Genomic DNA, 57,671 nt, shown 5'->3' with positions numbered 1-57,671 from the left:
CGGCCCATCCGCCGATAAATAGTAGCGGGATGTAGAAGAACACGACATAGGCGACGACCAGGCCGTCCTGGCCATCGGGCGGCGTGGTGAGAAATAGGAATGCCAAATCGCCAAGCGCAGCAATTCCTGCGCCGGTAGCTGCTGCGACAATGCTCCGCGCGCTGGTCATCCCCCGGACCGACGAACGATCACCGGCAAAAACAGCTATTGCTCCGACCAGCATTACTGAGACCAGCATGGACACGATCCACGACGCAATTCCTTCGTCGTAGGCGAGATTGGGCTCCGGCAAGATTAGCCCACCTAAAACGCTCCACGCGACCGCGGCGAAAAAGGACGCCAGCAAGGGGCGGGTTATATTGTCGAGCCTCATGCGTCCCAGGTTACGTGAGATGACCTCCAAAAATGCTGAATCTCCCCTCCTCAGTGGAGAATCGAGTCACGCCCACAAGAACAAAGATCTCCGAGCATAAAGTGGGGTAAGGAGAGAAACTGACAACCCCGAAAAATTATGGGCTGCAAATGTGAAACTGTGTGAGTTTATGACACTTTCAAGCCATTTTTCGGACCATTTTTGACATAAACGCAGTCAGTAACTCGCATCCACCCAACGCCATCAGCCATAAACGCAGTCAGTAACTCGCACTGGGGTAAGTGGCGAAAGGTGCCCACCGGCGACGCACCGCCCAGACACGCTTTTCCGACTTTCCTAGGGCTTGGATTATTTTCTGTCTGTTTTTGTCTTCTTCGTCTTCTTAAACGAAAACCAGGCCAGAGAAAAACTCTCTGACCTGGCTTAATTGCTCCTCCAGCTGGACTCGAACCAGCAACCCTTCGATTAACAGTCGAATGCTCTGCCATTGAGCTATGGAGGAATATCCACCGCACAGAACCGGCTAAACCGAACTTCGGCCATGCCGTTCCTTGCGACGGATAGATACTTTACCCAGACCCCTTGAAACTCACAAATCGCCAGGTCAAAGGTCAATTTATACCTTCTTTTCCCACACGTCATGACACCGTTGTGAGTTCTCAGAGCCACGCAATCCACACAATCCACGCAACCTCACACAGCGCCCACAAAGCTCCTACCAGTACTGAAAATGCTTTCCATCATGCACTTTTCATACCGCGCTCATACGATGGGGCTTATGTCTGAACAAACCAACGGAACCGAAAACACCGAGCAAACCGCACGCGTTGTGCGCGGCGTTATCGCCCGCGAAAAAGGCGCACCTGTAGAACTTACTGATATCCACATCCCGTCCCCGGGCCCGAACGATGTCATTGTTGACATCCAGGCCTGCGGCGTCTGCCATACAGACCTGGCTTACCGCGACGGCGATATCACCGACGAGTACCCGTTCTTCCTCGGCCACGAGGCCGCAGGCGTGGTCTCCGAGATTGGCGAAGAGGTCACGCATGTTGCCGTCGGCGATTTCGTTGTCCTCAATTGGCGCGCCGTCTGTGGCGAGTGCCGCGCCTGCAAGCGTGGTGAGCCACAGTACTGCTTTAGCACTTTCAACGCCTCCAAGCCCATGACGCTTGCCGACGGCACCGTCCTCACCCCAGCACTTGGAATCGGCGCTTTTGCGGATGCCACCCTCGTCCACGAGGGCCAGTGCACCAAGGTCGATTCGGCAGCCGATCCGGCCGTTGCGGGCCTGCTGGGCTGCGGTGTCATGGCCGGCATCGGTGCGGCTATTAACACCGGCGAGGTCAAGCGCGGTGAATCGGTAGCCGTCATCGGCTGCGGTGGCGTTGGTACGGCCGCTATCGCCGGTGCCAAGCTGGCCGGCGCTAGCAAGATTATTGCCATCGATATCTCGAACGAGAAGCTGGACACCGCCCGCGAATTCGGCGCGACCGAGACTATTAACTCTGCGGAGCTGGCTAAGAGCGATAAGGGCACCGGGGAAGAGGATCCCGTCGTTAAGCGAGTGCGTGAGCTGACCGATGGTTTCGGTGCTGATGTCGTGATCGATGCGGTCGGCCGTCCGGAAACCTACAAGCAGGCGTTCTACGCCCGTGACCTGGCTGGACGCGTTGTTCTGGTCGGCGTTCCGGCGCCGACAATGGAGCTGGATATCCCGCTGGCGGATGTGTTTAGCCGCGGTGGTGCGTTGAAGTCGTCCTGGTACGGCGACTGCCTGCCAGAGCGCGACTTCCCGATGCTGGTGGATCTGTCGTTGCAGAACCGCCTGCCACTAGAGGGCTTCGTGACGGAGCGCATTGGCATTGAGGATGTTGATGAGGCCTTCGAAACTATGAAGGCCGGTAAGGTACTGCGATCGGTGGTGACGCTGTGAACAAGGATTTGAGGGTTGACCACGTTCTCACGTCGGGCACGTTCTCGCTCGATGGTGGCACGTGGGACGTAGACAACAACGTATGGGTGCTCGGCGATGACCGTGAGGTCATTGTCATCGACGCGGCGCATGAGGCGCAGCCGATTATCGATGCGGTGGATGGTCGCAAGGTAAAGGCCATCGTGTGCACCCACGCACACAACGACCACATCACTGTGGCCCCTGAACTGCAGGAGAAGCTCGACGCTCCCCTGCTCGTCCACCCGGGCGACCAGATGCTGTGGGAGCAGTCCTGGCCGGATCTGGCGCACGAGGATCTCGCGCATGGTCAGCGCCTGGAGATTGCGGGCACGGAGGTTGTCATTATTAACACTCCGGGCCACTCCCCTGGCTCGTGCTGTCTGTACGTACCGGAGGCCGCGGAGCTGTTCTCTGGTGACACGCTGTTTTCCGGCGGTCCGGGGGCGACCGGTCGGTCCTACTCGGATTTCGACACGATTATTAACTCCATCCGCGACAACCTGCTGACTCTGCCTGCGGAAACGACTGTCCGCACGGGTCATGGCGATCACACGACGATTGGCCGCGAGGCTCCGCACTTGGAAGAGTGGATTCGCCGCGGCTACTAGCCGCCCTACTAGTCGCTAGCTACTCAAACACGACCTTGACCGCCTCTGCTTGCAGTTCGCGGCGGTACTGCTCCATCGCGAGCAGGTCCGCGAACAGCGAGTTGTAGGCGGTTTCGTCATCTGAGGGCCGCATTCGCGAGAGCATCGCCTTCAGCTGTGCAATTTGGTCACCGACCCACACCTCCTGCAACCGCGCCAGAATCGCCTGCGCATACGGGCGCAGCGTCTCTGCATCGACGGCGATTTGCTCCACGCCCAGCTCAGTCACGAGATGCTTGACGACGTCCTCCCGCGCCTGATCCATAATTGCGGTCGCCCAGCTATGTGGCTGTGTGGCCGCCTCCCCACAGGCGCCCCCGGCAGCCATGATGGCGTCGAATACCGCTCGGTATGTCGGATGCCCAAAGGTCTCAGGTGCGAGCGCATCGAATACCGGGCCGGTGGTAGCGGGCTCTTGAATTGCCAGCTTGAGGGCCTCACGCTGCGCATAAAGCACAGGGTCCCGCGGGTTTGGATACGGCAGTGCCGGGTTGCGCCGGCGCCGCGCTTCCTCCGCCTCTTCACGGGCCCGGGCCTCTTCTTGGCGACGCTGGTAGGGAGTGCGCTTTTCATTCTGTGGCCGACTGGCCTCCTCGCGGACGCGCTGCACAAGCTCGGCTTCATCATTCCAGCCAATCCAGCCGGCAACTTCGCGGGCATACTCATCGCGCAGCGCCGCGTCCTTGAGCTGGGCCAGGACAGGCACCACTCGGCGCAGCCCGGAGACCCTGCCATTAGCGGTGGTCAGGTCATAGTCGGCCAGAAGTGTGCGGAGGACAAATTCGATCAATGGCCGTCGTGAAGCAACGAGATCGCGCACTGCGGCCTCGCCCTTCTTCTGGCGCAGATCGCACGGATCCATGCCGTCCGGCGCGACCGCGACGTAGGACTGGCCGGTGAAGTTCTGCTCCCCCTCGAAGGCGCGCATGGCGGCCTTCTGTCCTGCCTCGTCGCCGTCGAAGGTGTAGATGAGTTCGCCGCGGAAGAAGTTGTCGTCGAGCATGAGACGGCGCAGCAGCTGGAGGTGTTCCTCGCCGAAAGCGGTACCGCAGGACGCGACGGCCGTGGTCACGCCTGAGGCGTGCATGGCCATGACGTCAGTGTAGCCCTCCACGATTACAGCCTGATGACCAGTGGCAATGTCCTTCTTTGCCAGATCCAAGCCGAAAAGGACCTTGGACTTCTTGTACAGCATGGTCTCGGGCGTGTTCATGTACTTGCCCAGATTGTCATCGTCGAAAAGCTTGCGGGCACCAAAACCGATGACATCGCCGGACATATTGCGGATCGGCCACATGAGACGACGGTGAAAACGATCGATCGGCCCCATGCGCCCCATCTTGGAAAGACCCGCCTTATCCAGCTCCTCGAAGCTAAAGCCCAGGCGCTGCAGGTGCTTGGTTAGAGTGTCCCAGCCGGCTGGCGAGTAACCACAGCCGAACTGGGCCGCGTGCTCGGCGGTGAAGCCGCGGTTTTCCAGAAACTCGCGCGCGGGCGCTGCCGCTGGCGTGGAGAACTGTTCGCGGTAGAACTTCTGTGCCTCGCGGTTTGCGGCGATGAGACGCTGTCGGGTTCCCGGTTCCTCGCGACGGCCCGTGCCGCCGCCCTCATAGTTAATGTGGAAGCCAATTTTCTCCGCACAGGCTTCGACAGCCTCCGGGAAAGACAGGTGTTCCATCTCCATGAGGAAGCTGAATACATCACCGCCCTTGCCGGTGGAAAAGCAGTGGTAGTAGCCATGATTGGGGCGTACGTGGAACGACGGCGTGCGCTCGTCTTTAAAAGGCGATAGCCCTTTCAGAGAATCCGCGCCAGCCGGTTTGAGGTTCACGTATTCTGCAACGATCTCCTCAATCGGAGTCCGTTCGCGGATTGCCGCGATATCGGAGTCCGGAATTCTTCCCCTAGCCATGAAAATAACCTTACCCAACCCGTCCAATCGACTCCGCCGTAGAGGTTTCGCTTGCCGACGAGCCGCCCGCGCCCAGCCCATAACGTGCCGGCGGCGACCGATATGGAAAGATACTAGCCATGGCTGAGTGGAAGAAGATTGCGAGCGGCGTCGGCGCTGCCGCCCTGGTGCTGGCTGGTAGTTACCTGGGACTCGATGGCGGAGATCAGAACGCATCGGGGTCGGAGGACTCACAGGGGTCGCAGAGTTCCGCCGCCTCTAGCGCGAAGTCGAATCCCAAGCCGGGTCCTAACTCGAGCAGCAACAAGTCGGGTGCAAAGGGTGCCACCTGCGCAGTAGATACCCTGCCGCAGGAGGCCGACGATGTTATCGACCGCATCCTGACCGACCAGGACCACATCTACTCGCAGCACGACGGCAAGCACTTCGGCAACTACGAGGGACGCCTGCCGAAGGAGCGCGGTGACTACTACCGCGAATACACCGTGACCACCCCGGGTAATTCCAGCCGCGGTGCACGCCGCATCGTTGTCGGCGGCGGTTCCGAAAACGATCCGGATGTCTGGTACTACACCGACGACCACTACGAGAGCTTCTGCGAGATTCCTGACGCGGAGGACTGAGCCAAAGTATCACTGCGGAACTAGCGCTACCCGATAAAACCGAGTTGATTTGCGCTCCGGGCAACAAGAACGATGCCAATTATTGCTGCCACCCACAAAACAGTGACCTTTGTTTCATATTCCAACCGGGGAATAACGCTCACTACCCGGTTGTAGACCTTATCTCCAAAGGCTGCGAAGAGCACTCCAACAATGACTGCGGGCGAAATCATCACTACACAGTAGAGCGCGAGGATAAGCAGTTGCACTGCGAAAGGCACTGCCATCGATTCAATAATTCCGATTGCCGCCAAGTACGGCAACATCGTACCGACCTCGACAACTGCTGCCGCTAAGGCTAAACCCACCATCGCGGGGAGGCCGGCAGAACCTTTCTTCGTGTCCTCCGACCGAGATTCAAGTACCTCTTCGACGGTCCGTTTCTTGGGATTCGGTGCCAGGATTCCGTAAGCAGCTAACAAAATACCCAACACCATCATCACCCAACTGAACCAAGTGTTGGATGCAATGCCCGAGACTGCGTCTAAAGCCTGACGCAGGCCGAAAAAGAGCGCGATGCCAACCGCAAAGTAAGACAAGACAATTGTCCCTAAATAAGTAACGTATTCGGCACCCCTCATCCTCTGCCAGACGATGAGCAGCACTACTGGAATCAGCAGGGTTCCAGCACTGAGACTGTCAAGAAGCGCAAGCCCCACAAGAACAAGATAGTCCATCTCCATCACTCCCTCGTACATTCGTATAGTAAACTATCATACAGTCGTACGGGAAGTGGCGCGAATGAAACCCCAAAGGAGTTTTAGGATATGAGCATGATGTCACCTCAAGAAAAAGCCATTTCCGATGCAGCAATCAAAGTAATTGTTAACCAGGGGTTCGACGTTGTCAGCGTTCGAAAAGTGGCTCAACAGGCGGGCGTAGCCCCTGGAACAGTGCAGTATTTTATGGGCACGAAAGACGAACTACTCAGCAGGGCACTTCTGCGCTCGGCAGCACGACAGCATGAAAGAGTCTCGTCGCTACGCTTTCAATCGAATACCTCGCCGCTAGAACAGCTCCACCGCTCCCTGCTCGAACTACTCCCCATCGGCCCAATACAGCGCGAAGACGCAGCACTGTGGGTTATCCTCGGTGCCGCTGCATCAACACGCAAAGTCCTGGCCCAGGAGTACCAGAACGAACTCAGTAGATTCCAGGACCATCTCATTTCAGCACTGTCCGCCGCAGACGTCCCTGGAGATATAGCTCAGACGGCCCGGCTCATCACAGCTATCGTAAATGGACTAGCCCTCGATTACATGCATGCGAAGCCCGACGCAGAGACTACGAAGGCGCTTTCCGATGACCTCAGTAGTAGCCTTCAGCGGATACTTCAAAAATAGTAATCGCTGACAGCACTACCCCCACGCCGCAGCCACACCAGCAATCCGGCGATCAAGCCGCTCTACACGCGATTCCGTCATCGACGCTAGCTGATCAACGATAACCCGCAGCCGCGCTTGGTCACTCTCCGCCCGGGAATAGAGCAACTGGAACATCGGATCAAGCGTCCCTGGAGCACCTTCCTGCAGATACTCGGCCACCCGGAAAAGACGATCGCGTTCACGCTCCTGACGGCGAATATGACGCGGAAGATCCATCACATACAGCACGGCGATGGTCTTCAGCATGGTGACCTCCGCCAGAATCGAGCTGGGCACGGCGAGGTCCGCGTCGTAACGCCCGAGCGGAAGCGTCGACCCGGAGGCAGCACGCGTACCCGCGACGGAAGCCGTGACGAAACGGCCGACCAGCTCCGAGGTCATCCGTTTCAGCGCGACCAGCGAGCGCAGCGAACCATCATAGGACGCCGCAGCTGATACCACCGGCAAGCTGGCAAGACGCCCGGCAGCCTCGACGAGCTCCGCTGGATCGCCACCAAATGCGGCAGCGCCCTTGTCAGCGAGCGCGGCCAGTTCCACCGTGTCCCACAGAACACCCAGGTCAACGCGGCCAGAGACGATGCCATCCTCGACATCGTGGACGGAATAGGCGACATCGTCAGACCAGTCCATGATCTGCGCCTCAAGACACTGCTTGCCGTGCGGAACGCCCTGGCGAATCCACTGCAGGATCGCAGCATCTTCCTGGTAGGCCCCGTACTTGTGGCGGAGCTGACCATCGGGACCGATTGGTGTCCACGGGTACTTACAAGCCGCATCGAGCGCCGCCCGAGTGAGATTGAGTCCACAGGGCTCACCTGTACCATCGAGCACCTTCGGCTCGAGGCGAGTGAGAATACGCAGCGTCTGCGCGTTGCCCTCGAACCCGCCGCAACCAGCGGCAATCTCGTTGAGGGCGCGCTCGCCGTTGTGGCCATACGGCGGATGCCCGATGTCATGGGTCAGGCCGGCCAGCTCTGCGAGATCCTCATCTGCACCCAACTCGCTGGCGATTCCACGGGAAATCTGCGCGACCTCCAGCGAGTGAGTCAGGCGCGTGCGCGGAGTATCACCCTCTCCTGGCCCCACGACCTGGGTTTTGTCAGCCAGTCTGCGCAGCGCTGCGGAGTGCAAAACGCGGGCGCGATCTCGCGCAAACGCCGCCCGGTGAGATTCCAAGGACTGCACCCCGGGCAGCAATGACTGCTTCGGAGACTCCTCGACAATACGAGCGAGTTCAAAAGATGAATACGAAAATTTACCGGCCACGTAATTATTGTTACGTATCCTTGTAGATATGTCTGACAGGAATCGCGTGTTTCGCCCCCTTTACCTTGCCGCATCGGGTGCTTTTCTCGGCCTGAGCATGCCGCTAATTACTGCCGCACTACCGGCACAGCCACCGGTTCACGCACCTGCTTCGCTGCTGGCACTCGCACCGTCAGCATCCCTGGCGCACGCCGAGGCACCGGCGGATGTGTCGGGCGAGGTGGCTGATCTCGCAGGTGTGCTGAGCGGCGGCGATGAAGCTCGTCTGAAGGAGCAGATTCAGCAGCTCAAGACAGAGAAGCGACTCCTGTTCTCGGTGTTTTACATCAAGAGCTTCGACGGCATTCAGGGCGAACAGTGGGCGCAGCAGGCCTGGGAGCACCTCGGAGCTGCCGACAACCGCGGTGTCCTGGTCGTCGCCGTGGAAGACCGAAACCTCGGCGCTTTCGTCGGAGACTCCTTCCCCCGCAACGCGGAGGCCATCAACAGAGCAGCTCAAGGGCAGTTGTTAGAGGATGACAACTGGGCAGCTGCGGGTGAAGCTGCCATCGCCGAGGCAGGCGGTGGCAGCGGCTCCGCCGGTGGGTGGGCACTCGGCGCCGGCCTCGGTGGTGCCGCCGTTGTCGGTGGCGCCACCTGGGCCGTGGGCCGTCGCAATAAGAAGAAGCGCGATGAGGAGGAGATCGCTCGTGGCCGCAACATCGACCCCAAGGATGTCTCTTCGCTGGACTCGCTGAGCACCAGCTCGCTCGATGTTCTTGCGCACGATGAGATTGTCAGTACCGATGAGTCCATTCGCAAAGCCCGCACCGAGCTCGACCTCGCCCGCGCTGAGTTCGGCACCGAACGCATCCGCAGCTTCGACAACGCACTGAAGCACTCTCAGTCCACGCTCGAGCGTGCGTTTGCACTTCGCCAACAGCTTGACGACGGCTCCGTGTCCGACGAAATCGAGCGCCGCAGTGTCCTGCTGGAGATTATCTCCACCTGTGGTGTTGCGGATGACCAGCTCGACGGCGAGGCCGCAAACTTCCAGAAACTCCGCCAGGAGTTGATGAATGCTGAAGCGACGATTTCGAAGCTCACTCAGCGAAGTGTCGAGCTGCGTTCACGTATGCCGCGTGCCGGCGAAATTCTCGATGGTCTGCGCGCACGTTACGAAGAGCAGATGCTCAGCTCTGTGACCGACAATATCGACATGGCCACGGAGCACCTGAATCAGGCTGACCAGTCAATGTCTGAGGCCCGCCGCATCGCGGACCTACCTGCCGGTGAGCAAGGTGGTCTGATTGATGCGCTGTCGGCCACCGACTTTGCGCTCACACAGGCAGAGAGTCTTCTGGAGGCCATTGAACACGCCGATAGCGATATTCACGCTGCAGTCGCTGGACTGGCTTCCCTTATCGCCGAGGTCCGCGGTGAAATCGATGAGGCCTCGCACCTGATGTCGGCACCGCAAGGCGCCAACATCAACCGCGAGCGTCTCAATGCGGCCATCGAAGCAGGCCGTGAAGCACTCGGTGTGGCAGCCAATAAGTCCGAAGTGGATCCACTGAGTTCCTGGACCGCACTGACCGATGCCGATGAGCTACTCGACGAAGCCCTCGACTCCGCTCGAGACAAGGCCGCGTCGTTCGCCCGCGCTACCGCTACTTTGCAGCACAGCATGCAGGATGCCGACAATCACATTCGCGCCGCGGCTGACTTAATTGCTACCCGCCGCCGTGTGGTTGGCGCTGAGGCTCGCACTCGCCTCGCGGAGGCGCAGCGTGCTTACGGCTCTGCTCAGGGCTTGGCCAACGACGATCCGCGAAAGGCGTTGGCCTACGCACGTCGTGCGCGCAAGCTCGCGGCTGAGGCCGCTGACTTGGCCCGCCGTGACATCCGCCGCTACCAGGATCAGCGCCGCGGTGGCGGCAGCAACGGATCGATGGTCGCCGGCATGGTGCTGGGAAGCATGCTCAGCAACAACAGCGGCTTTGGTGGCAGCATCGGTGGCTTCGGCGGTTTCGGCGGAGGTTCGAGCCGACCAGGCGGCTCCGGCAGCACAATGGGCTTCTAGATTCCCGCCTAAATTCGCATCTGGCGTGGTCCATCCACAGACCACGTCGCCAGAGCGGCGGCAATCAGCCAGTCTTCGAAACTCCCCCGGAAGTCTCCTTTCTGGGCATAGACACCAAATACCCCTCGGCCTAGACTGTCCTCTCTGACGATTCGGGCGAGCTCATAGCCTGGCCGCTCGATGTCGAAGACCGTGCGAATTCCCCGTCCTTCTCTGTTTAGGACGAAAGAATCCCCCTCATCCGGATTCGTCATCACTAGCGCGTTCGTGCTAAAAAAGCGGGCTTTCACCTGCCAGCCACGCCCTTGTGACGAGGTGATCCAGAAAGCACTAAAGACCCCGTCCTGACAGCTCCAGCCGTCGGACAGGGCCTTTTGGTTCTCGTCGTAAACGACGCCGTCTGCAATAGTTGCTACACGATCCACACCCAAATCATATAGGCAATCAGCAAGAGCAAGCAGACAGTGAGAATCCAGGTAGAGGAAACCATGCGGGACTCCAGCACTCGACGAGCACTGTAGACCAGGAAGATCTTCTCCTCTTCCGGCAGCGCACGGCCCTCATCGGTGTCGAACTGCACCTCTGCGTGGCGCACGCCACGGGACGCACCGGTAAACTGACCCCACTTCTCGCCGGTCTTCGCATTCTCGATGACGTAGTTCGTCGATCCCTCGCACACCAGCTTGCCTTCAGGACGATCCGGCCCAAAGGTCACTGAAAGCTGCTTGGCTCGCGAAATCTTGTCACGGTCAGCAGCAACGGTCGAGAACACGCGGCCGTTGGGAAGCGTGGCGGAAACACGGTGATTAGCAGAGGCATCAATGACCCACTCCCCTTCCGGGGTGTTGAGGCGATCGCCCTGCTCATCACGGATGTACGTGCCGACTTCGGTGCTTTCCTTCAGAATCGGCCAGGTTTGCTCGGATTTTTCCCGAGAGCCGTCGCCGAGACTATAGGATTCCCAAAAAACTTCTTCGGCCATTAGCAGCCCACCAGGCGAGCTGCGAGGTAGCCTTCCAGCTCGTCAATCTTGACGCGCTCCTGCTCCATGGTGTCGCGGTCACGGACGGTCACAGCGTTGTCCTCGAGAGTATCGAAGTCAACGGTGACACAGAACGGAGTACCGATCTCATCCTGGCGACGGTAACGACGGCCGATAGCACCGGAGGTGTCGTAATCGACGGCCCAGTACTGGCGCAGCTTGTCCGCGACAGCCTCAGCGGTCGGAGTCAGGGTGTCCTTCTTCGACAGCGGCAGAACAGCAACCTTAACCGGCGACAGACGCGGGTCTAGCTTCAGCACGGTACGGGTGTCGGTGCCGCCCTTTGCGTTCGGCACCTCTTCCTCGGTGTAGGCATCACACAGGAAGGCCATCAAGGCGCGGGTCAGACCGAAGGACGGCTCAATGACGTACGGAACGTACTTTTCGCCGGTGACCTGGTCGTGGTAACGCAGGTCTTCCTTGGAGTGCTCGATGTGGCAGCCGAGGTCGTAGTCCGTACGGTTGGCGACACCCATCAGCTCGCCCCACTCGTTGCCCTGGAAGTGGAAGCGGTACTCGAAGTCAATCGTGCGTGCAGAGTAGTGAGCGCGCTCGTCCTTCGGAACGTCGAACTGACGCATGTTCTCCGGGTTAACGCCCAGGTCAATGAACCAGTTCCAGCAGGCGTCGACCCACTCATCGAACTTCTCTTCCGCCTGGTCCGGTGCGACGAAGTACTCGATCTCCATCTGTTCGAACTCGCGGGTACGGAAGATGAAGTTACCCGGGGTGATCTCGTTGCGGAATGCCTTACCGGTCTGGCCGATACCGAACGGTGGCTTCAGGCGAGCCGTGGTCATAACGTTCTTGAAGTTGACGAAGATACCCTGAGCGGTCTCCGGGCGCATGTAGTGCAGGCCCTGCTCATTGTCGACCGGGCCGAGGAAGGTCTTCATCAGACCGGAGAACATCTGCGGCTCGGTCCAGTTGCCCGGCTGACCGGTCTCCGGGTCCGGAACGTCTGCCAAACCATTGGCCGGCGGGTGACCGTGCTTGGCCTCGTAGGCCTCCAGCAGGTGGTCAGCGCGGTAGCGCTTGTGGGTGTGCAGGGACTCCACCAGCGGGTCGGTGAAGGTAGCGACGTGGCCGGAAGCTTCCCAGACCTGGCGCGGCAGGATAATGGAGGAATCCAGGCCGACGACATCCTTACGGCCGGTGACGAAGGTCTTCCACCACTGGCGCTTGATGTTTTCCTTCAGCTCCACACCCAGGGGACCGTAATCCCATGCCGAGCGGGTACCGCCGTAAATTTCACCACACGGGTAAACGAACCCCCTGCGCTTACACAGGTTGGCGACGGTATCGACAACTGACTTAGGTGCCACGGTCTAGACCACTCCTTATAAATGGCTTCGCATCGCACACCACACGCCTTTTCCGGGCACACAATTCAGCCCGTTCCGTGCGGCGAACGACATAATGAAAAGCAAAATGTACTGACCCCAACAGGCCAGTTAAAAGTTCCCCTATACTCTAGCGCATCTTGTCCAACCGATACCGGGTAGTGTCGGTTACATGGCTGGCGAAGATATGCACGAAGTTAGTTCTGGCGAAAACCCACGTGGTACGGGCTCCCCCGCTAGCACCGGGGCACACGCCTCCGCGCGGCCGGCCGCAACCCGCATCGGCCAGCGCAGTACTCGCCAACGCCGCGCCGTCGTGTCGATTATGAGTGAGGCCCCTAATTTTCGCTCCGCTGCTGACATTCATAAGTCGCTGACGGAACGTGGGGACAAGGTCGGCTTGACGACGGTCTATCGGACGCTCCAGTCCCTTGCAGAAATGGACATTGTCGATGTTCTGCACAATGCCTCCGGAGAGGCTCTCTACCGGCTGTGCGGTGACCACCACCATCATCACCTGGTCTGCACCGATTGCGGCAGCACCGTTGAAGTCGCCGGCGGCCCTGTCGAGCAGTGGGCTCACAGCCTTGCGGAGGAGCACGGTTTTAATCTGACCGGGCACACTGCTGAGGTCTTCGGCCTGTGCAGGGACTGCCAGAAGAAGTAGCCCGGGCTCCCTCCCCCCCTAAAAAATATCGGCTCTAGGCCTTGCCGAACCTACGGTCGCGCTTGGCGTACTCCACCACTGCGGCGCGCATGTCATCCCGACCGAAATCCGGGAAAAGCTTGTCCTGATAGACCATCTCCGCATAGGCGGACTGCCAGATTAAGAAGTTGGACGTGCGCTGCTCGCCCGATGGACGCAGGAACAGATCAACATCCGGCATAGTCGGCTCATCCAGGAACTGTGCGAAAGACTTCTCGGTCAAGTCATATTCGCTGAGCTCCCCCGCTGCTGCCTGACGAGCAATCTCTCTAGCAGCATCAACAATTTCAGCGCGACCACCGTAGTTGACGCACATATACAGAGTTAGCGCGTCATTGTCCTTCGTCTGCTCCTCGGCAATCTCAAGTTCCTTAATAACCGAGCGCCACAGTCGCGGGCGACGCCCTGCCCAACGCACGCGAACGTTCTTCGAATCCAACTCATCACGACGTCGGCGCAGCACATCGCGATTAAAGCCCATAAGGAATCGGACCTCATCGACCGAACGGCGCCAATTCTCAGTGGAAAATGCGTAAGCCGACAGGTGCTTGACGCCCATCTCCAAACAAGCATCGACGCACTCCATCAGCACGGCCTCACCACGCTTGTGCCCCTCGGTGCGTTTGAGCCCACGCTGTTCGGCCCATCTACCATTGCCGTCCATCACGAGCGCGATGTGATTGGGCACGAATTGCTGCGGTACAGGAGGATTCAACACGCTTCCTATTGTGCCCCACCGCTACTGTTTACTGCCAAAAAGCATCCACATGTTCCAGCGCCGGCACCCGGCGGCCCAGGTAGTACTGCAGGTACTTCGCCGTTAGGGTACGCGCCGTCGCCATCCGTCCCTCGAATTCGCTTGACGACGTATCGATGCCCGCCCATTGCTCATGAGCAAGCTGCCACATTAGATGCAGAACCTCGGTCGGCGGAGTATCTGCACCCGGTGGCCGGCAGTTAGTGCACACTGCTCCGCCCAGTGCGGGAGAAAACGCGTGGTGCGGGCCGGCTTTGCCGCAGCCTGCGCATTCAAAGAGGCTTGGCTGCCAACCTGCCTGCGCCATTGCTCGCAGGATGTAGGAGGTCAGCAACAAATCGGGGCGATGGCGACCGGCCGCAACGTCGTCGAGCGATTGGGTGGTGAGATCCCACAATTCGGGAGCCGGCACTTGCTCCTCGCCGACAATGCGTTCGGCGACGTCCAGGACTGCACACGCACAGGTGTAGCGCGCATAGTCGTCGACAAGCGGTGCTGCCCACGTGCGCACGGTATCTGCGCCTGCGATAGTGGACAGTCCTCGGCGTGGGTAGATGTTGACATCCACGTCGACGAATGGTGAGAGGCGGGAGCCGAAGCGGCTCTTCGCGCGCCGCACGCCTTTGGCGACACCGCGGACTAGGCCGTGGTCGCGGGTGAAAAGGACGATGATGCGATCGGCTTCGCCGAGGTCGTAGCGGCGTACGACCAGCGCACGGTCGCGATACGGCTCGACCAACTTTTTAGAATCCCAACTTGCCCAGCTGCTTCGGGTCCGACTGCCAGTCCTTCAGCACCTTCACGCGCAGGTCGAGGTAAACATTCTGACCGAGCAGCGCAATGAGTTCCTTACGAGCCTTGTGAATGGTGGTGCCCATGCGTCGACCGTCGCGCCCCATGAGGATGGACTTCTGCCCCGAACGCTCGACATAGATAACGGCGTGGACATCCAGGACGCCTTCGCGGTCCTGGTTCGGCAGCACCTCATCAATCTGGACTGCCACGGAGTGCGGCAACTCATCGCGCAGACCGCCGAGGGCCGCCTCGCGAATGAGCTCCGCCATCCGGGTGTGCAGATCCTCATCGGTGATGTGCCCCTTTGGGTACAGGCGTGGGCCCTCCGGCAACTGGGAAGCCATGACATCAATCAGCGTATTGATATTCTCCCCGGACTTCGACGACAGTGGAACCAACTCAGCATCCGGACCGAGCAACTCCTGCAGCTCGATCAGGCGCTCAATAATGGTGTCGCGCGAGACCTTATCCACCTTGGACACAATGCCCATGATGTTCTTGCAACCTTTGGAGACGTTCTCGTAAATCCAACGGTCACCGGGACCAATTTTCTCGTCGGCAGGCACGACCATCGCTACCAAGTCCACATCGGAATAGGTCTCCTGAACCATGTCATTCAGGCGCTCACCGAGCAGCGTGCGTGGCTTGTGCAGACCTGGCGTATCCACGACAACAATCTGACAGTTCTCGCGGTGGACTACACCTCGGACTGGATGACGCGTGGTTTCCGGCTGGTTAGCGGTAATAGCGATCTTCTCGCCCACCAGGGAATTGGTCAGCGTGGACTTACCGGTATTCGGACGCCCCACAATGGAAACGAACCCAGAGCGAAAGCCCTCCGGCGCACTGTAATCATCAGCATCTCCGCCAAGTCCAGCATTGGCCAGCATGTCATCAAGATTGCCCATCAGTATCTTCTTCCTCGGAGTAAAACTCCGCAGTCGGCTCCACCACCACAGTGCGTACCCGCATACGACCACGACGGTCACGCGAGCCCTCGGCGGTAAACTTCAGTCCTGCATATTCTACGTACGAACCGGGCAGTGGCACACGTCCAAGCTCATATGCCAACAGACCGGAGACCGTATCCACCTCATCGGTGACCTCGTCATCGAAGACGAGTTGGCGCCCGTGGGCTTCGTCGTAAAGCTCTATGAGCTCGCCCAAGCTGAGGCGCGCCTGGACGCGGTAGGAGGCATCCCCCAGTGGTTCGATGGGGGCCTGCTCGGCCTCGTCGTATTCGTCGGCGATCTCACCGACAATCTCCTCGAGGATGTCCTCAATAGAGATAAGACCGGCGACCGATCCATATTCGTCGATGAGAATGGCGATGTGATTGCGGGTGCGCTGCATTTCATCGAGCAGATCATCCAGTGGCTTGGAGTCGGGAACAAAAACGCAGTCGCGCATGACCTCGGAGACGCGAACACCGCGGCCACCATCAGTACGCGAGTACGTCTGCTGGACAATGTCCTTCAAGTAAATGACGCCGACGATGTCCTCAACGCTCTCGCCAATCACCGGCAGTCGCGAGTGACCCGACTTCACGCATAGGGCCACTGCCTGACCGCAGTGCTTATCCGCCTCAATCCACACCATCTCTGGGCGCGGAACCATAACAACGCGTGCCGACGTTTCCGCGAGATCAAACACAGACTGAATCATGCGGCGCTCATCGTGCTCCACAATGCCGCGCTCCTGGGCGATATCGACCATCTCGCGCAACTCGACTTCGGTGGCGAACGGGCCATCGCGGAAGCCACCACCAGGGGTGATGATGTTGCCGAACCAAATCAGCAACTTTTCCAGTGGCCCCAACACCTTGGCCATAAAACTCAGGACGACCGCGGTGGCGAGGGAAATCGAGTACGGATTCTTCCGACCCATCGTGCGGGAAAACACCCCGAGGACCAGGAAGGTGAACAGAGCGAGCAACACCACTGCAGCCACAATGGCCCAGCGTTCCGGCTCGAAAAGCTTAAGACAGACCGCCGCAAGCGTCACTGCACCGATTGACTCGCACAGCGTACGCAAGATCACCAGCACATTGACGTGCCGGGCGCGATTTTCTACGACCTTGAGAAGAGCATTAGCACCTGCGACCTCGTCGCGCTGCAGTTCTGCCACGCGTGCACGGGAAATGCCTGCGACCGCAGTTTCGACTGTGTTAAGTCCGCCAGCGCAGATCATCGCCACAACGGCGACAATTATCAAAGTAATCATCGCTCGTTAGAACGCTCCGGGAACGCATTGGGGTTAATTGGTTTTTCGGAAAAGCTCACGCCACGACGATCGATGTCGTCGTACCAATCCGCCAACAGGCCATTCTGCAGGGAGAACATCTGGCGCTCTTCCTCCGCCGTGACATGGTCATAACCCAACAGGTGCAGTACGCCGTGCACGGTGAGCAGAACCAACTCGTGGCTCAGCGGATGACCTGCACGCTCCGCCTGCCCCGCGGCAAACTCCGGGCACAACACAATGTCGCCCAGCATTGCAGGCCCTGGGCTAGCTGCATCTGGTCGGCCAGAGCCAGGAGTGAGCTCATCCATCGGGAAGCTCATCACATCTGTCGGACCCGGCAGATCCAGCCAGCGCACATGGAGGTCTTCGATCGTCTTCAAGTCGACAATGTGAATGCTCAGCTCGGCTGCCGGATGCACGTCCAGGCGGCCCAGCGCATAACGGGCAACGTCGATAAGCGACTCTTCATTGACGCCCTGACCGGACTCGTTGAAAACTTCAATGCTCATGTAATTTCAGCGTCCTTTATCGCTTTGTGGCGGACTGTCGCTTTTGTGGGGACTCGGTGCCCTGCTCAATACCTTCGTTATAGGCATCGTAGTCATCGTAGGCCTCGACAATTGCGGTTACCAGCGGGTTGCGTACCACATCCACAGCCGCCAGCGCCGGAAAAGCGATTCCCGGCACACCGCGCAGCACCTCACGGGCGACAGCTAGACCGGACTTCTGCCCCCGAGGCAGGTCGACCTGGCTGGCGTCACCGGTGATGACCATCTTCGAACCGAAGCCCAGGCGGGTGAGGAACATTTTCATCTGCGCCGGAGTAGTGTTCTGTGCTTCGTCGAGAATGATGAACGCATTGTTCAAGGTACGACCGCGCATGTACGCCAGCGGTGCGACCTCCACTACCCCAGTTTCCATCAGCTTTGGAATCAGCTCTGGCTCAAGCATTTCGCGCATCGCATCGTGCAATGGGCGCAGGTAGGGGTCAATCTTCTCATGCAGAGTACCCGGCAGGAAGCCCAGGTTTTCACCGGCCTCCACTGCGGGGCGAGTCAGAATAATGCGTTCGACCTGCTTATTCTTCAGCGCAGCAACAGCCTTGGCCATGGCCAGGAAGGTCTTGCCCGTACCGGCGGGGCCGATACCGAAAACAACGTTATAGCGGTCGATGGCATCGACGTAGTTCTTTTGTCCCTCAGTCTTGGGACGCACGGTCTTGCCACGATGCGTCACGATGCCGCCACCGAGCACCTCGCTGGCGGACTTCTCCCCGCGATCCACAATGCCCACCGCGTGCCGCACCGACTCCGGGGAGAGCTCGTGCCCACGACGGGCCATTGCCTCTAACTCCTTGAAAGCGCGGACAGCCAACGAAACATCCGCCGGAGCACCCTTGATTGTCACAACTCCGCCGCGGACATGAATATCCGCTGCCAGCAGAGATTCCAGCAGACGTAGGTTCTGATCCGCATGACCGACCACAATCGGCGCGAGATTGTCATCGAGCTCGACGACGGCAGTGGTACGAGCAGTTACTGAATACTTTGTCATTATGCGTCTATCCTACTGACCAGGCGTGGGTGCGCCGCCCCAGCGCTTTGTCAACGGGCCCAGTGCGCAAAGAGCAGCAGCTCCCGCGAGGGCGCTGCGGAGAACTGTCGGGCCGAGTACTACCGAGCTAGCACCTGCGGCGCGGAAGGCCTCGAGTTCCCCAGGACTGACTCCCCCTTCTGGGCCGACGATGAAAAGAACCTTGTCAGCGTTTGCTGCCTGCGCGGCGAAGTCCACGAACGGAGCTGTTTCCTCCTCGTGCAAAACTGCTGCCACACCACCTGCTGACGTGGTTTCCTGGATGAGTTGCTCAATATCAGCGGAGCTATGCAGGTCAGCGACCGGCGGAATCCATGCACGACGAGCCTGCTTGGCTGCCTCGCGCGCAGCCGACTGCCACTTGGCGCGGGCCTTAGTGACCTTCGCGGTACCCTGCCATCGGGCCACACAATTCACGGCCGCCCAGGGGATAATCTCATCGACCCCGGCCTCGGTCATCAAATCGACCGCAAGCTCAGCACGATCCGACTTCGGCAGTGCCTGCACCACAGTGACGTGCGGGCGCGGACGTGGACGTTCCTCGGCGGCAACTACGCGAACGTGGACCTCACGCGGATCTACGTGCATGAGCTGTGCCCGCACCACCTTGTCCGCACCATTGGCAAGAAGAATCTCCGCGGCCTCCTTCAGCCTGCGAACGCTGATGTGCTTTGCCTCCGACCCGAGGATTCGAATGATTTCTTCCGGGCGCGGCAGCTCGGTGAACTCACCGAGGAATACGGGCAAACTCATGTGTGCTTCACACTCACTGGAGGGGGCTTTGGGGATGGCGTGTTCTAACGGCGGCGGAATCGGGAGAAGAAACCGTTGCGCTCACTCGAGTCTGCCACCTTGGCATCATCATCGCGGTGCTCGCGTAGCTTCTCCAGCAGCTCGCGGGACTTGCGGTCCAGCTTCGTCGGCACCGTGACATCGACGTGTGCGACCACGTCGCCGTTGCCCTCGCCGCGCAGATGCGGCATGCCCTTACCCGACAGACGAATCTGCTCTGCCGGCTGGGTGCCCGAATCAACCTTGATGGTCATTGGTTCGCCGAGCAGGTCGTCGACCTCAAACTCGGTACCAAGTGCGGCATCAGCCATGGGCACCTGCACGTTAAAGTGCAGATCATCGCCCTCACGCTCGAATACAGGGTGCGGGTCCATGGCAACTTCCACGTAGAGGTCACCCGCCGGGCCACCGCCCGGACCGACCTCGCCCTGCCCTGCCATGCGAATACGCATGCCATCAGAGATACCTGCCGGAACGTTGACCGTCAGATCACGGCGAGCACGGACGCGGCCATCGCCACCGCAGTTGTTACACGGATCGGGGATGATCTCGCCGGTGCCCTCACAAGTCGGGCACGGCCGCGAGGTCATCACATTGCCCAGGAAGGAACGCTGGACCTGCTGAATCTCGCCAGTGCCATCACAGCTGGTACACATCTTCGGCTTGGATTTGGACTTCGAGCCAGTTCCCTCGCACTGCTCACACAGCACCGCGGTGTCCACCGTGATGGGCTTGCGGACACCGGTGAATGCCTCATCGAGGCCCAGCGAAATACGCAGCAGCGCATCTGCACCTGGCTGTACACGCGAGCGGCGCTGGCGGGTACCGCCGGCACCGCCGAAGAATGCTTCGAAGATATCGCCGACTCCGCCGCCACCGAAACCGCCGAAGCCGCCGCCTGGCATACCGCCCTGCGGATTGAGAGGATCTCCTCCCATATCCACAATCCGGCGCTTTTCAGGATCCAGCAGGACCTCGTTCGCCTCAGAGGCCTCACGGAACTTCTCCGCAGCTTCTTCATCACCCGGATTACGGTCTGGGTGGTACTTGAGCGCCAGCTTTCGGTACGCCTTCTTAATCTCAGCGTCCGTAGCGTCCTTCTCCACTCCGAGGATGCCGTAATAGTCGCGTGCCAACTTTAGCTACTTCCTTTCAATACCCGGCCAACGTACTGTGCAACAGCAGCAACCGAGGAAATTGTTCCCGGATAATCCATAAATGTGGGGCCAACTACGCCCATGCCACCCAAAATTTCGGTGCCGGTGCCATAGCCAGTTGAAACAACTGAGGTAGCGCGCAGCTCCTCGTCCTCGTTTTCCTCACCGATGGAAACGCGAACGTGGTGCAAATCCTGCGCGGCCGACAGCAGTTTCAGCACGACCACCTGTTCTTCGAGAGCTTCAAGAACCATGGGCAACGTAGAAGGTAAGCGACCGGCCATATTACCACGGGTCAAATTCGATGCCCCGGCCAGGATGAGTCTGTCATTCGGCTTTTCAATCAGCGACTCCACCAGCACCGTCGAGCAGCGAATAAGCACATCCCGCAAATCACGCGGGGCGTTAGCCGCAAGATCGGAGATCGCAATCGACGCGTCGGCAAGCGTGTGCCCCGACATTGCGCGGTTGAAATGCTCACGCAAGAGCGGCACGAGATCGGGATCCATCGGTGCTGGCAGCTCAACATTGCGCTGCTCCACGCGCCCGGTGTCAGTGATGACTACCAGCAACAATCGCGCGTCGGCGAGCTGTACGACCTCGCAGTGCCGGACGCGGGAGACCTCCAGCGTCGGCACCTGCACCACTGCGACCTGACGAGTTAGCTGGGCCAGCAGCTGCACACTGCGGCGCAGCACGTCCTCCAGATCGACGCCGCCTTCGAGGAACTCGAGGATAGCTCGGCGCTCGGCCCGGGACAGCGGCTTAATCTGCGAAAGATTGTCCACAAAAAGGCGGTAGCCCTTCTCAGTCGGGATACGCCCGGACGATGCATGTTCCTGCTGGATATAACCTTCAGCCTCCAGCACCGCCATGTCATTTCTAATGGTCGCCGAGGACACACCCAGATTGTGGCGCTCCACCAGAGCCTTCGAGCCGACTGGCTCCTGGGAAGCTACGTAATCCGAGACAATTGCCCGAAGAACTTCCTGCCTGCGCTTATCCGTCTGAGATGACATGCGGATAGTTTAACTAAGGATGTCAACAATTATTGCGTCGGCCAGCAAACGACCGCGATTGGTCAGCTGAATCCGCTGGCCACAATCGACGGAAACAAACTCCACCATGCCCGCTTCCGCTTGCCGACGTGCCTTGCCCAGCTCATCCTCACCGAGCAGATTGGCATCGATACCCTCGGCCAAGCGGAGGCCCAGCATAATCTTCTCAGTGTGCCGATCCTCGGCCGTTAGCCCTTCTGAATCCTTAATCGGCAACTCTCCGCCGGAAATGGTCGCCGCGTAGCGAGCCGGATGCTTGACGTTGTAAAACCTCGTGCCATCCAGATGCGAATGGGCACCGGGGCCCGCACCCCACCAATTTCCATCGCGCCAGTAGAGCATATTGTGACGACATTGGCCGCCCGGTTTCGCCCAGTTGGACACCTCGTACCAGGAGAAACCGGCTTGACTCAGTGCGGCATCGATGCGCTCGTAGCGGTCGGCGAGATCGTCGTCGTCAGGCATCGGCAGCTCACCACGACGGACCTTACGCGCCATCGCAGTACCCGGCTCGACAATCAGCGAGTACGCCGAAACATGATCGACCTCCGTGGCCAGGACCGCCTCCAACGTCGTATCGAGATCCGCCATCGACTCCCCTGGCGTGCCATAGATAACGTCGAGGTTGATGTGCTCAAAACCGGCAGCGCGTGCCTCCGCCACTGCCGCCGCAGGACGCCCCGGCGTGTGCGTACGATCCAGAGTGGCCAGCACATGCGGCACAGCCGACTGCATGCCCAGACTCACCCGGGTAAACCCTGCCTCGGCCAGGCCTTCGAAAAACTCCGGGGAGGTCGACTCGGGATTCGACTCGGTGGTGACCTCAGCGTCGTCAGCAAGCCCAAAGCTGTTGCGCACACCGTCGAGCAGACGACGAAGACCACTCGCCCCCAACATCGACGGCGTACCCCCGCCGACGAATACGGTATCGGCGCCACGCGCTAGTTCGGGGTGCTTTACGACGGCCATCTCGAGCTCAGCCACGATGGCATCGAGGTAGTCTCCCTGCGTTGCGCCACTGCCCAGCTGACCTGGCGTGTACGTGTTGAAATCACAGTAGCCACAACGGGTGGCACAGAATGGGACGTGTAAGTAGACACCGAAGGAATCGGTGTGTGCGGAGGCTTCGCTCACGCATGCTCCTTGGCTCGACGTTGCTTGACGCGGCGGACAATTTCATCGATGCGGGCACGTTCCATCAGGAACTCCGGAGGCCTACGGCCGCGCAGCGCATTGGCAACTGCCGGATGAGTCTCGGGAACAGCAACACACCAAGCGGCGGCAGCGGACAGTGCTCGGCGGCCAGACTGCGCGTAAAGCTGCGGAAGCACCACACTACCGAGCTTCTCCACGCCTCGGATGTTTTCGGCGGAAACCCAGTCGGCGAGTTCCTCCAGGTAAGAAGCCACGGCATCGGAGCGAGCAATCATTGCCTGCGTGACCGTAGGGACTGCAACCGGATGCTTCAAAGGAGCCGGAATGAGCGACAGTGACTGCACATCCGGAGACTTCGGTGCCGGATGCGGGTGTCGACGCGGTGTCGAAGCGGAGGAAAGAGTACCGATGCGCCCCGAGCGAATGCCGGAGGTAAACGCTTGGCGTAGACCATCAAGTTCACCAATCAGAGGGCGGCAGTCCTCAACGGCCTCGTCGACGATGTCAGCGAGCTCGAGAACACATTCGTCCACCAGCTCACGATCTACATCAGCAACCGCCTGAGCGAGGTGCTCGATGTGTTCGGCAACTTCGTCACCAATGTCGTAGAGCTCTTGGGTCACTTCGCGCAGGCGTAGCCGAGCATCGAAGTGGTTAATCATTGCCCGCCCTCCCACGACATCTTCGGTGTCGGTGACATCATTGCAGTTTTCCGCTTCCGAGTACCGACGAACATTGACGAATGCCAACTTTCGAAAACTGAAAACTCCTTAAAAATTTCTAGCGCCCCTCACCTTAATGGGGTGAGGGGCGCTAGCGCGGTAACAACACGCTGCCGTTTTCTATCGACAGCGGGCAGAACGTGAATTAACGCTGGTAGAGAGCCTCAATGTCACGCGAGTAGTTGTCCATGACAATGTTGCGCTTGACCTTCATGGTCGGGGTCAGCTCGCCGCTTTCCTCGGTGAAGTCACTGTCCAGAATATGAAACTTCTTAATAGCCTCTGCGTGAGAAACCAGCTCGTTAGCGGAGTTGACGGCGTCCTGAATCTCGGCGCGCAAAACTGCGCTGGAGGCAGCGAGTTCACGGATCGAGGTGTGCTCGGGGACGGAGTGCTCAATCTTCCACTTCTCCAGTGCCTCCTCATCGAGAGTGACCAACACGGAGACGAACGGACGACCATCGCCGATGACGACTGCCTGGGACACCAGCGGGTGCGCACGCATGCGGTCTTCCATCGGACCCGGCGCGACATTCTTACCACCTGCGGTGACAATGAGGTCCTTCTTGCGGCCGGTGATCTTCAGGTGGCCTTCTTCGGTCAGCTCACCGAGGTCACCAGTCTTAAACCATTCGCCGTCGATGAAGGCTTCCTTGGTTGCCTCTTCGTTCTTCCAGTAGCGGTCGAACACAACCGGACCACGGAGCAGAACTTCGCCGTCATCAGCGATAGCGGCGGAGCAACCACCGACCGGACGACCAACGGTACCAATAATCTGCTCGCTCGGGTTGTTCACGGTGACGGCAGCCGTGGACTCAGTCAGACCGTAGCCTTCGTAGACAGGCACACCGAGACCACGGAAGAAGTGCCCGAGGTCAGAGGACAGAGCCGAACCACCGGAAATGGTGTACTGCACGGCCTCACCCATAGCTGCGCGAATTTTCGAGAACAGCAGGCGATCGTAGAGCTGGCGACGCAGCTTCAAGACACGCGACGGACCTGCCGGAGTATCCAGTGCCTTGGAGTACTCGATGGCGGTGGCCTCAGCACGCTCGAACATGGCCAGGCCGAATGCGCCCTTCTCCTTAGCGGAGGCGTAGGCGGAGTCACGAACCTTCTCGAACACGCGCGGCACACCGAGAATCATGTGCGGACGGGAACGCTGGAACTCCAGGGTGACGGTCTTGGTATCAGCCCAGTGAGACTGGGTAGCACCGGAAATCATCGAAGCCAGGGACACTGCGTGAGCCAACACGTGCGCCAACGGCAGGAAGGTCAGAATGCGGTTCCCCGGACGGGCAATCAGGCCAATCTCGTTGGTGAGGATGGCGCGGGCCTCCGCCAGCCAGTTGCTGTGCAGGAGCACGCAGCCCTTCGGACGACCAGTGGTACCGGAGGTGTAAATCACGGTTGCCAGGTCGTCGGCCTTGGTGTCCTTGATGCGGCGCTCGACCTCGTCGCCGTCAATGTCACGGCCTTCGTAGCTAATGGTGTCAGTAGCGGAAGCGTTAATCTCCAGTACACGACGCAGCTGAGACTCGCCCTCCGGGTTCTCGGTGCCCTTTTCGACCAGCAGAGGCTTCATGCGGTCGGTGTGCTCACGCGACTCGGTAAATGCGAAAACAGCACCGGAGTTTTCAATAATCCAACGAATCTGGCCAGACGAAGAAGAGCCGTAAATCGGGACAACAGCAGCGCCTGCCATCCAGATAGCGGTATTGATCAGGTTCCACTCGTAGCGAGTCTCACTGAGCAGCGCTACGCGGTCGCCCGGCTGAACACCGTTGGCAATTAGCCCCTTAGCGACGCCCTTTGCCTCGTCATAGAACTCCTGAGCAGTGACATTTACCCACTCAAAGTTCTTGGGGCGAGTGAAAAGCACCAGCTTCGGGCGCTTCTGCACCAGCTCCTGCAGCGAGGTAATAATCGTTTCGTCCTCGCCGATGACGTATTTCGCCTCGGTAGTATATTCACGCATCGAGTTACAAACCCCTACTTTCGGTAGTTCTGTCCGTCGTTGGTTTCGTTAGGAATCAACTTAGAACATCAAACCCTGCGCCGTTGTGATTTCAGTAAATATTTCGATAACGAAGTGATTTACCTTACTACTGGCAAAGTTTTTCTAAACTGGCATGATGGAAAGGGTGACACAGGCAGCTTCCAATCCTCCCCTTTCCTCTCCACTCGCCGACCTCGCTAAAGATGTCGGAGTTGGGGTTTCCTACTACTCCACCGAGGGCCAACTCGTGCACGTCTCTCGTGAGACAGTGCTAAAAACTCTCGCTGCTCTCGACATCGATCTGGGCCCAGATCCCAGCGATGCCGACATCAACGACGCCCGTCGTGAGTGGGCAGACACGCAGTGGTCTCGCCTTCTCCCGCCCGTGGTAGTTACCCGCCAGGGCATCTTCCACCGAGTTCTGGTTCACGTACCGCACGGCAGCAATGTCAGCGTGACTGTGAAACTGGAGGACGGCGCAGAATGGCCCTGCGCTCAGGTGCACCACTTGGTACCGCCACGCCAGGTCGGCGATGTGTTGATGGGTGAAGCCGCCTTCGCAATTCCAGAGGATCTGCCACTTGGTTGGCATCGCTTGCGCGCAGTCAACGATGACAACGTCGCTGAGTGCGATGTGGCCGTAACCCCCAACCGTCTCGCCACTGCCGACAAGTACGTGCAGAATCCTGCGCATGGTGTCATGGCACAGCTGTACTCGGTACGCTCCAGCCGCAGCTGGGGTATTGGCGATTTCGCTACCCTCGGCGACTTGGCACAGGTCAGTGCAGAGCACGCGGGCTCTGATTTCGTCCTCATCAATCCGTTGCACGCCGCAGAGCCACTGCCTCCGGTAGAAGACTCGCCGTACCTGCCCACCACGCGCCGCTATGTCAATCCGCTGTACGCGCGCCCAGAGCTTATCGACGAGTTCGGGTACCTGGACAAGGACGAGGCCGATGAAGCCCGTGCGCTAGCGAACTCTTTCCACCAGCTCAATCACAGCCCTGATGAGATTGACCGCAACCCCATCTACGCTGCAAAGCTCAAGGTATTGCGGGCAATTCACAAGATCCCCCTGTCCAGCGCACGCCAGGCGGAATTTGACCGTTGGCTGGAGGCCGAGGGCCGTGGCATATACGACTACGCGTCGTGGTGCACCGAGCGCGAGCTCGCGGATCGCGCTGCTGCCCGCGATGCTGCACGCGCTGCCACTTCCGATTCTGGTGCCGTAACCGAGAACGATATCGAGTTGGTTCCACCGTTGGGTAACCACGCCAGTGTCGAATCTCTGCGGGAGGAAATCTTCCAGTTCCACCTCTGGGTGCAGTGGATTCTCGATCAGCAGCTCGGCCAGGCACAAGAGGCAGCCCTGGATGCGGGTATGCGCATCGGCATCATGGCCGACCTTGCCGTCGGCGTGCACCCTGGCGGCGCGGATGCCGAGAACCTTGCGGATTGGCTCGCTCCTGCTATCTCTGTTGGCGCACCGCCAGACGGTTTTAACCAGCGCGGCCAAGACTGGTCGCAGCCGCCGTGGAACCCGCACAAGCTAGCCGAGGCCGGCTACCGCCCCTGGCGCGACATGCTGCGCACAATCCTTCGCCACGCAGGTGGCATTCGTGTTGACCACGTGCTGGGTATGTTCCGCCTCTGGGTCATGCCGCGGATGGAGTCCCCCGTCAATGGCACCTACCTGTACTTCGACCACGAGGCAATGGTCGGCATTCTCGCACTTGAGGCCGAGCTCGCTGGGGCCGTCGTCGTAGGCGAAGACCTGGGCACTTTCGAGCCGTGGGTGCAGGACTACCTGGCCTCGCGGGGCATCATGGGCACCTCGATCGTGTGGTTTGAATCCGAGGGCGACCAGCCGAAACCACCAAGCGCTTACCGCAGCCTGTGCCTGTCCTCCGTCACCACGCACGATCTGCCGCCGACGGCAGGCTACCTCGCAGGCGAGCACATCAAGCTACGGGAACGCCTGAGACTATTGCTTTCCGACGTCGCGGAGGAAGACCGCCGGGACTTCGAGTGGATTCGAAAGGTTTTGGGTGCGGCCAAGGAAGCCGGCTGCTTTGGTGACACGGCTGCGGCGGACATGGATGTTCATTCCCTTACCCGCGATAATCTGCCACCAATTGACGCACTGGTCACGGGGCTGCACCGCTTCCTCGACCAGACGCCATCCGCGCTGAAGTGTGAGGCCTTGGTGGACATGGTCGGCGATCGTCGTACTCAGAACCAGCCGGGCACGAGCCACGACCAGTACCCGAACTGGTGCATTCCGCTAACCGATGCCGAGGGCAAGGCCGTGCTTGTCGAGGACCTGCCTCGCTTCCCCGGATTCAAGCGTTAATTGGTTCGTGAGCGACTAATCCCTCATTTTTGCTGTTCACCGATCTTTCAGGTTATATGCCCGGCACTAAAACCGAGGCTAAAACTGGAAATCGGTGACTGCACCAGCGATGAGGATGAGAAGAAGCAAAACGATTAGGGCAAGTAGGACCTTCGAGTGCCTCGACCGATGCATGCTAACTCAGCTCCCTACTGCGAAATATTTGCGAACTACCCAACTCTAGCCTGTTGGGCAAATTTCCTAATACTTTAAGACATACCTTAGGGCAGCGATAGCGACCCAACACTTAAAGGGGGCTTCTCCCAGCTCAATTCATCGGGTCTCTCGGTGAGCTATCCGCAAGGCCACTACCTCTTCGGCTAGCTCTCGCTGCCCGCTCCTCGACGCTCCTGCGAACGCTCCCGCCGATGCACCGACCTCTGCCACAGACGTCCGCTGACAACATCGATTGCGCCAACGAGAACGAAAGCAAGAAACCCTCCGACTACCAGGAGAACCACGCATAGCACGCTGACCTGCGCAAGCAGTGGCAATTGGATAAGCCACTGCCCTACTCTGTCGAATGCTTCTGCCATGAGTGTCAACCTACCCTGCCGGTGACCGGAATAACCAGTGGGCGGCGGTCGCGGGGCTCGTCGTAAAGCGTGAAGCTAGGCATCAGTGCCCGACAGCCCGCGGCGTTCGAGGAGCGGCTGGATGTCCTTATCGCGACCTCGGAAGGCACGGTAGGCGGCCATGAAGTCGATGGCGCCACCACGGGAGAGAATCTCCTCGCGGAAGTGGCTGCCGCCGCTGATTGTGGCACCGCCGTTGTCGGTGAACCAACCGAAACCGTCCGCGTCGAGCACCTCTGCCCACAGGTAGGAGTAATAGCCCGCCGAGTAACCGCCGGCGAAGATGTGGTTGAAGTAGCGGGAGCGGTAACGCGGAGCCAGGTGGGGAACGTCGAGGCCGAGTTCAGCGAGTGCTTCCGCTTCGAAGGCATCAACATCAGTGACCTGAGCTGCTTCCTCCTCGGTGAGGCTGTGCCAGGCCAGATCGATGGCGCACGCGGCGAGGTACTCAACCGTGGCGAATCCCTCACCAGCGGTGCGGGCCTTCTTCACAGACTCGACTAGCTCGGCCGGGATCGGCTCACCGGTACGAACGTGGACGGCGTAATTGGCCAGAATGGATGGCTCAAGTGCCCAGTTCTCGTTAATCTGGGAGGGGAATTCCACGAAGTCGCGCGGGACGTTAGTGCCCGAGAAGGTCGGGTACGTGACGTCGGAAAGCAGACCGTGGAGGGCGTGCCCGAACTCGTGGAAAGCAGTGGTGACCTCGTCGAGCGTCAGTAGCACCGGGGTTCCCGGCTCGGTTTCGGCGATGTTCATCACGTTGACCACGACTGGCAGGCGCCCCAGCAGACGGGACTGGTCCCTAAACGAGCTCATCCATGCACCACCGCGCTTAGTCGGGCGCGAGAAGTAGTCCGTAATAATCAGGCCGATGGTCTCGCCTCCGCCCTGGCGTACCTCCCACACGGTCGTGCCCGGCGCGTATCCCTGCAGGTCCTCGCGCTTGACTACCTCGATGCCGTAGAGCTTGCGGGCAGCGTAGAACACGCCGTCTTCGATGACACGGTGCAGCTCGAAGTAGTTCTTGAGTTCCTCCGTGTCGACTGCGAATTCTTCCGCTTTACGACGGCGCTCCCAATACGGCCAGTCAGCGCCCGTGACCGTCTCACCGCCAGCCAGATCAGCGACCCGCTTGTACTCGCCTTCAGCATTGGCAATGGCAGCTGGCGCCAGGTCTGCAATGAGCTTCCGAGCAGCCTCTGCGGTGGTTGCCGTCTCCTTGGCAATGACGTAATCCGCATGCGTGTCGTAGCCGAGCAGCTTGGCACGGCGGGCACGCAGGCGCGCCATTTCCAGCACAATGCCGGAGTTGTCGAACGTGCCGGAGGCAGCACCCGCACGCCCCAGTGAGGCTTCATAGAGCTTGGCGCGAGTAGCCGGATTATCCAGGTCAGCCAGCTGTGCCGGAGTTGACGGTAGGTCCAGCGGAATCAGCCACGGCGCATCGGTGTCGGCCTTTTTCGCGTAGGCGGCGAAGGACGCAATGGCGTCGTCGGAAAGCCCGGCGAGTTCCTCGCGGTCGTAGATCTCCACGGCGCGCGCGACGGTGTCCTTCAGTAGGTTTTCACCGAAAGCCGTGGAGAGCTCAGAGAGACGGGAATTGATGCGGCTGAGCTCGGCTTTGTCCTCGTCGCTGAGGTCCGCACCGGCGCGCTGGAAGTCTTCGCGGACTTTCTTCAGCAGCAGCTTCGCCTCTTCCGGATTGGCGGCATCCTCAACGCTGTCGATGGCATTGATGCGCTGCCACAGGTCACTGCGCATGCGAATCTGATCCAGGTGTGCAGTGAGCTGCGGGGCAATCTCGGCTTCAATTTCCATGCGGACATCGGTGGCGTCCGTGCCGGCAACGTTGAAGAAATAAGCAGCGACGCGGTCCAGATCCTGGCCCGCCTTTTCCATTGCCTCGATGGTATTAACAAAGGTCGGCGCCTCCGACGACGTGGCGATGGCGTCGATCTCGCGTGCATGGCTGCGCATTGCTTCGCTAAAGGCCTCGCGGACGTGGCTGTCATCGATTGCCGCAAAATCTGGCAATTCGCAGAACAATTCTGACGGTGTCAACAGTGGATTTCGTGCATCATTGGTCATAGTGAATTCAACTGTAGCGTGCTCGAAAAACCAGAGTGCGCCTACCGTCTGAAACAGGCTCCCCGCCGTTCTGGCAGGACCAACCGTGACGAGGAGGCGTTTTCCGCCATGACAGAGACGACTATTTCCGCTCCCTGTGGGAGGCTAACCGGCCGTATTCACGATGACGCAATACAAGTTTTCAATATCGATTACGCAGATGCTGCTCCGTTCGCCGCGTCGGCACCGGTGGCTGACGGGCCACAGTCAGGCACTCGGCGCTGTGAACCCGAGCGCGAATTAGTTCTCACCGTCACCGCACCGGCTGAGCCCGCGGACGCTTCCTATCCCGTATTGCTGTGGATCCACGGTGGTAGCTACGAGTTTGGGCATCCCTCCGAGCCCTGGACGGACGCGACGGCCTTCGCACAGGCAGGCATCGTCACCGTTTCGCTCGGATACCGCAAGGGCCTCGAGGGATTCTGGCGCGACAGTGAAACAGAGACCTACCGGGCCATTGATGACCTGTATCTGGGGCTGCAGTGGGCTCGTCGTAACGCGCCTGCCTTCGGCGGCGATATCGACAACATCACTATCTCGGGGCAATCGGCGGGTGCGGCGCTGGCGCTCACTCTCGCTGCCGACGAACGCACTCGCGGCCAGATCCAGCGCACCATCGCCATGTCGCCGGCCTTCTCGCTGCTGTCGGGCTCGCGTCTCCGCCGCACGTTGGCGGGCATCGGTGTGGGACGTGCGCCGTCCACCGACATCTTTTCGCGTGCCGACGAACGCAGGGTCGCTCGAGCCCAGAAATTGGTGTCGGCATCCTCACCTTCGGATCCGGCAATTGGGCCTCGCTTTGACAGCTTTGCTCCCACACTGCCAACGATGGTGACTGCCACCAGCGAAGAGTTCTTCTCAGAACCGCCGGTTGTGGCGATGGACAAGTTGCCCATGCGGGAGTGGATGGCTCGGCGCTACGCCAAGGGGCATCGCGGCCACGGCGAATTTCCGGCCACCGCCTATGCCGAACGTCCGATGGGGAATGTCATTTCTGACTCAGCGATTCGCTCATACGCTGTTAAAGTCGCCGAACGGTCCGTGGCGGCTGAGCTGGATGTGTGGGCGGCACAGTTCGAACCGGGAGAAGGGTTGGGCTATGCACCTGCTGGCCGCACCAGTGGTGCTCCGCACTGCATCGACATTGCACGCTTCTTCGGTATGAAGGAACCCAACCATCCATTCCACCAAGTGGCGGTCGAGTTCATCCGCGAAGGCACCTCACACATGCCCCGCTACAACAATGACCGCAAGGTGACCACCTTTGCTGGCGCTGACGCCCAGGCAGTCGAGGACATTGCCATCGATGCGTGGGCGGCTCCGCGCCAGCTCTTTGGCGCATAAGGCATAAGGCGGGTGAGGCTTGCGCTGGTTAGCGCTGTGCTGTTGTGCTCAACAACTGAGCCCAGCGACTTAAGCTGGCAAAGTCTGCATGTACCGATAAATCTCGACGCAGACCAAAATGGTGATCAGCGTGATAAGTACTGCTATGAGTTTCCTGCGATCCATAGCCACCGTTCTTACCGAAGCACCAGGCCAGACGCAAGCTTTACCCTCTGTGGTTAACTGTCAACTATGGAGCCGCTTGATTTATTAGTCCCCGAGAATTCCGCGCTGCAGCCGGTCGACCCCGCGCTGGCTAAGGTGAAGCGAGTCGCGCACGCCGCTCCCCTGCTAGTTATCACGATTGCATCCGTCGTCGCCGCTGTGATGTGGACTCCGTGGATGTGGTTGGGCGTCCTCGCCTGCGTGCTCTACTTCGCATATATCTACTGGCTCATCGGTCGACGAGTTCGTGCCCACCGATACCTCGAAGAGGACAACGACTTCATTGTTGCGTCCGGACGCTGGTGGCGCTCGGTCACTGTCGTCCCTTACGGACGAATCCAGTTCATCGACATCGATGAAGGACCTCTCCTTCGACTATTCGGACTGGCAACGCTGAAGCTCAACACAGCATCGGCGAGCTCGGATGCAGCCGTCCACGGTTTGCCACGTGAAGAAGCGCTCGCCCTGCGCGCTCGTCTATCTCAGCGCGCCCACGACCGGATGGCGGGTCTCTAAATGAGGCATAGAGTTCATCCCCTATCTCCGCTGCTCAAAAGCTTTGCCACAATCGCTGCGGTGACTGCATTCGCAGTCGCGAATCAGTGGCAGTTGGCCGTTGCGGTCGTGACTCAGCTCTACGACTGGGCATGGCTCGGTCTCCTTGTCGGTACCGGTGCGGTCGCCATAATTATTGGTCTGATTGCATTTTTCTCGTGGCTGTCCTGGCGGTATACGTTCTACGAGCTCACCGACGATGAGGTTCGCTACGGCTCCGGATGGCTACTGCGTTCTCGACGCGCGGCACGGCTCGACCGCGTGCAGGCGGTGGATATCAACCAACCATTGTTGGCGCGCATTTTCGGGCTCGCCGAAATTGTCATTGAAACAGCCGGCGGCTCCGATTCACACTTCACAATCAAATACCTCACTCCCCCGCAGTGCGAACAGTTCCGCGCTGACGTGTTGGGTGAGGTAGAAAAGCTGGACACCGAGCTGGCACGTTCGCTTTACGACGGCGACAGCTCCACCGCGCCCCTCGACTCCGGCGCTCACATGTCCTCTCGCATGCCCGAAGCGAAGACCATCTTTGGCCCGGTCGATGTCGGACGGCTGATTGCATCCGTGGCCATTGGACCCGGTCTTTTCGTCGGCATAGCTCTCATCCTCCTCGCCGTTGTCTCTGCGCTGTTTACCGACCTCATCGTAGAAATCCTCAGCGGAGTAACCATCACTACTCTGATTGTGATTGGCAGTTTCGCTGTCGGCCTTTTCGGGGTACTAAATCAGTCGTGGGATTTCACGCTGAAGGTATCGTCGGAAAGCAGGCGTCTGGCGATTACCGCCGGACTGTTGTCGACGCGCGCTCAGACCATTCCCATTGATCGCATTCATGGCTTTAAAGTGGTGCAACCGCTCTGGTGGCGTCCGTGGAGATGGTCCCGTGCGGATGTCTCGGTGGCGGGCTATGGCCTGGACAGCACACAGTCGAACAACACACTGGTGCCAGTGGCGCCGACACCGGAGACGGACACGATTGTCGATTACCTGATGACTGAGATTGCGGGACCGGCCTCTACCGATGACCTGCTGGGCTCCTGGCAGACTCCACGCACGGCATGGTGGCTCAGCCCAATTGACTGGAAATTTCAAAAGGTGCAGGCCACGAAGCGGGGGCTGTTAGTGACCAAGGGTCGGTTCTGGCATACGCGGTTCATGGCCCCCTGGCAGCGCATCCAGGGGCATACACTAACCATTTCTCCGCTGAAGAAAGCGGCGGGAGTGGCGAACGTGCGGATCGACATGGTGCCGGGAGCGGTCACTCCGGTGGCAACGGAGTTGAAGTTGGATGATGCGTACCAGCTCGCTGCGTTAATTCAGGAACACAAGGCTGTTTAGAATGCTGTTTAATGAGGTCTCCCAGGACGGCCATCTCGCACGGTCTTGTGGGATCTCGCAGGAAAACTCTCTCTGCAGGCTAGTGGCATAGTCATTACGCTGGGATGCATGACTATCGCCAAGGAAGATTACGAGTGGTACCGCAGCGCGGTGTTCTATGAGGTGCTCGTCCGGGCCTTCTTCGACTCCGACAACAACGGCTCCGGCGACCTCAAAGGGCTGACGGAGAAGCTCGATTATCTGCAATGGCTGGGCGTTGACTGCCTCTGGCTGCCGCCTTTCTACGACTCCCCGCTGCGCGACGGCGGTTACGATATCCGCGACTTCCGCGCCGTGCTCGACGAGTTTGGCACGGTCGAGGATTTTAAGGTGCTTCTCGACGAGGCCCATGCGCGCGGTATCCGCGTTATTACTGACCTGGTGATGAACCACACCTCCGATAGCCATGAGTGGTTCCAGCAGTCGCGCACTGACCCCGATGGCCCCTACGGCGATTTTTATGTCTGGACTGACGACCCGGACACCTACTCGGGCGCACGCATTATCTTCGTCGATACCGAGGACTCCAACTGGACCTATGACCCGGTGCGTGGCCAGTACTACTGGCACCGCTTCTTCTCCCACCAGCCGGATTTGAACTATGACAATCCGGCGGTGCAGGAAGCGATGCTCGATGTGCTGCGCTTCTGGTCCGATCTCGGCATCGATGGCTTCCGCCTCGACGCTGTGCCCTACCTCTTCGAGCGCGAAGGCACTAACTGCGAGAACCTGCCCGAGACCCACGCTTTTCTGAAGCGCTGCCGCAAGGTCATGGATGAGGAATACCCGGGTCGCGTCCTGCTGGCGGAGGCCAACCAGTGGCCCTCCGATGTGGTGGAATACTTCGGCGACCCGGAGGTCGGCGGCGACGAATGCCACATGGCTTTCCACTTCCCGCTCATGCCACGCATTTTCATGGCGGTGCGAAAGCAGTCCCGCTTCCCCATCTCGGAGATCCTGGAGTCTACGCCAGAGATTCCGTCTTCGGCTCAGTGGGGAATCTTCCTGCGCAACCACGATGAGCTGACGCTGGAAATGGTCACCGATGCCGAGCGCGACTACATGTACGCCGAGTATGCGCACGATCCGCGGATGAAGGCCAACATCGGCATTCGCCGTCGTCTAGCGCCACTGCTGCAAAATGACCGCACTCAGCTCGAGCTTTTCAATGCCCTGCTACTCTCCCTGCCAGGTTCGCCGGTGCTCTACTACGGGGACGAAATTGGTATGGGCGACAACATTTGGCTCGGTGACCGCGATGGTGTGCGCACACCGATGCAGTGGTCACCCGACCGCAACGCCGGGTTCTCCAAGGCCGACCCCGGTCGGCTCTATCTGCCGACCATTCAGGATGCGACCTACGGTTACCAGGCGGTCAATGTCGAGAACCAAGCGAGCTACTCCAATTCGCTGTTGAATTGGGTGCGTCGACTGATTCAGGTCCGCAAGCGCTATGAGGCTTTTGGCCTCGGTGATTTCCGCGAGCTGAATAGCGATACCGCCTCTGTTCTGACCTATCTGCGCACATACGGCGACGAAGTGCTGCTGTGCGTCAACAACCTGTCCTCTTACCCCGCGGCCGTCTCACTGGATCTGTCCGAGTTCGCCGGTGCCACCCCGGTAGAGCTCACGGGTTCGGTTCCCTTCCCCACAATTGGCACCGATTCCTACCAGATCACGCTTCCTGGCCACGGTTTCTACTGGTTCGAAATCCAGCTTCCACCTGAGACAAACCTCGAATCGAGCGCCTCGATGTCGGCACCGACAATCCCGGTTGCGCAGGCGATATCGGACGCGCCGGTGACGTCATCACGCGAGCACTCAGGCACCGCCGCCGATGCCGCAGCCGATGCCGTCACAAACGCCGATAATAAAGAGTGATCTTTTAAGTCCCGAAAGGCGAACGAACTGAAATGACTATTCCCACCGCCGATTTCATTGCCGAAGAGCTGGCAGACACACTGGTCAAGATGCGCTTTTTCGCTGACAAGGTCTCTGACATCGACCACGTCGAGATCCTCGCGCTTGACCCCGTACTGCGCGACAATCCCGACAGTCCCGATGTCGATATCGCATTGGTGAGGGTGCACACCGCGCATTCCGCACCGACCTATCAGCTGCCCATCGCTTGGGCGGAGGACGTCCCCGATGGCCACGAGCAGTCCCTGCTGGTTCGCGCGGAGGGCATCGTCGGCTACGACGCTCTGATTGATTCGGATGCCATCACAGCACTCGGCCAGAAGCTTTCCGACGAAGGCAAGCTCGGCCGCATGGAACTGCGACGTGTGCCGGGCTCTGAGCAGCTCCGACCGAAATCCGGCCGCCCCATGGGAGTCGAGCAGTCGAACACCTCGGTCATTTTCGACGACCGCGTGATGTGCAAGTTCTTCCGTCGCCTCTACCCCGGTACTAATGCCGATGTGGAGCTGCTGGCCGCACTGGCCCAGGCGGATTGCAAGTTCGTCCCTGAGCTCTACTCCTGGGTGGAGACCACCATTGGCGAAGACACCTACACCACCGCCATGCTGCAGGAATTCGCACCGAACTCGGTCGATGGCTGGGAGCTGGCTCTTGGCGCAGTGCGCGATGCCATCCGCGACAGTCAGACCCCGCTGGAAGATTTGGGCACCGACTTTACATCCGAAGCGCGTGCGCTCGGCGAAGCAGTGGCCTCGGTACACAGCAGCCTCGCTGCCGCTGTCGCGGTAAAGAAGCGTCTGACCGGTGCGGAGCTGGTAGCCCCACTGCGAGCTCGCCTGGACTTCGTCGCTGGTGTGGTGCCACAAATTGCTGAGGTCAAGGATAAGGCTCAGGCTATCTTCGATCGCGCAGAGGCTGCGGTTCCGGAAGGTGGCGCCGTCGTCCAGCGAATCCACGGTGATCTGCACTTGGGGCAGGTATTGCGCACGCCGAGCTCTTGGCGCTTGATTGACTTCGAGGGCGAGCCGTCGCGCCCGTGGGAGGAGCGTCGTCTGCCGGATCACCGCCTACGCGATATCGCCGGCATGATTCGCTCCTTCGATTACGCCGCTCACTACCCGCTGCTGACCGGACGTGAAGACACCGAGGCGGCTACCGAGCGTGTTGAGCAGTGGGCTCGCCGCAATATCGATGCCTTCTTGGAGGGTTATGGCGATGCCAGTGACCCGACGCTACTGGAGGCCTTTGTACTGGATAAGGCCATCTACGAGTGCCTTTACGAAGCGCAGAACCGCCCCAACTGGCTGCCGCTGCCGCTTGGTGCTGTGCACTCGCTGTTAGGATAGGGCTTTTGTCGCAGTAATTTCATAGCGGGAGTGATCCTCCCGCAAGATAGAGGTCTTTCGTGCGTCTGCTCAGCAGAATCCTGTCCACTACACGAGTGCTCTGGCCTTTCTATATCGGGGTCATCATCTGTTCGCTGGCCACCGCCGCCGCGTCGTTGATTAGCCCCTTCCTCATCCGCGATGCCACCGACGCCATCGTCGGCGCGGTGTCCAGCGGTGAAGCCTTGAGCCAGGCGGCGATGTCCGATACCACTCGCACGGTAATCTGGCTGGTCATCGGGCTGCTAATCGCAGATCTGACGCAAACCATCGTGCATAACATCGGTGGTTACCTGGGCGATGTGATGACTGCACGCATGCGCGAGATTCTGTCGACCCGCTACTATGCAAAGCTGCTGTCGCTGCCGCAACGCTATTTCGACAGTCAGGTCACCGGCACAATTATCGCCCGCCTGGAACGCTCGATTAGCAATATCACGCAGTTCCTCCAGGCGTTTTCCAACAACTTCTTCCCGATGCTGTTGACCGTCGGCGCGGTACTGGGCATCACTGCCTGGCACTACTGGCCCCTGGCGGTGCTATTGATTATCGTTTTCCCGGTCTACACCCTGCTGACCGCGCTGACCTCGAAGCGCTGGCAGAAGATTGAAGCGAAAAAGAACGAACAAATCGATATCGCCGGTGGCCGTTTTGCCGAGGTCATCGGCCAAGTCAAGGTTGTCCGCTCCTTCACTGCGGAACTGCGCGAAATCGCTTTCTTTGGTTCCCGCTTCCGCCGCACCATCTCCCTGACCCGCGATCAGTCAACGTGGTGGCACCGCATGGATGCTCTTCGCGGGGGCATTTTGAATATCATCTTCGCAGGCATCTACCTGCTGCTTTTCCTGCGTACGCTGTCGGGAGAATTCTCCATCGGCACCATGGTCATGCTCATTCAGCTGATTAACATGGCGCGCCAACCAGTGACCATGATGAGCTTCCTGGTCGACGCTGCCCAGCGCGCAGTCGCCGGTTCGCGCGATTACTTCAAGGTCATGGAGCTTACTCCAGAGACCCGCACGCAGCCGGAGCTGCTCAGTGCAGCGACCGCGAATAACGGCGACTTCGACTCCGCGTCCGTTGGTTCCACCGCAGACGCAGAGTCCGTCGACAGCGCCCACCGTTCCTCCCTGGAACGCGCAGCCGAACAGGAGGCAATTGGCGCTCCCATTGTCGACTTCGACGCAGTGGATTTTGCCTACGAAGAGGACAAGACGGTGCTCTCCAATGTCAGCTTCCAGGCATATTCAGGCCAGAAAATCGCCCTGGTCGGCGAGTCCGGTGGCGGCAAGTCCACCATCGTCAACTTGCTGCTCGGCTTCTACGCCCCGACCGCAGGCCGCTTGAGCGTTCTGGGGTCGGATGTCTCCGAAGTTTCCGGTTCCACTCTGCGCGCCGGCTCTGCCGTCGTGTTCCAGGACTCGTCACTGTTCTCCGGCACGATTCGGGAAAACATCGCCTACGGCAAACCCAATGCCACCGACGAAGAAATCATTGCCGCCGCGAAGAAGGCCAACGCCGACGACTTCATCCGCAGCTTCGCCGAAGGCTACGACACCACTATCGGCGAGCGAGGTCTGAAGCTCTCGGGTGGCCAGAAGCAGCGCATCGCCATCGCGCGCGCTATTTTGAAGGATGCTCCCCTGCTCATCCTGGACGAAGCCACTTCGGCGCTGGACACCAAGGCCGAACGCGAAGTTCAGCGAGGCTTGGACAAGCTGATGGAGGGACGCACAACGGTTATCATCGCCCACCGCCTGTCCACAATTTCCGATGTGGACACCATCGTGACGCTGCGTGACGGTCACGTCGACGAGGTGGGCGCACCCGCAGAATTGGCGCAGACTGACGGTATCTACGCCGAGTTGCTACGCCTGACGGCTTCGGCCTCGGCGGCGGATCGTCTGCGCCTGAAGAAGTACGGCATCAAGGGGTAACGCGCCGTCGTCAAGCATGCAGGAAACGCTTGACGACGGGCACCCCTGCGCCCTTTTACGGACGGGGAACGATGTAGCGGCCAGCGCCCGGAACAATTTCGACGGTGACCGGCATCGGGAACATGAGGTCGCCGTCAGCGTAGGCGTTCATCTGGCGTGGCGGGCCGATGTATTCCACGTAAGCCTTCTTGGCGCGGTAGGTGCTGACCTCCCCGATTTTTTCAACGGTGCCGTCGAACACGGACTTGAAGGCCAGGGCGGCCTTAATGCGCCCGGCCTTGCCGATGACAGTGATGTCCATCAGTCCGTCGGAGTGGTCTGCGGACGGGCAAATCTTCATACCACCGCCATAAGAACGGGTGTTACCGAAGGCGGCCAGCGTGATTGGATCTTCGAGAACCCGATCGTCATCCAGCGTGATGCGGAATGGCAGCGAGTGGAAAGCCAAGAACTCGCGGACGATAGCCAGGTTGTAGCGGTTGCGGCCATGCGGCCAGGTCATCTGATTGACGCGGTCGGAGACAATCGAGTCGAAGCCGGCACACATGATAGTGCCGAACCAGCGCTGCTCCCCTGCCTCATTGGTGATGCGGCCGAGGTCAGTGGTCGTCCAGAAGCCATCGGCGATAACGTGAGCGGCATCGCGAGCATTGCCACGCGGCAGATTGTATTCGCGACCGTGGTCGTTTCCGGTACCGGCCGGGATAATACCGAGGGGGATGCCGGTCTGTGCCTGCTCCTGCAGTGCGAGGTTAATCATGCCGTCGCCACCACAGACTGCCAGGGCATCAATTCGGCCGTCGGCGATGACCTCACGAATGAGCTTGCGGGCGTCGTCGGGGTTAGCACCTTGGAGAGCGATGACATCGATGCCGCGATCCGCGAACACCCGGCTCGCCCGGGCGGACGCAATCTGCGAGGCGCCATGACCCGCGTGGGGGTTAGTGACCAGAGCAAGGGTACGAATCTCAGTTGTTCCCAGCGGGTAGTTGAGATTCTTGTCGTTAGCGTTCATCGAAGAAATACCTACTTTTACGTGGGCTTTTGACCGGTCAATACTGGCCTTTATGGGAGTGCGTTAATGCATCTAACTAAAGCTTACCAAGATTGATTGACATTTTTTGAGAAAACGTAACGTAATACCGCTATAATAAAAGATGTAAAGATGTGCTTCCGCGCAAGTTACATATAATTCCGCAGTTCAGACTCGCAGCACCGATGCCCAAGGAGAAGCTCAGGATGTCTAACAAGCTCACGATTCCGTACCGCATGCGCTGGTGGGGCTGGGGTGTTGACGGCAACGACAAGCCAATCACCACGGCCAGCGAGAAGCTACTGCAACGCGAAATCGGTATGTCGTTGGACGCAAACAACCCGCCGCGCAACATCGCCGACGTCACCATCCCCAATAGTCGCCTCAGCGCCGAGGATATCGAAGCCCTGGGCGCTGTTGTCGGCGCGGATGCCGTCGCCACCGACCACGACACCCGCGTCAAGCACGCGGTCGGACGCTCCTACCCCGACCTGGTTCGCCTTCGCGCAGCCAAGCTCGATGTCGCCCCAGATGCTGTAGTGCTACCGAAAACTGAAAAGCATATCGAGGACCTGTTCAAGGTATGCGCTGAGCGCAAGATTGCAGTCGTCCCCTTCGGTGGTGGCACCTCGGTCGTCGGCGGTGTGGAGGCTGTTGACGGAGGCATGGGTAAGGCCATCGCAGTGTCCATGACCGCCTTTAACAAGATCATCGACATCGACAAAGTCGCTGGCACTGTCACCGCCCAGACCGGCGTTTTCGGCCCCGACCTGGAAAAGGAGCTGTCCAAGGCCGGCTTCACCGCTGGTCACTTCCCGCAGTCCTTCGAGTATTCCACTGTCGGCGGTTGGGTTTCCTGCCGCTCGGCAGGCCAGGAATCCTCTGGTTACGGTCGTATCGACCGCAACGTGATTGGCATGCGCGTCGTCACGCCAGCCGGCACCATGGAATTCCGCGACATGCCGTCGTCAGCATCCGGCCCGAACCCGCGTGAGCTTTTCCTGGGCTCGGAGGGCACCCTCGGCATCATCACGCATGTGACGATTGCCCTGAATCAGCGTCCACAAAAGGAGATGCTCTTCGACACCTACTTCTTCAACTCCTTTGAGGAAGCCGCCGAGGAGCTGCGTAAGCTGGAGCAGAGCGGCAATATCCCGCACCTAGCGCGCATCTCCGACGAGAAGGAGACGCTGTTCGGCCTCACTCAGCTTGGCTCTGCCAGCATGTCCGAGAAGGTCACAAAGTACCTGAAGCTACGTGGCATCGACACTCCGTGCATGGTGATTTTTGGCTTCGCACAGACTGATCCGGTCGGCGCCCGCGTCACCCGTGAGCGCCTGGCCGCCCGCCTGCTGACCAAGAAGTGCGTCCGCATGGGCTCCATCCCGGGCATGGCTTGGGTTAACCACCGCTTCTCCTCGCCGTACCTGCGCGATGTCATGATGACTCGCCGCGTCGGCGTCGACACCCTGGAGACCGCCACCACCTGGGATAACGCCGCTACACTGCGCCGCGAAATCGCCTCCGCAATGGAAGCCGCTGGCGAGAAGCACGGCACCCCGGTGTACGTCTTCTGCCACATCTCGCACATGTACGAATCCGGCTGCTCGCTGTACTTCACGTACTTCTTCCGCGAGACCGAGGGCGAGATTCTCCAGCAGTGGATGGACATCAAGACCGCGGCGTCGGAGGCCATGATGAACTTTGGCGGCACCATCACGCACCACCATGGCATTGGCCAGGATCACAGCCCGCAGTACTACGAGGAGAACACCGAGTTGTTCGCCAAGGTTATGCGTGCAATTAAGGACGAACTCGACCCTGCTGGCATCCTCAACCCGGGCAAGTTGGCTACCGGTCCGCGCTCCTTGGAAGAGCGTTACGACGGCAACATGATTTAACCCTGTTGCCGCCGGCTTCGGCTAGCGAGCTAGACTGACCAGTTCGCTGGCGTAGATTTCCGGCGACGTTGGGCCGTCATAAATAAACAGTGAAACGTAATCGTCAAGGGTAAAAGATTCAAGTGCTGCGGTCATTGTCGCTGTCGCTTCTTCCTGGGATCCCAAGCGAAGATGCCCGGATAGTGGGATGGTCGGCTCAATCGCTGCGATTTCGTCCGTGCGACCGCAAACAGCGTGGCGTTTTAAATGCCTAAGCGCGCTTTTCTAGTTACGACCTGTCTGGGGTGGCACGGACTGGAGACAGCAGCAACACATCTGCAGCGATGGTGCAATAGCAGCGAAAGCTCGGTTCATGGACTCAGAGCGGTTGGACGCTGGGTGCATAGCCATCGAGGTGTCTCCTTCCTTGTAATCCCGGGAAATGATTCGCAACTAAGAAAGATCTCTTGAATCAATATCCGTGCCGGTCGTTGATAATGAACAACTTAGTCTATTTCTAAGCGCCTTGCAATGGGGTACGCCCGAAATAGTTCACACTCACTACGCACTCCACAACTTCATCACTTACGCCAGATAGTTTCATCACTATCACCGTCTTCGGGAAAGTCGAGGAAGAAAGACTATGACTGCCACGCACGCTCCTCAGCGCGATCGCTCAGCTGCGGTTTTGAACAAGGCTCGTCGGCAAGCGGACTTGAATCGTCTACGCGAAGAAACCGCTAAGGGCGACATCCCAGATCTGCTGGTCATCGGCGCCGGTATCACTGGTGTCGGCATCGCTTTAGATGCAGCGTCGAGGGGTTTGAAAACCGTTCTCGTCGAATCGAAGGACCTCGCTTTCGGCACCTCTCGTTGGTCATCGAAGCTCGCCCACGGCGGACTGCGCTACCTTGCCAGTGGCAATGTCGGTATCGCTCGCCGCTCAGCTATTGAACGTGGTGCGCTGCTCGACGTCACCGCTCCGCACCTGGTGCATAACCTGCCACAGGTTGTACCGGTAATGGACAAATTTGCACCGTTGACCCGGGTTTTGCCGCGTTTAGGCTTCTTGGCCGGTGACTTTCTACGCATTATCGCTGGTACCTCCGCCACTACCCTGCCGTTGTCCCGCACTGTCAGTTCCCGCCGAGTCAGCCAGCTTTCGCCGACCGTCCGTAAGCGCGACGTGAAATTCGGCTACGTCAACTACGACGGTCAGCTGCGTGACGACGCACGCTTGGTCACCGCTATCGCTCGAACTGCCGCCAGCTACGGTGCAACTATTCTGACCCGGGTGCGCTGCGAGAATGCCTCTGGCACTAGCGCCACGCTAATCGACGAGCTCACTGGCGATTCCTTCGAGCTGCCGGCTCACGCTGTGGTCAATGCCACTGGTGTGTGGGCCGCAGACCTAGCGACGAACATCAAGATTCGCCCATCTCGCGGCACGCACCTGGTTCTTGACGCCGCGAAGCTAGGCAACCCTACCGGCTCTCTGACGGTACCGGTTCCTGGTCACACCAACCGTTTCTGTTTTGTCCTGCCCGCAGAGCACAACCGCGTCTACATTGGCCTGACCGACGAGGATGCACCGGGCCCGATTCCGGACGAGCCGGAAGTACCGGAGGATGACATCGTTTTTCTGCTCGATGTCATCAACCAGGCCCTCGAGGTTCCGCTCACTCGCGACGATGTCATCGGCGCTTTCGCCGGTCTGCGTCCTCTCATCGACACCGGCGAGGCGCATACCGCGGATCTCTCCCGCGAGCACGCCTTATTGGAGGCCCCGAACGGCCTGATTTCCATTACTGGGGGCAAGCTCACCGAGTACCGTCTAATGGCGGAGCAAACCGTGGACAAGGTTGCGGAAAAGCTCGGTGTTTCGCTTGCTCCGTGCTCCACCCGCACCATCCCTGTGCTGGGCTCCGAGCCAGAGGAGCTCGACCGCGCTCGCACCGCTGCCGCTGCCGGCCGTATCCCGATGCCGCTGTTTAACCGCTACGGTGCCGAATCCTTCGAGGTCATCGAATCCTGTCCGCTCGACCGACCGCTCGACCCGGTAGCGGAGGGTCTCGATGTCACCCGCGCCGAGTTCGCCTGGCATGTGACGCACGAGGGAGCTCTCAGCGTCGACGATATTCTCGATCGCCGCACACGTCTGGGGCTGGTCAAGGCTGATCGCGAAGCTGCCCTGCCAGCTGCTCAGGAGGCACTGGGGCTGGCCTAGCGCTGGCCATTGCCGCGGCTGCTTCTGATGCGGCCGTAGCTACTGGTTAAAGCAGAGGTCTTCGGACTTCCCGCTTTTTCTGTATACACGGAAACTATGAGTGTAAATAACGCTGTCACTTTCCCCTCCCTCGATGAACTCCGCTCCCGCAGGACAGTCAAATGGACCGCATATTCACCGGACGTGCTGCCACTGTGGGTCGCCGAATCCGATGCCACAACCTGCCCTGCCGTCAGTGCCGCAATCGACGAGGCGTGTCAGCGCGAACAATTCGGATACCTCTCGCAGGACATCACCGCGCTTACGACCGCAACCGCGGACTTTTCTGCACAACGCTACGGATGGCGCCCGAACCCCGACAATATCTTTGCCGTCGCTGACGTCGTCCGCGGTGTCACACTCGCGGTTGAACGCTTCACCCGCCCCGATTCCGCAATTGTCGTCCCCACTCCCGCCTACATGCCGTTTTTCCAGGTAGGTCCCGCGCTGGGACGCGAGACAGTGTGCATTCCCACGCTTGCCGACGGCCCGGATCTCGGCGCCCTCGAACGCGCCTTCGCCGACGGTGCCGGTTGCCTGATCTTGTGTAACCCGAATAATCCTCTCGGCTTTACCTACTCCCCCGAAAAACTTCGTGAGATTACTGATTTAGCCGCTCGCTTTGGTGCGCGCGTTATCTCAGACGAGATTCACGGCCCAGTTGTTCTAGATGGCACTCACACTCCAACCGCGTCGGTGTCGGATACCGCGGCGGCCGTGACTATCACGGTGACTGCTACCTCGAAGGGCTGGAATACCGCCGGCCTCAAGTGTGCGCAGATCATCTTTAACGACGAAGATGCCAAAACCTGGCTGGAGCTGCCCTTCATTGTTCGCGAAGGCGCTTCTATTCTTGGTGTCGCCGCGGCCACCGCCGCCTACAGCGATGGCGTGCCCTGGCTGGACAATTTTGTCGATGTCCTGCGCACCAACCGTGAGACTCTGCGAACACGTTTGTCCACTATTGCGCCGCAGGCTCGCTTTACCCCACCGCAAGCATCATTTTTGGCGTGGTTGGACTTGGGTGACGTGCCTGGTGTTGCCAGTGAGGACCCAGCTGCGTGGCTGGTTGAAAACGCCAAAATAGCACTCAACCCCGGCTTCGCATTCGGCGAAGGCGGGGCTGGGCATGTGCGGCTTAACTTTGCGACCTCCCCGGAAATCCTCGGTGAGGCCCTGGACCGTCTTGACGCGGCCCTGCGCTTGTAGTTGACGTTTTAGTTGGTGACAGTGACGCTGCCGTCGGCGTTGACAACAACGTTGGAGGCCAGAGCGCGAGCCAGGTTCATGCGAACGTGCTGGCCCTCACCGTCAGTGCGATCGAGCGGGTAGCCGGATGGGATTGCGGTCTGAGCGAGGACGGAGCTGCGCTGTTCCTCAGTCAGCTGCGGGAAGCGGGTCTCCAGCAAACCTGCGTAACGCTTCGGAACAACAACTGGCTCGTTAGCCGGGCCAACCTGCTTGAAGTCGTAGGTCATGCGTTCGGTGTACTGCTGAACGGCAGCTGCGGTGCTCATGTACGGAGTGTCCTTGGCAACGCAGTTGGCGATGGTGTCGCTACAGCGGTACTCGAGCTCCGTACGCAGCTCATCCATGGCTTCTTCGATGAGTGGGCGGAACTCTGGGTCTGCCCAACGATCAGCTGCGGCCTGGTTGCCCATCATGCGGCCGCCCATAACGTCCAGCGGGTAGTGGACGCCCATGACAAGGCGAGAATGACCAGCCTCGGACGCACGCGCCTGAATCTGCGGTGCAACCTCCGGCAGCATCATAGCCAGCATGGTTGAAGTCCATGCAGCCTTGTTGGTGTGGCCCGACGGGTAGGACGGGGTGGTCGAGTACGGGTCGTCCTGACCTTCGCGGTAGTAGCGCTCGATGCGCTCCGGCGCCACCACAAATGGGCGATCGTAGCCGTAGACGTACTTCTCGAAGAAGGTCGAGCTGACCAGACCGCCGCCGCGAGCAAGGTTGCCGGACAGCAGGGCCTTTACCTTCGGCAGGCGATCCTCGTCGTAGGCATCACGGAAGTGCTGGCCCAGGTTTGCACCGAAAGCAGTGGAAATATTGGCCAGTGGGTCCAGGTAGTCGTCATCAAGAGCGAGTTCCTGTGCCTGCGGGTCATTCTTGGCAGCGTTGTTAATGCGGACGACCGTTTCGAGGTTCTGGTCCATAACCTCTGGGTGGTTCTTCTCCAGCTCCACGAAAGGATGCACAACGTAGAAGTAGAACCAGTTATCGGTGGCGGCATCCGACGGGTACGCGCGTGCAATCTGGTCCGGGCGATACGAGGTTGGCTTCGGCGCATTCGGGTCGGTGTTTTCACCGGAAGATGACGGCAGCGAGATGGAATCCGGGACCTCGAAGCCACCGCCGGGGAGCTTGATTCCATCTGGAGCTGCCACATTAGCTGGAAGATCAGAAACAGAGTCCAGGCGGTTGCCGAGCTCGGCCAACGGGTTGACCGGAGCTGCCACGGCCGTTGCCGGTGTAAGCCCCATTACAACTGCCATTGCTGCGGTAGCAGCGCCGACGCGAGTACGTGTTGCAGTGCGCTTGTGCGGCTTCAAAGAAGACACTGAAGCATTCCTTTCCAGATTGCTGCGTGGGAGGCACCAGTTGTGAAGTGCTCTATAAGCCAAGGTCTGACAAAATCTTCACTTATGTTAAGCGCACTGTGAGGTTTCGGCGCGTTGAAAAGAAACAAGTTTTCAAAATGCTAGGGCCAATCGTGGGAACTTTCCCCCTTAGACTCCGGGTTTTCACTGATAAATGCATAAAAGAAACCGGTTGGCGGGACAAAAGCCCGTCAACCGGTAAGAATTCAATACTCGCCCCAAACGGGGCTAAAAGCGTGGACTACTTGGAGTAGTCGTAGAAGCCACGGCCGGACTTGCGACCGAAGTGACCCGCCTCAACCATGCGCTTGAGCAGCGGAGGTGCCGCGTAAGTCGGCTCCTTGTACTCATCGAACATGGCATCGGCAATGAACTTGATGGTGTCCAGACCAACCATGTCGGCCAGAGTCAGCGGACCCATCGGGTGCGCACAGCCATTGACCATTCCGGCATCGATGTCTTCTGCAGTAGCAATGCCGTCCTGCAGCATGCGAATAGCGCCGAGGATGTACGGAACCAGCAGGGCGTTAACAATGAAGCCCGAGCGATCCTTAGCGCGAATGACGGTCTTGCCCAGCGCCTCGGAAGCGTACTCGTACGCACGCTCCGACTGAACATCACCGGTCGTCAGAGTAACGACATGCTCTACCAGAGGCAGAACCGGAACCGGGTTGAAGAAGTGCAGACCCATGACGCGCTCCGGGCGCTTGGTAGCTGCAGCAATGGACTGAATCGGCAGCGAGGAGGTGTTGGAAGCCAGGATGGCATCTTCTGACTCAACAATTTCATCGAGCTGCGAGAATACGCTGGCCTTTACTTCTGGGTTCTCCACGATGGCCTCGATGACCAGCTCACGGTCAGCGAAGTCTTCCAGCTTGGTGGTGAAGCTAATACGCCCCAGAATCTCATCACGTGCAGACTGCTCTAGCTTGCCACGGGAAACGGCCTTATCCAGCGACTTTTCAATACGGGCGCGACCGGACTCAAGGAACTCCTCCTTGGCCTCCCAGACCTTGACATCGCTACCGGCCTTCGCACAGACCTCAATAATTCCGGAGCCCATCTGACCGGCGCCGACGATACCTACTCGCGAGATACTATTTGCCATTGGCGTGTTTTCCTACCTTCTACTCTGGGTTATTAGCCAGCATTGTGCTTCATCCGAGTGCGCATTCGCTTGACGACGATCACAGCGCACTGGCTTTATTTACACGCTACTCACTTCTCCGGTTCCCCGGGCACGCTTTGCAGGACTTTTTACTTGAATTTCCCCCCCCACGAGCTTTGGGCAGCGGCTAGTACTGCATACGTTTTTCCAGCGCCTGCTGAATATCTTCCAGCTGCTGCTGAGAAGAGCGTGCCAACTCTTGCAGGTCGTTTCCGCCATGCTTTTCCAGCTCTTCCCACTGTCCGAGCATCTTATCCAGGCTGCCTTCCATCAACGTCAGATAAGCCATATCTGCGTGTGGCCCCTCCTCGTTCTCGAGGCGAGTCATGGTGGCGGTGTCGAGCTTGGTCTCCGACGGATCAACATCGACGCCGAGAGTCTTGACTAGCTGCGCTTCCTCTTCAGCAAAGATTGGCTCCGCCTGCTGCGCAATCTTTCGAGTCTCTTCCGAGACCGATTCCTTTGCAATTAGTGTCTGCGATGCTTTCTTCAGCGCCGCAGTATCTGCCGCCAGCTGAGCCAAGTTATCCCGAATGGCGGCAGTGGAGGCAACAGCACTCTGCTCCTGGCTTGACTGATTTTGGCTACCCTCCAGGGCTGCCTCATCGCTATCCCCACAAGCACTGAGACCAACGACGAGAGCAGAGGCCAGCACAGCGGAGCCAATACGCAGGCCACGCCCAATCAGAAAATAGGTGTCACTGCTGGAAGCGGCTGCGCTATCGCGAATGGTGTCTGAGGACATTAGTCGACCTGCAGCTCGCCCATGCGATCCCAGTCCTGCTTATCTGGCAGTACCTGCGAGACAATCTTCGGGGTCTCAGCGAGCAGCGGCTTCATCGCCTCCAGGCCCTTGGCGAAGTGCTCGGAATTGACGTGGGCTTCACCAGCGTCATCATCGAATGCCTCGACGAGGATGTACTGGTTGGGGTCTTCTACGCTGCGGGACCATTCAAACCACTTGTTGCCAGCCTCTGCGCGGGTGGCAGCGGTGAACTCAGCGACGTGGTCCATCCATTCGTCGGCAAATTCCGGCTTAACTTGGTAATTCACAACGATAAAAATCATGTCGCCCACTGTAGGCGCGTCCAAGCAGAATTGCACCCTTCGACGAATAGAGTTTCGCTGAGAATTTTTCTTACGCTGACCTCAGGTGACAGTTATATTGGTTTGTATGATGAACACTCCGCTCATTCTCACCTACCAAGATAAGACCCCACGCATTCATTCCAGCGCCTGGATTGCGCCCGGCGCGGTCATTATCGGTGATGTCGAAATCGGTGCGGATAGCTCCGTGTTCTACGGTTCTGTTCTCCGAGGAGACGTCGCACCAATCCGCATCGGCCAGCGCACCAATATTCAGGACAACTCCACAGTCCATGTCGACCGAGGCGTGCCCACGATTCTCGGCGATGATGTCACCGTCGGACACATGGCCTTGGTCCACGGCACCACGGTTGAAAATGGTTGCCTCATCGGCATGAAGTCCACCCTGCTTTCGCGTTCCCGTATCGGCGCTGGCAGCCTCATTGCTGCAGGTGCCGTGGTGTTGGAAGATCAGATTATCGACCCCAGGTCGCTGGCTGCAGGCGTTCCCGCCAAGGTGCGTCGTGAACTCTCCGCCGAGGAAGCAGAGGGCTTCATCGCCCATGCAGGGCGTTATGTGGAAACAGCGTCCAACCACCGCCACCTCCGCGAGGTCGACCTGGATATGGTGACTTTTAACTAGGCGGCTGCCGAGGCGCCTAGCTAAGCGGCTAGGCGGATTGTTTGACGGTCAGCGTCGCAGCACTACACCACTGTCGCGCCCGCCGCGGCCAGTTCCGCTAGTGCAGCCTTGCCGCGCTCCGGGTCCACCGCCGCGACCTGATTGCTCAGAACACGAACGGAAAAGCCCTCATTGAGGCCATCGAGCACTGTGGCCCGCACACAGTGGTCAGTCGCAACACCCACCACATCGATTTCTTCGATGTCAGAGGCGCGGAGAGCGTCGGCAAGCGAAACGCCAGCCTCCGTTGTTCCCTCGAAACCGGAGTAGGCGGCGGCGTACTCCCCTTTTGTGACATCGATACGCACAGCAGCGGGGTTGAGCTGCTCAAAAAACGCGATGGCGCGCTGCATACCGGGGTGAATTTCCGCGCCCGGAGTACCTGCAACACAGTGTTTCGGCCAGGTATCGACAAAATCTGGGGTCTCAGAGAAATGCGTGCCTGGGTCGATGTGATTGTCACGGGTGGTCGCAAGAACCGAGTACTTGTTAGCCGTGCCCGCAACATGCAGATATGTAGCGGTGTACGCTGCCTCAGCACCGTCGACGGCAAGTGCGCCACCCGCGGAAAAATCATTCTGAGCGTCGACGACTACCAGTGCCATGCGAGGACGAGCCGGGCGCTGCTGTTCCTCGGAGTGAGCATCATTGCTGGTGTCTGCCCCGGTGCCAGCGTTGTCCGAGTTGTCCGCATTGACCTGTCGGTAGATTTCGGAGAAGGAAGCGTTCATGGCCTATATCTTGCCACGTGCCCACGTTCAGAGGAGCACGTGAACTATCGACCGGACCTCGACGCCCTACCGACAACACAGAGTCAATCCGGGAAAGCGGTTAAAATTGCTCCGGTAATTCTTTGATACGACGACGGCTCCTGGTCGCGTCCTCCAATACGGGAGGTTTTTATGGCAGGCGGACTTGTCGCGCTGCTTGACGACGTTGCCACGATTGCACGTGCTGCAGCGGCCACAACAGACGATATTGCGGCTGCGGCCGGCAAAGCTAGCGCTAAAGCCGCCGGTGTTGTGGTTGACGACGCTGCGGTGACACCTAAATTCGTCGAGGGTGTCTCGCCGAAACGCGAGCTGCCGATTATTTGGCGTATCGCCAAGGGCTCCTTGGTCAATAAAATTGTCATTATTCTGCCGATTGCATTGCTGCTAAGTCAGTTTCTGCCCTGGGCGCTGACGCCGATTTTGATGCTCGGTGGCTCCTACCTGTGCTTTGAGGGCATGGAAAAGGTCTGGGAGAAGATTAAGCACCGAATCTCTCCCGATCAGACTGAGCAGGAGCGGATGGAGGCGGCGACTAACCGCACACCTCAGAATGAAGATTCGCTGGTGAAGTCTGCAATTTTCACAGACTTGATTCTCTCTGCGGAAATCATGGTGATTTCTCTCAATGAGGTCGCTGATCAGCCGCTGCTCAATCGCGCGCTGATTCTTATTGTGGTGGCACTCATCATCACGCTTGCGGTCTACGGCGTGGTGGGCCTCTTGGTCAAGATTGATGACATTGGCCTGCACCTGCAGTCCAAGAAGTCAACCGGTATCAGCAAGTTTGGTGCTGCGCTGGTCAAAGCCATGCCAATCGTTCTGAACACGATCGGCATTATCGGCACGTTTGCCATGTTGTGGGTCGGTGGACACATCATGGTGGTCGGCCTCGACGAGCTGGGCTGGCATCTCCCCTACCAGCTGGTCCACAACCTTGAGCAGCAGTTTACCGGCGGCTTCCTCGGCTGGTTGGCCAACACCACCGGCTCACTGATCTTCGGCACCATCTGGGGCGCAATCATTGTGGCGATTGTCGCCGTGCTGCCATTCGGCCACGGCAAGCACAACAAGTCTGACGCTTAGGAGTACGTGACCTCGCCGTCGACGTAGACCCAACGTCGCGCACGACGAACAAAACGGGAACGCTCGTGCATCGTGCCGACACCGTCATGGTCATGAAAAGCCGCTTCAAATTCCACGATGCCTTCGCGGTCATCCTCGCCGCCATCGACAGCGTTGATGATGGTGAGTCCTTCCCATTCCACACCGTCATCGACATTGATAACTTCCGGGCGGTAGCGCGGATGCCACGTCCGCCAGATGTAATCCGCCTCGTGGGCAGCGTAAGCGCTGTACCTCGCTGCCATCAGCTCAGCTGCGGTCACCGCCTCCCGCTCACCGCGGTGCAGCGGGCCACAGCACTGCCCGTAGAGTCCCCCACCACACGGGCACAAATCGGAATCAGTAACGCGGGCGCGAGCGAAAAATGCGTTCCCGCTTCCTGCTCTAGCACCGTTTCCTGCTACCAATCCAGACTCCGTTACAGCACTATTTTCTCTTACCTGCCGACCCATAATCGCCAGCCCCTCCCCAATCTCGCACGTGGTACTAAACACGTCCTAACAACGTCTTTACATACCTACCAATTGGCCCGCAGCACCGCTAGTCGGCTTAGCCCCGAGAGGCTTGACGACGGCTACCGCGTCGCCCTCGGCATTCCTTCCGCAAAGCCCGCAGCGGATTGAATTCCCACCACTGCCCGCTCAGCGAACTGCTCGATGGTGGCCGAACCCGCGTATGTGAACGAAGAACGTACGCCCGAGATAATGCGATCGATCTGGTCCTCCACGCCTTCGCGGCCTGGCTCCAGGTAGATTTTCGCAGTCGAGATGCCCTCTTCGAACATCTCGCGCCGGGCCTTCTCAAAGGCCTCTACCTGTGCATTTCGGCTCTCCACCGCACGGTGTGAAGCCATGCCAAAGGACTCCTTGAACATGCGCCCGTCGACGTCCTTTTGGACATCACCTGGGGACTCGAAGGTACCGGCAAACCACGAACCAATCATCACGTTGGACGCACCCGCAGCCAACGCAAGCGCAACATCGCGAGGGTCCTTCACTCCACCAACAGCCCAGACATGCACGCCGCATTCACGGGCAGCTGCAGCGCATTCGAGCACGGCAGAAAACTGTGGACGCCCAACTCCGGTCTGCATTCGGGTTGTGCACATCGCACCCGGACCGACGCCGACCTTAATAATGTCGGCTCCCGCCTCCGCTAGGTCGCGAACACCATTGGCGGTCACGACATTGCCAGCGGCAATTGGCACAGGTGGGTTGAGCGCGCGGACTCGTCGTAAAGCACGGAGCATCGATTCCTGATGACCGTGGGCGGTATCGACAACGAGCACGTCGGCACCTGCGTCGAGCAGTGTCTTCGCGCGCCCTTCAACATCACCGTTGATGCCAAGCGCCGCACCGACGCGCAGCTTGCCCTCAGCGTCGACAGCGGGCTTGTAAAGCGTCGCACGCAGCGCGCCCTTACGCGTGAGAATACCCACCAGCGCGCCATCGGCGTCCACCACTGGAGCGAGTTTGCGCCCGGAAGCAGTGAGCTGGTCGAAAGCGTCACGGGGCTCAATATCGGCCGGAAGCGTAAATAGCGAAGTGGACATGAGCGTCCCCACCTGCGCAAAGTTGTCAACGCCCGCCAGATCACGGCCGGTAATCAGACCAACCGGTTTGTTGTCTTCCACCACCACTGCCGCACCGTGCGCGCGCTTCGGCAGAAGATGGCGCGCATACCCCGCGGTGTGGTGAGGCTTGACGACGATTGGAGTGTCGAAAACCAGCCCAGCGGACTTGACCTTGCGGATGGTCTCAGCAGCAATGTCAGCTGGGACGTCCTGCGGCAGGATGGCAATTCCGCCTCGGCGAGCGGTGGTTTCGGCCATCCGGCGACCGGAGATGGCCGTCATATTGGAGACGACAATCGGAATGGTTGTGCCGGTGCCATCATCGGTGGCTAAATCGACACCCATGCGAGAGCCGACGGATGACTTTGACGGCACCATGAAGACATCGCTGTAGGTCAACTCGTAGGGCGCGGACTGATTGTTGAGGAATTTCACACACCCCAGGATATGCCGATTTTTCCGGCGCGCACGGTGAGAGTGCACAGAGGTGAGCATCAGTGGCTGACCTCGCCTGGTGTAGGTTCGAACGGGACTCCATTGACTCAACCGGGATTTTTCAGCCCAGGAAAGATGCTTAGCAGAATCTGATGAAAACGCCGATCAAAGATTACTTGTCCGAAATCGTCGAATCCGTCCGCCCCGATGAGTCTGGCGAGGTAGCGGACTATATTCCCACCCTTGCCCAAGCTAATCCCGACCGCCTGGCACTTGCTATGACCACCGTGTCAGGTCGCACCTACGCCACGGGCGACACCGATACTGAATTCACCATTCAGTCGATGTCCAAGCCCTTCGCTTATGCCGCAGCCATCACCGAGCACGGCACAGACAAAATCGACAGCATTGTGGGCACCGAACCTTCCGGTGAGGCTTTCAACGAGCTGTCGCTGGAGCAGGGCACGCACCGACCAAAGAATCCGATGATTAATGTCGGTGCACTGACCATCAACCAGTTCGTATGCCAGCCAGGTGCCAACTGGAAGACTCGCACCAAGCACATGGTGGAGCTTCTCTCAACTTTGGCTGGCCGTAAGCTCCGCGTTGACTACGATGCCTATGAATGCGAAATGGACACTGCCCATCGAAACATGTCCATCGCACATATGCTGGCAGCTTACGGTTTCATCGAAACCACGCCCCACGATGCTGTCCGCGGCTACACCGCACAGTGCTCCGTGCTGGTCAACACTCGCGATGTCGCCATGATGACCGCAGTGTTGGCCAACGGTGGCGTTAACCCGGTCACCAATCAGACTGTGCTCGGCCGCTCGGTTGTTCGCAGAGTCTTGTCCGTGATGGCTATTGCCGGCATGTATGACGAGGCCGGTGAATGGTTTACCGAGGTCGGGATTCCCGCCAAGAGCGGTGTCGCCGGCGGCTTGCTGGGAGCGCTGCCTGGACAGGCGGGTCTTGCAGCCTTTTCGCCGCGATTGAACGACCACGGCAACAGCGTCCGCAGCATTGCCATCTTCCGGAAGCTCTCCGAAGATTTGGGTCTTCATCTCATGGATGCCGATGCGATTGGTTCGCGTGCGCTGCGCGGTACGCGCGTCAGCAATGGCCGCTCGATCATCGAGATTCAGGGCCCAGTCAACTTCACTGCGGCCGAGATCATTCTCAACAGGTTGGCGACTTCCACACCGTCGGAAAGCGAAGTTGTCTTCGACGTCAGCCGCGTTGGCATTGTCAACCCGGTGGGACGCACGTTGATTCTGGAAGCGATGCGACGTCTGAGCCATGACGGCAAGGAGATCTTGTTCTACGACCCGGAGGGCGTACTGCCGAACCCAGATATGGGCGAGGGGCTGCTGCCAGTCATCCTCCAGGATGCGCCGTAAACTACGCTAACCGAAATCCAATATGGTGACGTTCGGGTAGTCTTGAACGATCGTAACGCCCGAAAGGCAGCAGCGCGAGAACAACCGGAGGGATGTAAATGCAGGTCAGCGATGTGGCATTAGTCTTCGAGGGCGGAGGGACTCGCAATAGTTACACGGCACCTTTCGTCGAGCGGCTACTTCGCGAGAGCATCGATGTCGGCTGGGTCGGTGGCGTAAGCGCCGGCGCCTCTCACGTGGTCAATTACCTTTCCCGGGATATCCAGCGCTCTATAATTAGCTTCACTGACTTCATCGCACAGCCGAACAGCAGTGGCTGGCGCCCAATGTTGCGCGGACGCGGCTACTTCGATGCCGAGTACATCTACGAAGACGCGGGACTTCCCGACGGCGCCATGCCCCTGGATTACGAGACTTTTAAGAACAATCCAACTCCCTACCGGATTTCTGCTGTCCGAGCGGATACGGGCGAGACCATCAACTGGGGGCCAGACGATATCCCAGATCTACCTACGCTGATGAAGTACACTCGCGCCAGTTCGACGATTCCGGGTGTCATGCGTATGCCCTATATTGATGGCGTTCCGTTCGTCGACGGTGCACTGGGATCATCAGGTGGCATTCCCATTAATGCCGCCGAAGCAGATGGTTTCAAGAAGTTCCTCATCGTCCTGACTCGCCCGAAAGGATTCCGTCGCACCGCCCCTAAGCGCCCACAGCTACTGCGCCAGATTTTCCGCAGTAACCCGGTGGTGGCTGAGCTGCTTATCACTAGACACGAGCGCTACAACGCTTCTCTCGATTGGGCTGCTGAGCTTGAACGAAAAGGCCAAGCATATGTTTTCTACGCCAATAACATGAGCATCACAAAGGCGGAGCGGAGGCGGTCGAAGCTGCTGCACAACTACGAGCTCGGCCGGGCGCAAGCCGATGCCGAATGGCCAGCAATTCGAGAGTTCATGGGCTTATAACTCCCGCCACCTTTAGGAAGCTTTTCGTTCATTCCTCTTTACTGTGTACGTAACCTTGTGTTAACCTTTGCGTAGCGAACAACCTCGTTAGGTAAGGCTCCTATATCCACATAGGCCGCTGCCCTGCACTTTATCGAGAGTTTCGAAAGACTCTCGAAGCAAGGGTCCATCTCAAGTGGCCACCTTTAGTTACGGCATTACATTGCCAACACTCTTAGGCGGGGAGCCATAATTTTTCAATCAACAGAAATTCCCTCCTAGCAAAGGAGCTGGGATACCTGGAAAAGGATCCACAATGACACAGACACAGAACACCATCGCCAACTTCTTCAAGCCGAAGTCTTCAATCAGCCCGTACAGCCTCCTGCCTGACACCGTAAGCATGCACATGACGGATTCTTACATTGCGCTGCCGGAGGACATCACGGTCGGTGAGGCACTGAGCACCTACGCAGCCGAATTTGCTGGTCTCGATGACGATACCTGTGTCTTCCTCGTCGACGATGAAGGCTACCTGACCAGCGATATTACGCTGAAGGAACTCCGTGAGTACGCCGACCGCGATGCCTACATGAACACCGTCGGCGCCCCGGTGAAGGTCTTTGTCAAGCCCGAGGATCCAGCTGCAATCAGGGCTCGCCAGCTTATTGACGGGCCGCTCAGCGAGCTGCCCGTCGTCCGCAGCGGCAAGCTGGTAGGTGTCCTCACCGACCGCATCTCTGAGCGCATTCTTGGCAGGACAAAGGCAGCTAAGAAGTCAAAGAAGTCCAAGGGATTCTTCTCGCCGATTACCGCGTTTTTCGGCGCCGCCAATAACTAGGGCGACTAACTTGGGTAGACGACCCGAGTAACTCAATAGGCCAGCTAGCGTTTGCTAGCTGGCCTATTGTTGTTACCACACTGTTCTATCCCCACAGATGAGAGCCCTCAGGAGGCAACCGTGATACGAGACTGGATTCGGGTAGCCCTGGGCATGTTCGCGGTTGCGTTTGGAGCCAACCTCTTCGCACCACTCCTGCCCGCGTATCGAATAACCGATGCTCTCAACCAGTCCCAGGTCACCTTTCTCTTCGCCATCTACGTCGCAGGACTCATCCCCGCGCTACTCATCTGCGGCCCACTTTCCGACCGGCTCGGCCGTCGCGCCATCATCCGGCCTGCACTCATAACCTCTGCCGTTGGCTCAGCCGTCCTACTCACCGGCATCTGGTTCCA

At 59.2% G+C, this 57,671-nt stretch carries 51 protein-coding genes and 1 tRNA gene (2 of these 52 cut by a window edge); 22 read left to right on the top strand and 30 right to left on the bottom strand.

Features of this window, described 5'->3' with window-relative positions; all coding sequences use genetic code 11:
- Both HMPREF2878_RS07995 and HMPREF2878_RS07990 read right to left on the bottom strand, forming a co-directional pair.
- On the bottom strand, nucleotides 1-373 hold the 5' portion of the coding sequence (locus HMPREF2878_RS07995) for a hypothetical protein (protein WP_049189609.1). The gene continues 65 nt to the left of window position 1, outside the view; only the first 373 of its 438 coding nucleotides appear in the window; it begins with the start codon at nucleotides 371-373; its stop codon lies beyond the left edge, outside the window.
- A gap of 430 nt (nucleotides 374-803) precedes the next feature.
- Nucleotides 804-875: transfer RNA gene (locus HMPREF2878_RS07990), tRNA-Asn, on the bottom strand.
- Nucleotides 876-1,151: 276 nt separating this feature from the next.
- On the opposite strand from HMPREF2878_RS07990, the gene HMPREF2878_RS07985 reads away from it, so the two are divergent.
- Nucleotides 1,152-2,309 (top strand): S-(hydroxymethyl)mycothiol dehydrogenase, encoded by a 1,158-nt coding sequence (locus HMPREF2878_RS07985; RefSeq protein ID WP_070653269.1) that lies wholly within the window; start codon nucleotides 1,152-1,154, stop codon nucleotides 2,307-2,309.
- Complete coding sequence (locus tag HMPREF2878_RS07980; RefSeq protein ID WP_048732678.1) at nucleotides 2,306-2,938, top strand: MBL fold metallo-hydrolase; 633 nt, start codon at nucleotides 2,306-2,308, stop codon at nucleotides 2,936-2,938. The genes HMPREF2878_RS07985 and HMPREF2878_RS07980 overlap by 4 nt, the downstream gene beginning before the upstream one ends.
- Nucleotides 2,939-2,957: 19 nt before the next feature.
- Here HMPREF2878_RS07980 and dnaG read toward each other — a convergent pair whose 3' ends face one another.
- Nucleotides 2,958-4,889, bottom strand: coding sequence for a DNA primase (gene dnaG, locus HMPREF2878_RS07975; RefSeq protein WP_080971472.1), 1,932 nt, complete (start codon nucleotides 4,887-4,889; stop codon nucleotides 2,958-2,960).
- A 119-nt stretch (nucleotides 4,890-5,008) separates the two neighbouring features.
- Between dnaG and HMPREF2878_RS07970 the strand changes: the two genes are divergently transcribed.
- Nucleotides 5,009-5,512 carry a guanyl-specific ribonuclease gene (locus HMPREF2878_RS07970; RefSeq protein ID WP_049189621.1) on the top strand — a complete coding sequence of 168 codons (504 nt, stop codon included), beginning with the start codon at nucleotides 5,009-5,011 and terminating at the stop codon, nucleotides 5,510-5,512.
- Between the two features lie 26 nt (nucleotides 5,513-5,538).
- Here HMPREF2878_RS07970 and HMPREF2878_RS07965 read toward each other — a convergent pair whose 3' ends face one another.
- Nucleotides 5,539-6,234, bottom strand: a complete 696-nt coding sequence (locus HMPREF2878_RS07965; protein ID WP_083310836.1) for a GAP family protein — start codon at nucleotides 6,232-6,234, stop codon at nucleotides 5,539-5,541.
- Between the two features lie 84 nt (nucleotides 6,235-6,318).
- Here HMPREF2878_RS07965 and HMPREF2878_RS07960 point away from each other — a divergent pair, with 84 nt between their 5' ends.
- Nucleotides 6,319-6,894, top strand: coding sequence for a TetR/AcrR family transcriptional regulator (locus HMPREF2878_RS07960; protein ID WP_048732681.1), 576 nt, complete (start codon nucleotides 6,319-6,321; stop codon nucleotides 6,892-6,894).
- A gap of 15 nt (nucleotides 6,895-6,909) precedes the next feature.
- On the opposite strand, the gene HMPREF2878_RS07955 is transcribed toward HMPREF2878_RS07960, so the two are convergent.
- Nucleotides 6,910-8,202 (bottom strand): deoxyguanosinetriphosphate triphosphohydrolase, encoded by a 1,293-nt coding sequence (locus tag HMPREF2878_RS07955; protein ID WP_070653236.1) that lies wholly within the window; start codon nucleotides 8,200-8,202, stop codon nucleotides 6,910-6,912.
- Between the two features lie 28 nt (nucleotides 8,203-8,230).
- Between HMPREF2878_RS07955 and HMPREF2878_RS07950 the strand changes: the two genes are divergently transcribed.
- Entirely contained in the window at nucleotides 8,231-10,264 is a 2,034-nt protein-coding gene (locus HMPREF2878_RS07950; RefSeq protein ID WP_222865373.1) for a TPM domain-containing protein, read from the top strand.
- Between the two features lie 8 nt (nucleotides 10,265-10,272).
- Here the strand turns inward: HMPREF2878_RS07950 and HMPREF2878_RS07945 are convergent, their stop codons facing one another.
- From HMPREF2878_RS07945 to HMPREF2878_RS07935, 3 genes are read right to left on the bottom strand one after another with little or no spacing between them, the layout of a single operon-like run.
- Nucleotides 10,273-10,689 (bottom strand): hypothetical protein, encoded by a 417-nt coding sequence (locus tag HMPREF2878_RS07945; protein WP_016423108.1) that lies wholly within the window; start codon nucleotides 10,687-10,689, stop codon nucleotides 10,273-10,275.
- Complete coding sequence (locus HMPREF2878_RS07940) at nucleotides 10,677-11,246, bottom strand: hypothetical protein (protein ID WP_016423109.1); 570 nt, start codon at nucleotides 11,244-11,246, stop codon at nucleotides 10,677-10,679. The genes HMPREF2878_RS07945 and HMPREF2878_RS07940 overlap by 13 nt, the downstream gene beginning before the upstream one ends.
- A complete protein-coding gene (locus HMPREF2878_RS07935; protein ID WP_049170727.1) occupies nucleotides 11,246-12,631 on the bottom strand; it encodes a glycine--tRNA ligase in 1,386 nt (461 codons plus the stop codon). Before HMPREF2878_RS07935 ends, HMPREF2878_RS07940 begins: the two co-directional genes overlap by 1 nt.
- Before the next feature lie 190 nt (nucleotides 12,632-12,821).
- Between HMPREF2878_RS07935 and HMPREF2878_RS07930 the strand changes: the two genes are divergently transcribed.
- Entirely contained in the window at nucleotides 12,822-13,316 is a 495-nt protein-coding gene (locus HMPREF2878_RS07930; RefSeq protein WP_016423111.1) for a Fur family transcriptional regulator, read from the top strand.
- Between the two features lie 34 nt (nucleotides 13,317-13,350).
- Here the strand turns inward: HMPREF2878_RS07930 and HMPREF2878_RS07925 are convergent, their stop codons facing one another.
- The 12 genes from HMPREF2878_RS07925 to HMPREF2878_RS07870 all read right to left on the bottom strand — a co-directional run bounded on the left by HMPREF2878_RS07925 (nucleotide 13,351) and on the right by HMPREF2878_RS07870 (nucleotide 25,606).
- On the bottom strand, nucleotides 13,351-14,073 hold the full coding sequence (locus HMPREF2878_RS07925) for an isoprenyl transferase (protein ID WP_016423112.1): 723 nt from the start codon (nucleotides 14,071-14,073) through the stop codon (nucleotides 13,351-13,353).
- A 28-nt stretch (nucleotides 14,074-14,101) separates the two neighbouring features.
- On the bottom strand, nucleotides 14,102-14,851 hold the full coding sequence (recO, locus tag HMPREF2878_RS07920; RefSeq protein WP_016423113.1) for a DNA repair protein RecO: 750 nt from the start codon (nucleotides 14,849-14,851) through the stop codon (nucleotides 14,102-14,104).
- A 4-nt stretch (nucleotides 14,852-14,855) separates the two neighbouring features.
- On the bottom strand, nucleotides 14,856-15,797 hold the full coding sequence (gene era / locus HMPREF2878_RS07915; protein ID WP_042389423.1) for a GTPase Era: 942 nt from the start codon (nucleotides 15,795-15,797) through the stop codon (nucleotides 14,856-14,858).
- A 4-nt stretch (nucleotides 15,798-15,801) separates the two neighbouring features.
- Nucleotides 15,802-17,130 (bottom strand): hemolysin family protein, encoded by a 1,329-nt coding sequence (locus tag HMPREF2878_RS07910; RefSeq protein WP_016423115.1) that lies wholly within the window; start codon nucleotides 17,128-17,130, stop codon nucleotides 15,802-15,804.
- A complete protein-coding gene (gene ybeY, locus HMPREF2878_RS07905; protein ID WP_005511056.1) occupies nucleotides 17,127-17,660 on the bottom strand; it encodes an rRNA maturation RNase YbeY in 534 nt (177 codons plus the stop codon). Before ybeY ends, HMPREF2878_RS07910 begins: the two co-directional genes overlap by 4 nt.
- Nucleotides 17,661-17,676: 16 nt before the next feature.
- On the bottom strand, nucleotides 17,677-18,705 hold the full coding sequence (locus tag HMPREF2878_RS07900; protein ID WP_070653234.1) for a PhoH family protein: 1,029 nt from the start codon (nucleotides 18,703-18,705) through the stop codon (nucleotides 17,677-17,679).
- 12 nt (nucleotides 18,706-18,717) lie between these two features.
- The gene (locus tag HMPREF2878_RS07895; protein ID WP_070653231.1) at nucleotides 18,718-19,497 is read right to left on the bottom strand and encodes a 16S rRNA (uracil(1498)-N(3))-methyltransferase; all 780 of its coding nucleotides are present in this window, start codon (nucleotides 19,495-19,497) and stop codon (nucleotides 18,718-18,720) included.
- A 44-nt stretch (nucleotides 19,498-19,541) separates the two neighbouring features.
- Nucleotides 19,542-20,672, bottom strand: coding sequence for a molecular chaperone DnaJ (gene dnaJ, locus HMPREF2878_RS07890; protein ID WP_049170716.1), 1,131 nt, complete (start codon nucleotides 20,670-20,672; stop codon nucleotides 19,542-19,544).
- A 2-nt stretch (nucleotides 20,673-20,674) separates the two neighbouring features.
- Nucleotides 20,675-21,712, bottom strand: coding sequence for a heat-inducible transcriptional repressor HrcA (gene hrcA, locus HMPREF2878_RS07885; protein WP_016423119.1), 1,038 nt, complete (start codon nucleotides 21,710-21,712; stop codon nucleotides 20,675-20,677).
- Between the two features lie 9 nt (nucleotides 21,713-21,721).
- On the bottom strand, nucleotides 21,722-22,885 hold the full coding sequence (gene hemW, locus HMPREF2878_RS07880) for a radical SAM family heme chaperone HemW (RefSeq protein ID WP_070653229.1): 1,164 nt from the start codon (nucleotides 22,883-22,885) through the stop codon (nucleotides 21,722-21,724).
- Nucleotides 22,882-23,655 carry a hypothetical protein gene (locus tag HMPREF2878_RS07875; RefSeq protein ID WP_224783736.1) on the bottom strand — a complete coding sequence of 258 codons (774 nt, stop codon included), beginning with the start codon at nucleotides 23,653-23,655 and terminating at the stop codon, nucleotides 22,882-22,884. Before HMPREF2878_RS07875 ends, hemW begins: the two co-directional genes overlap by 4 nt.
- A 118-nt stretch (nucleotides 23,656-23,773) precedes the next feature.
- Nucleotides 23,774-25,606, bottom strand: a complete 1,833-nt coding sequence (locus HMPREF2878_RS07870; RefSeq protein WP_016423122.1) for an AMP-dependent synthetase/ligase — start codon at nucleotides 25,604-25,606, stop codon at nucleotides 23,774-23,776.
- A gap of 154 nt (nucleotides 25,607-25,760) precedes the next feature.
- On the opposite strand from HMPREF2878_RS07870, the gene malQ reads away from it, so the two are divergent.
- Complete coding sequence (gene malQ, locus HMPREF2878_RS07865; RefSeq protein WP_049189616.1) at nucleotides 25,761-27,980, top strand: 4-alpha-glucanotransferase; 2,220 nt, start codon at nucleotides 25,761-25,763, stop codon at nucleotides 27,978-27,980.
- Nucleotides 27,981-28,339: 359 nt separating this feature from the next.
- Here the strand turns inward: malQ and HMPREF2878_RS07860 are convergent, their stop codons facing one another.
- Complete coding sequence (locus HMPREF2878_RS07860) at nucleotides 28,340-28,555, bottom strand: hypothetical protein (RefSeq protein ID WP_042388817.1); 216 nt, start codon at nucleotides 28,553-28,555, stop codon at nucleotides 28,340-28,342.
- Nucleotides 28,556-28,630: 75 nt separating this feature from the next.
- Nucleotides 28,631-30,685 (bottom strand): M3 family metallopeptidase, encoded by a 2,055-nt coding sequence (locus tag HMPREF2878_RS07855; protein ID WP_016423125.1) that lies wholly within the window; start codon nucleotides 30,683-30,685, stop codon nucleotides 28,631-28,633.
- Between the two features lie 108 nt (nucleotides 30,686-30,793).
- On the opposite strand from HMPREF2878_RS07855, the gene HMPREF2878_RS07850 reads away from it, so the two are divergent.
- From HMPREF2878_RS07850 to HMPREF2878_RS07825, 6 genes are all read left to right on the top strand, one after another.
- Nucleotides 30,794-32,068, top strand: a complete 1,275-nt coding sequence (locus HMPREF2878_RS07850) for a carboxylesterase family protein (RefSeq protein WP_070653265.1) — start codon at nucleotides 30,794-30,796, stop codon at nucleotides 32,066-32,068.
- A gap of 231 nt (nucleotides 32,069-32,299) precedes the next feature.
- Nucleotides 32,300-32,788 (top strand): PH domain-containing protein, encoded by a 489-nt coding sequence (locus HMPREF2878_RS07845; RefSeq protein ID WP_049170706.1) that lies wholly within the window; start codon nucleotides 32,300-32,302, stop codon nucleotides 32,786-32,788.
- A 60-nt stretch (nucleotides 32,789-32,848) separates the two neighbouring features.
- A complete protein-coding gene (locus HMPREF2878_RS07840; RefSeq protein WP_070653227.1) occupies nucleotides 32,849-34,168 on the top strand; it encodes a PH domain-containing protein in 1,320 nt (439 codons plus the stop codon).
- Between the two features lie 108 nt (nucleotides 34,169-34,276).
- Nucleotides 34,277-36,088 carry a maltose alpha-D-glucosyltransferase gene (gene treS, locus HMPREF2878_RS07835; protein ID WP_070653225.1) on the top strand — a complete coding sequence of 604 codons (1,812 nt, stop codon included), beginning with the start codon at nucleotides 34,277-34,279 and terminating at the stop codon, nucleotides 36,086-36,088.
- 32 nt (nucleotides 36,089-36,120) lie between these two features.
- Entirely contained in the window at nucleotides 36,121-37,473 is a 1,353-nt protein-coding gene (locus HMPREF2878_RS07830; RefSeq protein WP_070653223.1) for a maltokinase N-terminal cap-like domain-containing protein, read from the top strand.
- 59 nt (nucleotides 37,474-37,532) lie between these two features.
- Nucleotides 37,533-39,449 (top strand): ABC transporter ATP-binding protein, encoded by a 1,917-nt coding sequence (locus HMPREF2878_RS07825; protein ID WP_049189387.1) that lies wholly within the window; start codon nucleotides 37,533-37,535, stop codon nucleotides 39,447-39,449.
- 55 nt (nucleotides 39,450-39,504) lie between these two features.
- Here the strand turns inward: HMPREF2878_RS07825 and HMPREF2878_RS07820 are convergent, their stop codons facing one another.
- Nucleotides 39,505-40,464 (bottom strand): diacylglycerol kinase, encoded by a 960-nt coding sequence (locus HMPREF2878_RS07820; RefSeq protein WP_049189386.1) that lies wholly within the window; start codon nucleotides 40,462-40,464, stop codon nucleotides 39,505-39,507.
- Nucleotides 40,465-40,688: 224 nt separating this feature from the next.
- Between HMPREF2878_RS07820 and HMPREF2878_RS07815 the strand changes: the two genes are divergently transcribed.
- The 3 genes from HMPREF2878_RS07815 (at nucleotide 40,689) to HMPREF2878_RS07805 (ending at nucleotide 45,837) form a co-directional block, all read left to right on the top strand.
- Entirely contained in the window at nucleotides 40,689-42,383 is a 1,695-nt protein-coding gene (locus HMPREF2878_RS07815; RefSeq protein ID WP_083295724.1) for an FAD-binding oxidoreductase, read from the top strand.
- A gap of 622 nt (nucleotides 42,384-43,005) precedes the next feature.
- Complete coding sequence (locus tag HMPREF2878_RS07810) at nucleotides 43,006-44,589, top strand: glycerol-3-phosphate dehydrogenase/oxidase (protein WP_070653222.1); 1,584 nt, start codon at nucleotides 43,006-43,008, stop codon at nucleotides 44,587-44,589.
- A 96-nt stretch (nucleotides 44,590-44,685) separates the two neighbouring features.
- Nucleotides 44,686-45,837: a MalY/PatB family protein gene (locus HMPREF2878_RS07805; protein WP_049192860.1), complete on the top strand. Its 1,152-nt coding sequence runs from the start codon at nucleotides 44,686-44,688 to the stop codon at nucleotides 45,835-45,837.
- Nucleotides 45,838-45,845: 8 nt separating this feature from the next.
- Here the strand turns inward: HMPREF2878_RS07805 and HMPREF2878_RS07800 are convergent, their stop codons facing one another.
- From HMPREF2878_RS07800 to HMPREF2878_RS07785, 4 genes are all read right to left on the bottom strand, one after another.
- Entirely contained in the window at nucleotides 45,846-47,204 is a 1,359-nt protein-coding gene (locus tag HMPREF2878_RS07800; RefSeq protein ID WP_070653221.1) for an acid phosphatase, read from the bottom strand.
- Nucleotides 47,205-47,484: 280 nt separating this feature from the next.
- The gene (locus tag HMPREF2878_RS07795) at nucleotides 47,485-48,351 is read right to left on the bottom strand and encodes a 3-hydroxybutyryl-CoA dehydrogenase (protein ID WP_016423138.1); all 867 of its coding nucleotides are present in this window, start codon (nucleotides 48,349-48,351) and stop codon (nucleotides 47,485-47,487) included.
- 187 nt (nucleotides 48,352-48,538) lie between these two features.
- Nucleotides 48,539-49,156, bottom strand: a complete 618-nt coding sequence (locus HMPREF2878_RS07790) for a hypothetical protein (RefSeq protein WP_070607100.1) — start codon at nucleotides 49,154-49,156, stop codon at nucleotides 48,539-48,541.
- Nucleotides 49,156-49,479, bottom strand: a complete 324-nt coding sequence (locus tag HMPREF2878_RS07785; protein ID WP_038629105.1) for a putative quinol monooxygenase — start codon at nucleotides 49,477-49,479, stop codon at nucleotides 49,156-49,158. Before HMPREF2878_RS07785 ends, HMPREF2878_RS07790 begins: the two co-directional genes overlap by 1 nt.
- A gap of 106 nt (nucleotides 49,480-49,585) precedes the next feature.
- On the opposite strand from HMPREF2878_RS07785, the gene HMPREF2878_RS07780 reads away from it, so the two are divergent.
- Entirely contained in the window at nucleotides 49,586-50,140 is a 555-nt protein-coding gene (locus HMPREF2878_RS07780; RefSeq protein WP_005510604.1) for a gamma carbonic anhydrase family protein, read from the top strand.
- Between the two features lie 62 nt (nucleotides 50,141-50,202).
- Here the strand turns inward: HMPREF2878_RS07780 and HMPREF2878_RS07775 are convergent, their stop codons facing one another.
- A complete protein-coding gene (locus tag HMPREF2878_RS07775; RefSeq protein WP_070653219.1) occupies nucleotides 50,203-50,910 on the bottom strand; it encodes an isochorismatase family protein in 708 nt (235 codons plus the stop codon).
- A gap of 171 nt (nucleotides 50,911-51,081) precedes the next feature.
- Between HMPREF2878_RS07775 and HMPREF2878_RS07770 the strand changes: the two genes are divergently transcribed.
- Entirely contained in the window at nucleotides 51,082-52,035 is a 954-nt protein-coding gene (locus HMPREF2878_RS07770) for a DUF808 domain-containing protein (RefSeq protein WP_070653217.1), read from the top strand.
- Here the strand turns inward: HMPREF2878_RS07770 and HMPREF2878_RS07765 are convergent.
- Nucleotides 52,032-52,481: a YchJ family protein gene (locus tag HMPREF2878_RS07765; protein WP_088611608.1), complete on the bottom strand. Its 450-nt coding sequence runs from the start codon at nucleotides 52,479-52,481 to the stop codon at nucleotides 52,032-52,034. The two genes, HMPREF2878_RS07770 and HMPREF2878_RS07765, sit on opposite strands and share 4 nt — an antisense overlap.
- A 167-nt stretch (nucleotides 52,482-52,648) precedes the next feature.
- On the bottom strand, nucleotides 52,649-54,082 hold the full coding sequence (locus tag HMPREF2878_RS07760) for a GuaB1 family IMP dehydrogenase-related protein (RefSeq protein WP_070653214.1): 1,434 nt from the start codon (nucleotides 54,080-54,082) through the stop codon (nucleotides 52,649-52,651).
- 152 nt (nucleotides 54,083-54,234) lie between these two features.
- On the opposite strand from HMPREF2878_RS07760, the gene HMPREF2878_RS07755 reads away from it, so the two are divergent.
- From HMPREF2878_RS07755 to HMPREF2878_RS07740, 4 genes are all read left to right on the top strand, one after another.
- Nucleotides 54,235-55,485 (top strand): glutaminase, encoded by a 1,251-nt coding sequence (locus tag HMPREF2878_RS07755; RefSeq protein ID WP_049189376.1) that lies wholly within the window; start codon nucleotides 54,235-54,237, stop codon nucleotides 55,483-55,485.
- Nucleotides 55,486-55,583: 98 nt separating this feature from the next.
- Complete coding sequence (locus tag HMPREF2878_RS07750) at nucleotides 55,584-56,456, top strand: patatin-like phospholipase family protein (protein WP_049189375.1); 873 nt, start codon at nucleotides 55,584-55,586, stop codon at nucleotides 56,454-56,456.
- 295 nt (nucleotides 56,457-56,751) lie between these two features.
- Nucleotides 56,752-57,276: a CBS domain-containing protein gene (locus HMPREF2878_RS07745; RefSeq protein WP_049189374.1), complete on the top strand. Its 525-nt coding sequence runs from the start codon at nucleotides 56,752-56,754 to the stop codon at nucleotides 57,274-57,276.
- Nucleotides 57,277-57,327: 51 nt separating this feature from the next.
- A protein-coding gene (locus HMPREF2878_RS07740; RefSeq protein WP_070653212.1) for an MFS transporter crosses the window boundary here: on the top strand, nucleotides 57,328-57,671 show its 5' portion. The gene runs 898 nt beyond the window's last position; 344 of the gene's 1,242 nt are visible here — the first part of the coding sequence; its start codon is at nucleotides 57,328-57,330; its stop codon lies beyond the right edge, outside the window.

Source organism: Corynebacterium sp. HMSC065H09, assembly GCF_001812845.1.
Classification (GTDB): domain Bacteria; phylum Actinomycetota; class Actinomycetes; order Mycobacteriales; family Mycobacteriaceae; genus Corynebacterium; species Corynebacterium jeikeium_D.
This window is presented reverse-complemented; position numbering and strand designations above follow the sequence as displayed.

What these genes read in the sequence shown, in the direction of transcription:
- HMPREF2878_RS07860 (WP_042388817.1), bottom strand. Translation starts at nt 28,555, where the DNA reads ATGGCAGAAGCATTCGACAGAGTAGGGCAGTGGCTTATCCAATTGCCA.
- HMPREF2878_RS07855 (WP_016423125.1), bottom strand. Translation starts at nt 30,685, where the DNA reads ATGACCAATGATGCACGAAATCCACTGTTGACACCGTCAGAATTGTTC.
- HMPREF2878_RS07750 (WP_049189375.1), top strand. Translation starts at nt 55,584, where the DNA reads ATGCAGGTCAGCGATGTGGCATTAGTCTTCGAGGGCGGAGGGACTCGC.
- HMPREF2878_RS07830 (WP_070653223.1), top strand. Translation starts at nt 36,121, where the DNA reads ATGACTATTCCCACCGCCGATTTCATTGCCGAAGAGCTGGCAGACACA.
- HMPREF2878_RS07810 (WP_070653222.1), top strand. Translation starts at nt 43,006, where the DNA reads ATGACTGCCACGCACGCTCCTCAGCGCGATCGCTCAGCTGCGGTTTTG.
- HMPREF2878_RS07790 (WP_070607100.1), bottom strand. Translation starts at nt 49,156, where the DNA reads ATGTCCTCAGACACCATTCGCGATAGCGCAGCCGCTTCCAGCAGTGAC.
- HMPREF2878_RS07900 (WP_070653234.1), bottom strand. Translation starts at nt 18,705, where the DNA reads ATGACAAAGTATTCAGTAACTGCTCGTACCACTGCCGTCGTCGAGCTC.
- era (WP_042389423.1), bottom strand. Translation starts at nt 15,797, where the DNA reads ATGCTGGCCAATGCTGGACTTGGCGGAGATGCTGATGATTACAGTGCG.
- HMPREF2878_RS07770 (WP_070653217.1), top strand. Translation starts at nt 51,082, where the DNA reads ATGGCAGGCGGACTTGTCGCGCTGCTTGACGACGTTGCCACGATTGCA.
- HMPREF2878_RS07870 (WP_016423122.1), bottom strand. Translation starts at nt 25,606, where the DNA reads ATGCGTGAATATACTACCGAGGCGAAATACGTCATCGGCGAGGACGAA.
- hrcA (WP_016423119.1), bottom strand. Translation starts at nt 21,712, where the DNA reads ATGTCATCTCAGACGGATAAGCGCAGGCAGGAAGTTCTTCGGGCAATT.
- HMPREF2878_RS07805 (WP_049192860.1), top strand. Translation starts at nt 44,686, where the DNA reads ATGAGTGTAAATAACGCTGTCACTTTCCCCTCCCTCGATGAACTCCGC.
- HMPREF2878_RS07985 (WP_070653269.1), top strand. Translation starts at nt 1,152, where the DNA reads ATGTCTGAACAAACCAACGGAACCGAAAACACCGAGCAAACCGCACGC.
- HMPREF2878_RS07795 (WP_016423138.1), bottom strand. Translation starts at nt 48,351, where the DNA reads ATGGCAAATAGTATCTCGCGAGTAGGTATCGTCGGCGCCGGTCAGATG.
- HMPREF2878_RS07940 (WP_016423109.1), bottom strand. Translation starts at nt 11,246, where the DNA reads ATGGCCGAAGAAGTTTTTTGGGAATCCTATAGTCTCGGCGACGGCTCT.
- HMPREF2878_RS07930 (WP_016423111.1), top strand. Translation starts at nt 12,822, where the DNA reads ATGGCTGGCGAAGATATGCACGAAGTTAGTTCTGGCGAAAACCCACGT.
- HMPREF2878_RS07960 (WP_048732681.1), top strand. Translation starts at nt 6,319, where the DNA reads ATGAGCATGATGTCACCTCAAGAAAAAGCCATTTCCGATGCAGCAATC.
- HMPREF2878_RS07910 (WP_016423115.1), bottom strand. Translation starts at nt 17,130, where the DNA reads ATGATTACTTTGATAATTGTCGCCGTTGTGGCGATGATCTGCGCTGGC.
- HMPREF2878_RS07755 (WP_049189376.1), top strand. Translation starts at nt 54,235, where the DNA reads ATGAAAACGCCGATCAAAGATTACTTGTCCGAAATCGTCGAATCCGTC.
- HMPREF2878_RS07895 (WP_070653231.1), bottom strand. Translation starts at nt 19,497, where the DNA reads ATGAGTTTGCCCGTATTCCTCGGTGAGTTCACCGAGCTGCCGCGCCCG.
- dnaG (WP_080971472.1), bottom strand. Translation starts at nt 4,889, where the DNA reads ATGGCTAGGGGAAGAATTCCGGACTCCGATATCGCGGCAATCCGCGAA.
- HMPREF2878_RS07970 (WP_049189621.1), top strand. Translation starts at nt 5,009, where the DNA reads ATGGCTGAGTGGAAGAAGATTGCGAGCGGCGTCGGCGCTGCCGCCCTG.
- HMPREF2878_RS07850 (WP_070653265.1), top strand. Translation starts at nt 30,794, where the DNA reads ATGACAGAGACGACTATTTCCGCTCCCTGTGGGAGGCTAACCGGCCGT.
- HMPREF2878_RS07745 (WP_049189374.1), top strand. Translation starts at nt 56,752, where the DNA reads ATGACACAGACACAGAACACCATCGCCAACTTCTTCAAGCCGAAGTCT.
- HMPREF2878_RS07965 (WP_083310836.1), bottom strand. Translation starts at nt 6,234, where the DNA reads ATGGAGATGGACTATCTTGTTCTTGTGGGGCTTGCGCTTCTTGACAGT.
- HMPREF2878_RS07820 (WP_049189386.1), bottom strand. Translation starts at nt 40,464, where the DNA reads ATGAACGCTAACGACAAGAATCTCAACTACCCGCTGGGAACAACTGAG.
- ybeY (WP_005511056.1), bottom strand. Translation starts at nt 17,660, where the DNA reads ATGAGCATTGAAGTTTTCAACGAGTCCGGTCAGGGCGTCAATGAAGAG.
- HMPREF2878_RS07775 (WP_070653219.1), bottom strand. Translation starts at nt 50,910, where the DNA reads ATGAACGCTTCCTTCTCCGAAATCTACCGACAGGTCAATGCGGACAAC.
- treS (WP_070653225.1), top strand. Translation starts at nt 34,277, where the DNA reads ATGACTATCGCCAAGGAAGATTACGAGTGGTACCGCAGCGCGGTGTTC.
- malQ (WP_049189616.1), top strand. Translation starts at nt 25,761, where the DNA reads ATGATGGAAAGGGTGACACAGGCAGCTTCCAATCCTCCCCTTTCCTCT.
- HMPREF2878_RS07785 (WP_038629105.1), bottom strand. Translation starts at nt 49,479, where the DNA reads ATGATTTTTATCGTTGTGAATTACCAAGTTAAGCCGGAATTTGCCGAC.
- HMPREF2878_RS07780 (WP_005510604.1), top strand. Translation starts at nt 49,586, where the DNA reads ATGATGAACACTCCGCTCATTCTCACCTACCAAGATAAGACCCCACGC.
- HMPREF2878_RS07815 (WP_083295724.1), top strand. Translation starts at nt 40,689, where the DNA reads ATGTCTAACAAGCTCACGATTCCGTACCGCATGCGCTGGTGGGGCTGG.
- HMPREF2878_RS07950 (WP_222865373.1), top strand. Translation starts at nt 8,231, where the DNA reads ATGTCTGACAGGAATCGCGTGTTTCGCCCCCTTTACCTTGCCGCATCG.
- HMPREF2878_RS07845 (WP_049170706.1), top strand. Translation starts at nt 32,300, where the DNA reads ATGGAGCCGCTTGATTTATTAGTCCCCGAGAATTCCGCGCTGCAGCCG.